At 62.7% G+C, this 57671-nt stretch carries 48 protein-coding genes and 1 pseudogene (1 of these 49 only partly in view); 28 read left to right on the forward strand and 21 right to left on the reverse strand.

The features are described 5' to 3' along the window. Positions 1-82: 82 nt before the first annotated feature. The 9 genes from NKJ13_RS01365 (at position 83) to amaB (ending at position 15622) form a co-directional block, all read left to right on the forward strand. Positions 83-2395, forward strand: coding sequence for a Tex family protein (locus tag NKJ13_RS01365; protein ID WP_352736967.1), 2313 nt, complete (start codon positions 83-85; stop codon positions 2393-2395). A 238-nt stretch (positions 2396-2633) separates the two neighbouring features. Beyond that, positions 2634-3839, forward strand: a complete 1206-nt coding sequence (locus NKJ13_RS01370) for an acyl-CoA dehydrogenase (RefSeq protein WP_352736966.1) — start codon at positions 2634-2636, stop codon at positions 3837-3839. 451 nt (positions 3840-4290) lie between these two features. Then, a complete protein-coding gene (locus NKJ13_RS01375) occupies positions 4291-7662 on the forward strand; it encodes a transglutaminase family protein (RefSeq protein ID WP_352776983.1) in 3372 nt (1123 codons plus the stop codon). Positions 7663-7668: 6 nt separating this feature from the next. Then, positions 7669-10080: a circularly permuted type 2 ATP-grasp protein gene (locus NKJ13_RS01380; protein WP_352736964.1), complete on the forward strand. Its 2412-nt coding sequence runs from the start codon at positions 7669-7671 to the stop codon at positions 10078-10080. Positions 10081-10087: 7 nt separating this feature from the next. After that, positions 10088-10972, forward strand: a complete 885-nt coding sequence (locus NKJ13_RS01385; protein ID WP_352689984.1) for a transglutaminase family protein — start codon at positions 10088-10090, stop codon at positions 10970-10972. Between the two features lie 118 nt (positions 10973-11090). Beyond that, positions 11091-12212, forward strand: coding sequence for a DNA topoisomerase IB (locus NKJ13_RS01390; protein WP_352736963.1), 1122 nt, complete (start codon positions 11091-11093; stop codon positions 12210-12212). Between the two features lie 81 nt (positions 12213-12293). Beyond that, positions 12294-12668 carry a YciI family protein gene (locus NKJ13_RS01395; protein WP_254817007.1) on the forward strand — a complete coding sequence of 125 codons (375 nt, stop codon included), beginning with the start codon at positions 12294-12296 and terminating at the stop codon, positions 12666-12668. Next, positions 12665-13927, forward strand: coding sequence for an RNA polymerase sigma factor (locus NKJ13_RS01400; protein ID WP_352736962.1), 1263 nt, complete (start codon positions 12665-12667; stop codon positions 13925-13927). The genes NKJ13_RS01395 and NKJ13_RS01400 overlap by 4 nt, the downstream gene beginning before the upstream one ends. A 183-nt stretch (positions 13928-14110) precedes the next feature. Continuing rightward, positions 14111-15622, forward strand: a complete 1512-nt coding sequence (amaB, locus tag NKJ13_RS01405) for an L-piperidine-6-carboxylate dehydrogenase (protein WP_352689998.1) — start codon at positions 14111-14113, stop codon at positions 15620-15622. Between the two features lie 59 nt (positions 15623-15681). Here the strand turns inward: amaB and NKJ13_RS01410 are convergent, their stop codons facing one another. Further along, positions 15682-16545: a hypothetical protein gene (locus NKJ13_RS01410; RefSeq protein ID WP_352689986.1), complete on the reverse strand. Its 864-nt coding sequence runs from the start codon at positions 16543-16545 to the stop codon at positions 15682-15684. Between the two features lie 711 nt (positions 16546-17256). Between NKJ13_RS01410 and NKJ13_RS01415 the strand changes: the two genes are divergently transcribed. Both NKJ13_RS01415 and NKJ13_RS01420 read left to right on the forward strand, forming a co-directional pair. Further along, positions 17257-18069: a nucleotidyltransferase family protein gene (locus tag NKJ13_RS01415; RefSeq protein WP_254817010.1), complete on the forward strand. Its 813-nt coding sequence runs from the start codon at positions 17257-17259 to the stop codon at positions 18067-18069. Next, positions 18062-18814 carry a metallophosphoesterase family protein gene (locus NKJ13_RS01420; protein ID WP_352478321.1) on the forward strand — a complete coding sequence of 251 codons (753 nt, stop codon included), beginning with the start codon at positions 18062-18064 and terminating at the stop codon, positions 18812-18814. The genes NKJ13_RS01415 and NKJ13_RS01420 overlap by 8 nt, the downstream gene beginning before the upstream one ends. 48 nt (positions 18815-18862) lie before the next feature. Here NKJ13_RS01420 and NKJ13_RS01425 read toward each other — a convergent pair whose 3' ends face one another. The 3 genes from NKJ13_RS01425 to NKJ13_RS01435 form a co-directional block, all read right to left on the reverse strand. Further along, entirely contained in the window at positions 18863-19042 is a 180-nt protein-coding gene (locus NKJ13_RS01425) for a hypothetical protein (protein ID WP_352736961.1), read from the reverse strand. A 93-nt stretch (positions 19043-19135) separates the two neighbouring features. After that, positions 19136-20749 carry a DHA2 family efflux MFS transporter permease subunit gene (locus NKJ13_RS01430; protein WP_352736960.1) on the reverse strand — a complete coding sequence of 538 codons (1614 nt, stop codon included), beginning with the start codon at positions 20747-20749 and terminating at the stop codon, positions 19136-19138. Beyond that, complete coding sequence (locus tag NKJ13_RS01435; protein ID WP_352736959.1) at positions 20746-21849, reverse strand: HlyD family secretion protein; 1104 nt, start codon at positions 21847-21849, stop codon at positions 20746-20748. The genes NKJ13_RS01430 and NKJ13_RS01435 overlap by 4 nt, the downstream gene beginning before the upstream one ends. Positions 21850-22198: 349 nt before the next feature. Between NKJ13_RS01435 and NKJ13_RS01440 the strand changes: the two genes are divergently transcribed. Beyond that, complete coding sequence (locus NKJ13_RS01440) at positions 22199-22630, forward strand: hypothetical protein (RefSeq protein WP_352737027.1); 432 nt, start codon at positions 22199-22201, stop codon at positions 22628-22630. Positions 22631-22893: 263 nt separating this feature from the next. Here NKJ13_RS01440 and NKJ13_RS01445 read toward each other — a convergent pair whose 3' ends face one another. From NKJ13_RS01445 to NKJ13_RS01455, 3 genes are all read right to left on the reverse strand, one after another. Continuing rightward, positions 22894-24084: an NADH-quinone oxidoreductase subunit D gene (locus NKJ13_RS01445; RefSeq protein ID WP_352736958.1), complete on the reverse strand. Its 1191-nt coding sequence runs from the start codon at positions 24082-24084 to the stop codon at positions 22894-22896. Between the two features lie 66 nt (positions 24085-24150). Beyond that, positions 24151-24576 (reverse strand): hypothetical protein, encoded by a 426-nt coding sequence (locus NKJ13_RS01450; RefSeq protein WP_254817016.1) that lies wholly within the window; start codon positions 24574-24576, stop codon positions 24151-24153. Positions 24577-24741: 165 nt separating this feature from the next. Further along, on the reverse strand, positions 24742-25416 hold the full coding sequence (locus tag NKJ13_RS01455) for a DUF2161 domain-containing phosphodiesterase (RefSeq protein ID WP_352478434.1): 675 nt from the start codon (positions 25414-25416) through the stop codon (positions 24742-24744). Positions 25417-25751: 335 nt separating this feature from the next. Here NKJ13_RS01455 and NKJ13_RS01460 point away from each other — a divergent pair, with 335 nt between their 5' ends. The 7 genes from NKJ13_RS01460 (at position 25752) to apnL (ending at position 34090) form a co-directional block, all read left to right on the forward strand. Continuing rightward, positions 25752-26579 carry a phosphogluconate dehydrogenase C-terminal domain-containing protein gene (locus NKJ13_RS01460; RefSeq protein WP_352736957.1) on the forward strand — a complete coding sequence of 276 codons (828 nt, stop codon included), beginning with the start codon at positions 25752-25754 and terminating at the stop codon, positions 26577-26579. Positions 26580-26843: 264 nt separating this feature from the next. Further along, positions 26844-27785, forward strand: a complete 942-nt coding sequence (locus tag NKJ13_RS01465; RefSeq protein ID WP_352736956.1) for a D-ribose ABC transporter substrate-binding protein — start codon at positions 26844-26846, stop codon at positions 27783-27785. Between the two features lie 109 nt (positions 27786-27894). Next, positions 27895-28548, forward strand: a complete 654-nt coding sequence (locus tag NKJ13_RS01470; protein WP_352702870.1) for a DUF2291 family protein — start codon at positions 27895-27897, stop codon at positions 28546-28548. Continuing rightward, positions 28545-30089: a sugar ABC transporter ATP-binding protein gene (locus tag NKJ13_RS01475; protein WP_352736955.1), complete on the forward strand. Its 1545-nt coding sequence runs from the start codon at positions 28545-28547 to the stop codon at positions 30087-30089. Before NKJ13_RS01470 ends, NKJ13_RS01475 begins: the two co-directional genes overlap by 4 nt. Next, positions 30086-31150: an ABC transporter permease gene (locus NKJ13_RS01480; RefSeq protein ID WP_352506278.1), complete on the forward strand. Its 1065-nt coding sequence runs from the start codon at positions 30086-30088 to the stop codon at positions 31148-31150. The genes NKJ13_RS01475 and NKJ13_RS01480 overlap by 4 nt, the downstream gene beginning before the upstream one ends. A 1-nt stretch (position 31151) precedes the next feature. Beyond that, a complete protein-coding gene (locus tag NKJ13_RS01485; protein ID WP_352506277.1) occupies positions 31152-32186 on the forward strand; it encodes a Gfo/Idh/MocA family protein in 1035 nt (344 codons plus the stop codon). Further along, a complete protein-coding gene (apnL, locus tag NKJ13_RS01490) occupies positions 32183-34090 on the forward strand; it encodes a D-apionate lactonase (protein ID WP_352776984.1) in 1908 nt (635 codons plus the stop codon). The genes NKJ13_RS01485 and apnL overlap by 4 nt, the downstream gene beginning before the upstream one ends. A gap of 77 nt (positions 34091-34167) precedes the next feature. Here apnL and NKJ13_RS01495 read toward each other — a convergent pair whose 3' ends face one another. The 3 genes from NKJ13_RS01495 to NKJ13_RS01505 form a co-directional block, all read right to left on the reverse strand. Then, positions 34168-34605 carry a helix-turn-helix domain-containing protein gene (locus NKJ13_RS01495; protein ID WP_352736954.1) on the reverse strand — a complete coding sequence of 146 codons (438 nt, stop codon included), beginning with the start codon at positions 34603-34605 and terminating at the stop codon, positions 34168-34170. Continuing rightward, positions 34599-35135 carry a helix-turn-helix domain-containing protein gene (locus NKJ13_RS01500; RefSeq protein ID WP_352776986.1) on the reverse strand — a complete coding sequence of 179 codons (537 nt, stop codon included), beginning with the start codon at positions 35133-35135 and terminating at the stop codon, positions 34599-34601. Before NKJ13_RS01500 ends, NKJ13_RS01495 begins: the two co-directional genes overlap by 7 nt. A gap of 311 nt (positions 35136-35446) precedes the next feature. Further along, positions 35447-36160 (reverse strand): transcriptional regulator NanR, encoded by a 714-nt coding sequence (locus NKJ13_RS01505; RefSeq protein WP_023720267.1) that lies wholly within the window; start codon positions 36158-36160, stop codon positions 35447-35449. A 183-nt stretch (positions 36161-36343) separates the two neighbouring features. On the opposite strand from NKJ13_RS01505, the gene oiaX reads away from it, so the two are divergent. Next, positions 36344-37606: a 3-oxo-isoapionate-4-phosphate decarboxylase OiaX gene (oiaX, locus tag NKJ13_RS01510; RefSeq protein ID WP_352506274.1), complete on the forward strand. Its 1263-nt coding sequence runs from the start codon at positions 36344-36346 to the stop codon at positions 37604-37606. Between the two features lie 4 nt (positions 37607-37610). After that, on the forward strand, positions 37611-38945 hold the full coding sequence (locus NKJ13_RS01515) for a four-carbon acid sugar kinase family protein (RefSeq protein WP_352702881.1): 1335 nt from the start codon (positions 37611-37613) through the stop codon (positions 38943-38945). Between the two features lie 113 nt (positions 38946-39058). On the opposite strand, the gene NKJ13_RS01520 is transcribed toward NKJ13_RS01515, so the two are convergent. Further along, positions 39059-39562: a hypothetical protein gene (locus NKJ13_RS01520; protein WP_352506272.1), complete on the reverse strand. Its 504-nt coding sequence runs from the start codon at positions 39560-39562 to the stop codon at positions 39059-39061. 279 nt (positions 39563-39841) lie between these two features. Between NKJ13_RS01520 and NKJ13_RS01525 the strand changes: the two genes are divergently transcribed. The 3 genes from NKJ13_RS01525 to NKJ13_RS01535 all read left to right on the forward strand — a co-directional run bounded on the left by NKJ13_RS01525 (position 39842) and on the right by NKJ13_RS01535 (position 43621). After that, on the forward strand, positions 39842-41359 hold the full coding sequence (locus NKJ13_RS01525) for a S10 family peptidase (protein WP_352702883.1): 1518 nt from the start codon (positions 39842-39844) through the stop codon (positions 41357-41359). A 172-nt stretch (positions 41360-41531) separates the two neighbouring features. Beyond that, positions 41532-42950: a sensor histidine kinase gene (locus NKJ13_RS01530; protein WP_352776987.1), complete on the forward strand. Its 1419-nt coding sequence runs from the start codon at positions 41532-41534 to the stop codon at positions 42948-42950. Further along, the gene (locus NKJ13_RS01535; RefSeq protein WP_352478353.1) at positions 42947-43621 is read left to right on the forward strand and encodes a LuxR C-terminal-related transcriptional regulator; all 675 of its coding nucleotides are present in this window, start codon (positions 42947-42949) and stop codon (positions 43619-43621) included. The genes NKJ13_RS01530 and NKJ13_RS01535 overlap by 4 nt, the downstream gene beginning before the upstream one ends. A 39-nt stretch (positions 43622-43660) precedes the next feature. Here the strand turns inward: NKJ13_RS01535 and NKJ13_RS01540 are convergent, their stop codons facing one another. Together NKJ13_RS01540 and NKJ13_RS01545 are read right to left on the reverse strand one after the other, a co-directional pair. Further along, on the reverse strand, positions 43661-44212 hold the full coding sequence (locus NKJ13_RS01540; protein ID WP_352776990.1) for a hypothetical protein: 552 nt from the start codon (positions 44210-44212) through the stop codon (positions 43661-43663). A gap of 759 nt (positions 44213-44971) precedes the next feature. After that, on the reverse strand, positions 44972-45343 hold the full coding sequence (locus tag NKJ13_RS01545) for a VOC family protein (protein ID WP_352647488.1): 372 nt from the start codon (positions 45341-45343) through the stop codon (positions 44972-44974). A gap of 680 nt (positions 45344-46023) precedes the next feature. Here NKJ13_RS01545 and NKJ13_RS01550 point away from each other — a divergent pair. Then, a pseudogene (locus NKJ13_RS01550) lies at positions 46024-46460 on the forward strand (DUF2267 domain-containing protein). A 138-nt stretch (positions 46461-46598) separates the two neighbouring features. On the opposite strand, the gene NKJ13_RS01555 reads toward NKJ13_RS01550, so the two are convergent. From NKJ13_RS01555 to NKJ13_RS01590, 8 genes are all read right to left on the reverse strand, one after another. Further along, entirely contained in the window at positions 46599-47411 is an 813-nt protein-coding gene (locus NKJ13_RS01555) for an SDR family NAD(P)-dependent oxidoreductase (protein WP_352702892.1), read from the reverse strand. Continuing rightward, the gene (locus tag NKJ13_RS01560) at positions 47408-48409 is read right to left on the reverse strand and encodes a sugar phosphate isomerase/epimerase family protein (RefSeq protein WP_352702894.1); all 1002 of its coding nucleotides are present in this window, start codon (positions 48407-48409) and stop codon (positions 47408-47410) included. The genes NKJ13_RS01555 and NKJ13_RS01560 overlap by 4 nt, the downstream gene beginning before the upstream one ends. Positions 48410-48446: 37 nt before the next feature. Then, positions 48447-49220 carry an SDR family NAD(P)-dependent oxidoreductase gene (locus NKJ13_RS01565; protein WP_352506264.1) on the reverse strand — a complete coding sequence of 258 codons (774 nt, stop codon included), beginning with the start codon at positions 49218-49220 and terminating at the stop codon, positions 48447-48449. Between the two features lie 3 nt (positions 49221-49223). After that, on the reverse strand, positions 49224-50321 hold the full coding sequence (locus NKJ13_RS01570) for an ABC transporter ATP-binding protein (protein ID WP_352506263.1): 1098 nt from the start codon (positions 50319-50321) through the stop codon (positions 49224-49226). Between the two features lie 10 nt (positions 50322-50331). Then, on the reverse strand, positions 50332-51234 hold the full coding sequence (locus tag NKJ13_RS01575) for a carbohydrate ABC transporter permease (RefSeq protein WP_254817037.1): 903 nt from the start codon (positions 51232-51234) through the stop codon (positions 50332-50334). Next, complete coding sequence (locus tag NKJ13_RS01580; protein WP_352466746.1) at positions 51227-52165, reverse strand: carbohydrate ABC transporter permease; 939 nt, start codon at positions 52163-52165, stop codon at positions 51227-51229. The genes NKJ13_RS01575 and NKJ13_RS01580 overlap by 8 nt, the downstream gene beginning before the upstream one ends. Before the next feature lie 56 nt (positions 52166-52221). Continuing rightward, positions 52222-53487 (reverse strand): ABC transporter substrate-binding protein, encoded by a 1266-nt coding sequence (locus NKJ13_RS01585; protein ID WP_352506261.1) that lies wholly within the window; start codon positions 53485-53487, stop codon positions 52222-52224. A gap of 118 nt (positions 53488-53605) precedes the next feature. After that, the gene (locus NKJ13_RS01590) at positions 53606-53866 is read right to left on the reverse strand and encodes a hypothetical protein (protein WP_352777130.1); all 261 of its coding nucleotides are present in this window, start codon (positions 53864-53866) and stop codon (positions 53606-53608) included. Here NKJ13_RS01590 and NKJ13_RS01595 point away from each other — a divergent pair. The 3 genes from NKJ13_RS01595 to NKJ13_RS01605 form a co-directional block, all read left to right on the forward strand. Further along, entirely contained in the window at positions 53748-54827 is a 1080-nt protein-coding gene (locus NKJ13_RS01595; protein WP_352777113.1) for an ROK family protein, read from the forward strand. The genes NKJ13_RS01590 and NKJ13_RS01595 overlap by 119 nt on opposite strands. A gap of 259 nt (positions 54828-55086) precedes the next feature. Beyond that, positions 55087-55824 (forward strand): 4'-phosphopantetheinyl transferase family protein, encoded by a 738-nt coding sequence (locus NKJ13_RS01600; RefSeq protein ID WP_352506259.1) that lies wholly within the window; start codon positions 55087-55089, stop codon positions 55822-55824. Positions 55825-56097: 273 nt separating this feature from the next. After that, positions 56098-57671 carry the 5' end (the start) of an SDR family NAD(P)-dependent oxidoreductase gene (locus NKJ13_RS01605; RefSeq protein WP_352776992.1) on the forward strand. The gene runs 7594 nt beyond the window's last position, so the window shows 1574 of its 9168 coding nt (coding positions 1-1574); its start codon is at positions 56098-56100; its stop codon lies beyond the right edge, outside the window.

Here is a 57671-nt window from a genome sequence, read left to right on the forward strand (position 1 = left end):
AGCGGGTTGAAAACGTCGCGGTTGGCGCATCGGTGCTCTGCGCCTATGGTCGCGTCTCTTTTCGACGAACAGCAGGATCGACATGGCATCCGACATCAAGCGCATCGCAACCATCATAGCCGCCGAGATCGGCGCCCGGCCCGAACAGGCCGCGGCGGCGATCGGCTTGCTCGACGACGGCGCGACCGTGCCGTTCGTTGCCCGCTACCGCAAGGAGGTCACCGGCGGCCTCGACGACACGCAGTTGCGCGACCTCGCCGAGCGGCTCGCCTACCTGCGCGAACTCGACGCGCGCCGCGACACCATCCTTGGTTCGATCCGCGAGCAGGGCAAGCTAACCGAGGAGCTTGAAGCGAAAATCGCTGCTGCCGTGACCAAGGCGGAACTCGAAGATATCTACCTGCCTTACAAGCCGAAGCGCCGGACCAAGGCGGAGATCGCGCGCGAGCGTGGGCTGGGCCCGCTGGCGGAAGCTATTCTCGCCGACCGTGCGGCCATGCCCGCCGAGCTGGCGCTGGCCTACATCAGCGAAGACGTGGCAGACGCCAAGGCAGCGCTCGAGGGTGCGCGCGACATCCTGTCCGAACAGTTCGCCGAGAATGCCGACCTGGTCGGCAAGCTGCGTGCCTACATGAAGGAACGCGCATTCCTGCGCTCGCGCGTCGTCGACGGCAAGCAGGAGGCCGGCGCGAAATTCTCCGACTATTTCGACCATGTCGAGCGCTGGGCCAACGTGCCGAGCCATCGCGCACTGGCCATGCTGCGTGGCCGCAACGAGGAGGTGCTGTCGCTCGACATCGAGGTCGATGCCGACGATGTGTCACCGGTGAAACCGGTCGAGCGGATGATCGCCGACGCCTACGCCATCGGCCGCCAGTTGCCAGGCGACCGCTGGCTGATGGAGGTCGCCGGCTGGACCTGGCGCATAAAGCTGTCGCTGCACCTGACGCTCGATCTGATGCGGGACTTGCGCGAGCGGGCCGAGGAGGAAGCAATCCATGTCTTCGCCCGCAATCTCAAGGATTTGCTGCTTGCCGCGCCCGCCGGCTCACGGCCGACGATGGGCCTCGATCCGGGCATCCGCACCGGGGTCAAAGTGGCGGTGGTGGACGGCACCGGCAAGGTTCTGGCGACGACGACGGTCTATCCGTTCCCGCCGAAGAACGATGTCCGCGGCACGCAGGCCGAACTGGCGAAGCTCATCCGGCTGCACAAGGTCGAGCTGATTTCGATCGGCAACGGCACTGGCAGCCGCGAGACCGAAAGGCTGGTGGCCGACATGCTGGCTGATATGCCGGCCGGGTCCGGGCCGAAGCCGCTCAAGGTGATCGTCAGCGAGGCCGGCGCCTCGGTCTATTCGGCGTCGGCAACGGCGGCGGCGGAATTTCCCGGCCTCGACGTGTCGCTGCGCGGGGCGGTGTCGATCGCGCGGCGCCTGCAGGATCCGCTCGCCGAACTGGTCAAGATCGAGCCGAAGTCGATAGGCGTCGGCCAGTATCAGCACGATGTCGACCAGTACCGGCTCGGCCGCTCGCTGGAAGCGGTGGTCGAGGATGCGGTCAACGCCGTCGGCGTCGATCTCAACACGGCGTCGGCGCCGCTTCTGGCGCGGGTTTCGGGTCTCGGCACATCGCTGGCCGAAGCGATCGTTGCGCATCGCGATGCCTCCGGCCCGTTCGCCAGCCGCCGCGAACTGTTGAAGGTGGCGCGGCTCGGACCCCGCGCGTTCGAGCAATGCGCCGGCTTCCTGCGCATTCCCAATGGTAGCGAACCGCTCGATGCCTCAGCCGTGCATCCGGAGGCCTATGGCGTGGCGAAAAAGATCGTCGCCGCCTGCGGGCGCGACCTCCGCTCGCTGATGGGCGACAGCGCCGCACTCAAGGCGCTCGATCCGCGCGTCTTCGTCGATGAACGCTTCGGCCTGCCGACGGTGCGCGACATCCTGTCGGAGCTGGAAAAGCCCGGCCGCGATCCGCGCCCCGGTTTCAAGACCGCGACCTTTGCCGACGGCATCGACGACATCAAGGATCTGAAGCCCGGCATGCAGCTTGAAGGCACCGTCACCAATGTCGCGGCCTTCGGTGCCTTCGTCGATATCGGCGTGCACCAGGACGGATTGGTGCACGTCTCGCAACTGGCGGATCGGTTCGTCAAGGACGCGCACGAGGTGGTCAAGGCCGGCGACGTGGTCAAGGTGCGTGTCGTCGACGTCGATATCAAGCGCAAGCGCATCGGCCTGTCGATGCGCAAGGACGGCGACGGTAGCGCACCGAAGCCGCGCGACAATGGCAACAGGCCGGTGCCGCGCGCGCCCGCGCCCCAACGCCAACCGGAGCGGCCGGCGCAGCAGAGCGCGTTCGGCGCCGCTTTGGCCGATGCGTTGAAGCGGAAGTAATTTCACGAGCCGGACTGTGGCAGGTCATACGGCGGCGCTCGACATTGATGATCCATCACCAATGCTCATGGGTCGGCGAAGCTATTTCGTTTGATTTTTTCAGGACGGGAGCCGATAAGCCGCGCGTTTCAAGATTTCTGTTTGATGCATGTCGTTATCCCCAAGCTGCCGAACACCCTCGGGTCAGGCCCGTGGGCAAGCTTTGGGCGACATGCATGAGTTTGGGAGACCGAGAGCCATGGCCGCCGACAAGAACGCATTCGTCTGGGATGATCCTTTCCTGATCGAGGACCAGCTTTCGGAGGACGAGCGCATGGTGCGCGATGGCGCCGCGGCGTTTGCCGCCAACAAGCTCGCACCGAAGATCGAGGAAGCCTACCTCGAGGAAAAGACCGACGCCGGGATCTTTCGCGAAATGGGCGAGGCGGGTCTGCTCGGCATTACCATCCCCGAGGAATATGGCGGGCTCGGCGCCAACTACGTCACCTACGGGCTGGTCGCGCGGGAAGTGGAGCGGATCGATTCCGGCTATCGCTCGATGATGAGCGTGCAGTCGTCGCTGGTGATGTATCCGATCCATGCCTATGGCTCGGAAGAACAGCGCAGGAAATACCTGCCGAAGCTGGCGTCGGGCGAATGGATCGGCTGCTTTGGCTTGACCGAACCTGATGCCGGTTCCGACCCGGGCGGCATGAAGACGCGGGCCGAGAAGACCGCGAACGGCTACAGGATCTCCGGCTCGAAAATGTGGATTTCCAACGCGCCGATCGCCGACGTTTTCGTCGTCTGGGCAAAGTTGTCCGACGAAAGTGGGGGCGCGCATGACAACCAGATTCGGGGCTTTATCCTGGAAAAGGGCATGAACGGGCTGTCGGCGCCGAAGATCGGCGGCAAGCTGTCGCTGCGCGCCTCGATCACCGGCGAAGTGGTGATGGAAGGCGTCGAGGTCGGCGAGGATGCGCTGCTGCCCAATGTCTCGGGTCTCAAGGGACCGTTCGGCTGCCTCAACCGGGCGCGCTACGGAATTTCCTGGGGCGCCATGGGCGCGGCTGAGGATTGCTGGCACCGCGCCCGCCAGTATGGCCTCGACCGTAAGCAGTTCGGCAAGCCGCTGGCCGGCACGCAGCTTTTCCAGAAGAAGCTCGCCGACATGCAGACCGAGATCGCGCTCGGCCTGCAGGGCAGCCTGCGCGTCGGGCGGCTGATGGATGAAGGCAAGATGGCGCCGGAGATGATCTCGCTCGTCAAGCGCAACAATTGCGGCAAGGCGCTCGACATCGCCCGCCAGGCCCGCGACATGCATGGCGGCAATGGCATCCAGATCGGCTACCACGTCATGCGCCACGCCCAGAACCTGGAAACCGTCAACACCTATGAGGGCACGCATGACGTGCATGCGCTGATCCTCGGGCGGGCGCAGACCGGGTTGCAGGCGTTCTTTTAGCATTGGCAGGTGTCCTCCGCTGCCAGGGCGCCACTGCCTGGCATCTCCGCTCGCAAGGCGGGAGATCGGCAATTTTTCGCCAACGGCGCCACATTTTGTTCTTGCTTTGTGCCGGCAGCTATGCTACTAATTTCGTTATGGTGCTAATTCGCACCGACGACCCGCCCGCCGAGGCGGTTTTTTTCTTTTCAGCTCTTTTCGACCAAGCATCGCGCGTGCTGCTGACATCAATGTCGGCGGGAAGCGCCCGGTGCTGACCCGCCGGCCTTCGGCTCTGCACCGTTGCAACGTCTTGCCGCCACGCCACGGAATTCCAGGCTCGGCGCTCCGTTTCGTGAAGCTGTGAAAGCTGCTTAATTTAGGTGCAGCGCAACATCTCTGCTTGGAGAATGGTCAGCATTCGTGTCAGGGTTCGGCGAACTTCTTTTGAAACGCCGACTTCAGGGGCACCATGGCAATTCTGGCAGCCGTCTATCACCTGACCCACTACAAATACGACCGGCCGGTCGTCTTGGGCCCGCAAGTCATAAGGTTGCAGCCTGCGCCGCATTCCCGCACCAAAGTGCTCAGCCATTCGCTGAAGGTCGGGCCGGCAAACCACTTCGTCAATTTGCAGCAGGACCCCTACGGCAATTTCCTTGCCCGTTTCGTCTTTCCCGAGCCGGTGACGGAGTTGAAGATCGAGGTCGATCTCGTTGCCGACATGACGGTCTACAATCCGTTCGATTTCTTCGTGGAACCGTCGGCCGAGACGTTTCCGTTCGAATACCCCGAAGAGATCCGGGACGATCTGACCATCTACCGAACGCCGGAACCGGCGGGGCCGCTGTTGGAGGCATTCCTCAAAACCCTCGCGCGCCACCCGACCAACACCGTCAATTTTGTCGTCGACCTCAATGCGCGGCTGCAGCGCGAGATCGCCTATATCGTGCGCATGGAAACCGGCGTCTTCTCGCCCGAGGAAACGCTGGCCGCCGGCAAGGGGTCGTGCCGGGATTCGAGCTGGCTCCTGGTGCAGATACTGAGGAACCTCGGCATCGCCGCGCGCTTCGTCTCGGGCTATCTGATCCAGCTGAAGCCCGACCTCGTTGCGCTTGACGGGCCGCCCGGCACGGCGACCGATTTCACCGATCTTCATGCCTGGTGCGAGGTGTATCTGCCGGGCGCCGGCTGGATCGGCTTCGACCCGACTTCCGGCCTGCTCACCGGCGAAAGCCATGTGCCGCTCGCGGCAACGCCGCATTTCCGCAAGGCCGCGCCGATCTCCGGCATGGCGAGCTTCGCCAATGTCGAGTTCGGCTTCGACATGCGGGTCGACCGCATCGCCGAGCATCCGCGCATTACCAAGCCGTTCTCCGACGAGAGCTGGCAGGCGCTGGACGCGCTGGGGGTCGAGGTCGATGCCGCGCTCCAGGCCGGCGACGTGCGGCTGACCATGGGCGGCGAGCCGACCTTCGTCTCGATCGACGATTTCGAGGCTGCAGAGTGGAACACCGCCGCCGTCGGGCCAACCAAACGCGAAAAGGCCGATGCGCTGATCCGCCGGCTACGCGAGCGCTTCGCGCCGGGCGGCTTCCTGCATTACGGGCAAGGCAAGTGGTACCCCGGCGAAAGCCTGCCGCGCTGGACCTTCTCGCTCTACTGGCGCACCGACGGCGAGCCGGTGTGGAGCGACCCGTCGCTGATCGCGCATGAAAAGAGCGAGGCGGATGTCGGACCGATGCAGGCCGAGAGCCTGCTGACCGCGATTGCCGACGAACTCGGCATCGACAAGACGATGGTCAGCGAAGCCTATGAGGATCCCGCCGAATGGCTGCTCAAGGAGGGCAAGCTGCCTGACAACGTCGATCCTTCCAATTCGAAGCTGGAGGACCCGGAGGAGCGCAGCCGCATGGCGCGGGTGTTCGAACGCGGGCTGACCAAGCCGTCGGGCTATGTGCTGCCTGTCCAGCGCTGGAACAGCCAGGCGTCAGGACCGCGCTGGCGCTCGGAGAAGTGGAAGACGCGGCGCGGCAGGCTGTTCCTGGTGCCGGGAGATTCACCGGTAGGTTACCGCCTGCCGCTCGGCACGCTGCCTTACGTGCCGCCGGCGCAGTTCCCCTACATCGTGCCGGTCGACCCATCGCTGCCGCGCGGACCATTGCCGGCGCGTGAGGCGATCTTGCCCGATTCTGCTTCTTCGCCTGCGTCGGCCGAATTTGAAGGCGCCGACGAAATGGCGCGACGTCAGCAGGCCGTTTCCTTCACGGCCGTTACCGGCCAGCAGGACCGCGTCGAACAGGAGATCACCGAGATCGGCGGCGCCGTGCGCACGGCACTTTCGGTCGAGCCGCGCGACGGACGGCTTTGTGTGTTCATGCCGCCTGTCGAGGCGCTGGAGGACTATCTCGAACTGGTCGCGGCGGCGGAGAACGCGGCAAAGGCTATTGGCCTGCCTGTGCATATCGAGGGTTACGGCCCGCCGCACGATCCGCGCCTCAACGTCATCCGTGTGGCACCTGATCCCGGCGTCATCGAAGTCAATATCCACCCCGCTGCCAATTGGCAGGATTGCGTGGCGACGACCACGGCGATCTACGAGGAGGCGCGGCAGACGCGGCTTGGCGCCGACAAGTTCATGATCGATGGCCGCCATACCGGTACCGGCGGCGGCAACCACGTCGTCGTGGGCGGCGCAACGCCCAATGACAGTCCGTTCCTGCGTCGCCCCGACATGTTGAAAAGCTTGGTGCTGCAGTGGCAGCGGCATCCGTCGCTGTCCTATCTGTTCTCCGGCCTGTTCATCGGCCCGACCAGCCAGGCGCCGCGCTTCGACGAGGCACGCCACGATTCGCTCTACGAACTCGAAATCGCGATGGCGCAGGTGCCGCATCCGGACAAGGGCGCGGCACCCCTGCCGTGGCTGGTCGACCGGCTGTTCCGCAACCTTCTGACCGACGTGACCGGCAATACCCATCGCTCGGAAATCTGCATCGACAAGCTATTTTCGCCGGACGGGCCGACCGGCCGGCTCGGGCTGGTCGAATTCCGCGGCTTCGAGATGCCACCCAACGCGCGCATGAGCCTGGCGCAGCAATTGCTGGTGCGCGCCATCATCGCTCGGGCCTGGAAGAACCCGCTCGACGGCCGCTTCGTGCGCTGGGGCACCTCGCTGCACGACCGTTTCATGCTGCCGCATTATGTCTGGGCTGACTTTCTCGATGTGCTGGACGACCTCAAGCTGAACGGCTTTGCATTCCGTCCGGAATGGTTCGACGCCCAGCTCGAATTCCGCTTCCCGTTCTGCGGCGAGGTCCAGCATGCCGGTATCAAGCTGGAGCTCAGGCAGGCGCTGGAGCCGTGGCATGTGATGGGCGAGCAAGGCGCGATCGGCGGCACCGTGCGCTTTGTCGATTCCTCCGTCGAGCGGCTGCAGGTGAAGACCGAGGGACTCAACCCGGAGCGTCACGCGGTCGTCTGCAACGGCCGCCTGGTGCCGATGAAGGTGACCGACAACCGCGAGATCGCGGTGGCGGGCGTTCGTTTCAAAGCCTGGCAGCCGGCGTCGGGCCTGCATCCGGCGCTGCCGGTCAACACGCCGCTGGTCTTCGACATCTATGACCGCTGGTCGGGCCGCGCGGTCGGCGGCTGCGTCTACCACGTCGCGCATCCCGGCGGGCGCAGCTACGACACGTTCCCGGTCAACGGCAACGAAGCGGAGGCGCGGCGGCTCGCCCGCTTCGAGCCGCGTGGCCATACGCCGTCCAGCTATGTGCTGCGCAACGAAGAAGCCTCTGAAGATTTCCCGATGACCCTTGACCTTCGGCGACCGCAAAGACTCTGATCAGCCATGGCGAAGGGGAATCACAAAAGGCTGCGCAGCAAGCCGCAGACCCACAGTCTGCTGGAGCACTACCAGCCGATCGACGGCGTCGTCGACGAGATGGTCGATGCGTCGGGCAATCCGCGGCCGGCCTGGCGGCACTTCATCGAGGCGCTGGAGGACCTGGGGCCGGAAAAGCTTGCCCAGCGCTTCGCCCGCGCCGACCAATACCTGCGCGACGCCGGCGTCTACTACCGCGTCTATGACAAGGCCGGCGCCAACGAGCGGGAATGGCCGCTGGCACATGTGCCGCTGCTGATCGAGGAGCAGGAATGGGCTGACATCAGCGCCGGCCTGATCCAGCGCGCCGATCTGTTCGAGGAGACCATCGCCGACATTTACGGGCCGAACCGGCTGGTCGAGAAAGGCATTCTGCCGGCCGGATTGATCGCGGCCAGCCCGGAATATTTGCGGCCGGTCGTCGGCACCAGGCCGGCCAGCGGCCATTTCCTGCATTTCTGCGCCTTCGAGCTCGGTCGTGGCCCGGACGGCCGCTGGTGGGTGCTTGGCGACCGCACACAGGCCCCATCTGGCGCCGGCTTCGCACTGGAAAACCGCGTCGCCACCACAAGGGCGCTGTCCGACATCTACGGCGAGATGCATGTGCACCGCCTGGCCGGCTTCTTCCGCCGTTTTCGCGATGCGCTGATCGGCATGGCCAAGCAAGCCGGTGGCCGTGTCGCCATCCTGACGCCGGGACCGCTGAACGAAACCTATTACGAACATGCCTATATCGCCCGCTATCTCGGCATCATGCTGCTCGAGGGCGAGGACCTGACTGTCTCGAGCGGCAGGCTGATGGTGCGCACGGTTTCGGGGCTGATGCCGGTGAGCGTCTTGTGGCGGCGGCTCGACGCCGCCTTCGCAGATCCGCTCGAACTGCGGCCGGACTCGCAGATCGGCACGCCGGGGCTGGTCGAAGCGGTCCGGCAGGGGGCGGTTTCGGCCGTCAACGCGCTGGGCTCCGGCCTGATGGAGACACGCGCGCTGCTCGCCTTCCTGCCGAAGATTTCGCGCGCCCTGCGCAATGAGGAGCTGCTGCTGCCGACCGTCGCGACGTGGTGGTGCGGGCAGGAGGCGGAGCGCGAGCATGTGCTCGCCAATATCGATAGCATGGTGATCGGTCCGGCGCTGTCGACGCGGCTCGCCTTCGAGGATGACGGCTCGACCAAGCTCGGGTCAGCGCTGTCGGTCGAGGAGCGGACCGAACTCGTCGCCCGGATCGAACGGGACGGCGGCGACTTCGTCGGCCAGGAAGCGGTGACGCTGTCGACCACCCCGGTCTATGTCGGCGGCTGGCTGGAGCCGCGGCCGGCCAGCCTGCGCGTCTATCTGGCGCGCACGCCGGAAGGCTGGACCGTGATGCCGGGCGGTTTTGCCCGTGTCGGCTTTTCGCTCGACCCGACGGCCATCGCCATGCAGCGCGGCGGCCAGGCGGCGGATGTCTGGGTGGTCAGCGACAGGCCGGTGGAGCGCGAGACGCTGCTGCCGCAGGAGCACGACAGCTTTACCCGAACCTTGCCAGGCAGCCTGCCCAGCCGCGCGGCGGAAAACCTGACATGGCTTGGGCGCTATATCGAGCGGTCGGAAGACACGGTGCGCATCCTGCGCGCCTACCATGTGCGGCTGGCCGAGACATCCGATCCCGAGATGCCGCTGCTCGCCGATATCAGGGACCATCTCGCGCCGTTCGGCATCGATGTCGAGACGGCAATCCCATTGGGGCTCATCAGCACCCTGGACAGCGCCGTGTACAGTGCCGGACAAATCCGAGACCGTTTCTCGCCGGATGGCTGGCTGGCATTGAAGGATCTGTCGAAGACCATCCATCAATTTGCCGCCACGGTGGCGCCGGGCGATGACGCGACAAGGGCAATGACGGTGATCCTGCGCAAGCTGGCCGGGTTTTCCGGTCTGCTGCACGAGAACATGTACCGCTTTGCCGGCTGGCGTTTCCTCGAAATCGGTCGCAGGCTCGAACGCGGCATCCAGATCGCCCGCACGCTCGCGCGGCTGACCAGAGCCCAGGCGCCTGAAGGCGCACTCGACATGATGCTGGAGATCGGCGACAGCGTCATGACGCACCGTCGGCAATATCCGGTGCAGGCGGGGCGGCGCACCGTGGTCGACCTTCTGGCGCTCGATCCGCTCAACCCACGCTCGATCCTTTTCCAGCTCGAACGGCTGAAAGCCGAAATCGCGCTGCTGCCCTCCGTCGGGGCTGAAGGCCATATGTCGCCGGCGGCCAAGGAAATTCTGCAGCTCAACACGTCGATCGCCATCAAGGAGCCCTCGGACATGACGGCCGAGGCCCTCGGCGATCTCGCCAATGAAATCGGCGGGCTCTACAACAGCCTCGCCAAAGCCTATTTCGGGTAGAGACAGCATGCTCTACGACATCAGGCTTCACCTGCGTTACGACTATGATGCGGCGGCCGGTGGCGGCCGCCATCAGGTGCGCGTGCTGCCGCCGACCATCCCTGGCGTGCAGCGCGTCGTCGCCGCTTCACTGTCTTTTGTGCCGGCGCCCAGCGAACGCTCCGACTTTTCCGACTTTTTCGGCAACAGTGTCACCTCGATCGCCTTTCGTGACGCGCATGATGCGCTCGACATCAGGATGAGCGCGCGTGTTTCAGTGTCGCGGCCGGAGCCCGGGCTCGACGTATCGCCGGACATACGCCGGCTGAGGGAAGAACTCGGCGCCGTGCACTCGCTGGCGCCGGCGTCGCCGCATCACTTTCTGGCCACCAGCGATCATGCCGGCATCGACCCGGCAATCACTGCCTATGCGAAAGACAGTGCCGGCAGTTCGACAGTCGGCACGGCCATGGCTCTGTGCAACCGCATTCACCGCGATTTCACCTATGACGGCGAGGCGACCACCGTGCAGACGCGGGCCAGCGACGCCTTCGGCCTGAAGCGCGGCGTCTGCCAGGATTTTTCCCACATCATGATCGCCGGCCTGCGCGGCCTCGGCATTCCTGCCGGCTATGTCAGCGGGTTCCTGCGCACCATCCCGCCGCGCGGAAAGCCGCGGCTCGAAGGCGCCGACGCCATGCATGCCTGGGTCAAGGTGTGGTGCGGACGCGATGCCGGCTGGCAGGAATTCGATCCGACCAATGGCATGCGGGCAAGCAACGACCATATCACGGTCGGCTACGGCCGCGACTACTCCGATGTGGCGCCGATCGTCGGCGTGTTGAAAACCACGGGCGGGCAGGTCGGCGAACAGGCGGTCGACGTCATACCGGTCGTGCTCGAAAAGGCGTGATGACGCATGTCTTCGTTGCACGGCGACGTCGATAGGCTGTTCTGGAACCAAGAGATCAAGAGGCGGTGGAACCCGCAGCCGGCAAGCGGCTTATCTACGGAAATTCCGTGGAGAGGACATGCTCGACAAATCCGAGTCGTCGTCTGGCCGATCGGCTGTGAGGAAAGCTGCACCAAAGAACGGGGTGCCGCGGAACGGGGCGCTGGAGAATGGCGCGCAAGCCTCGGCCGTTCGGGCCTCGCTCAATTATGTCACCGACACTGAACCCGGTATTCGCCGGCTGCGTTCGGGCAAGGGGTTCTCGTACAAAGGACCCGACGGGCGGATTGTCGACGGGGAGGCGCTGGCACGCATCAAGGCGCTCGCCATCCCCCCGGCCTGGACGGACGTCTGGATCTCGCCGGATTCCGATGGTCATATCCAGGCGACCGGTAGGGACCAGCGTGGACGCAAACAATACCGCTATCACCCGCACTGGGCGGAGGAGCGTGACGGCGTCAAATATTCGAGCCTGGTCGCCTTCGCCGAGAGCCTGCCCGAACTGCGGCGGCAGATCGACGTCGATTTGCGCCGTCACGGCCTGCCGCTGGAACGCGTCGTTTCGGCTATCGTCTGGCTGCTCGACAACACGATGATCCGTGTCGGCAATGCCGCCTACGCGCGCGACAATAAGAGTTTTGGGTTGACCACGCTGCGCGACCGCCATGTCGACATCAAGGGCTCGAGCCTGCGCTTCGCCTTCATCGGCAAATCCGGCAAGGAATGGAGATTGAAGCTTGTCGATCGCCGGATTGCCAAGGTCGTGCGTGGAGCGCAGGACCTGCCGGGGCAGAAGTTGTTCCAGTATCTCGACGAGGACGGAAACAGGCGTCCGGTGCGCTCAGACGACGTCAACCGCTATATCAGGGAACACGCCGGAGCGGAGTTCAGTTCCAAGCACTTCAGAACCTGGGGTGGCACCATTCATGCCGCGTCGCTGTTTGCCCAAACCGAACGTCCCGAAAGCCAGGCGCAGCAAAAGCGGGTGATGAACAATGTCATCGACAAGGTTGCCGAGCGGCTTGGCAACACACGCGCGGTCTGTCGCCAATGCTATATTCATCCGGAGGTCTTCCGCGCCTGGTCCGAAGGACGGCTGCTCGACGAAATGGCGGATGCCAACAAAGGCAAGCGCTCGGTCGCCGGGCTAGACGACGAGGAGGCCCTGGTCTTGAGATGGCTGAAGGCGAGAGAAAGCTGACGTCGGACCGCGGCGTATTTTTTTGTCGACGCCATGTCGGCATCGGTCCTAGTGTTTCGTCCTTTGAGAAAAGGACGAACCATGCTCTACGCGATCCTCTGCTATGCCTCTGAAGACGTCGTCTGCTCCTGGAGCAAGGAGCAGGACGATGCCGTCATGGAAAAACTTCTGGGTGTGCAGGAAAAATATGCCCAGGCGGGCCGCCTTGGCCCGGTGGCGCGGCTCTTGCCGACGACCGCGGCGACGACGCTGAGGAAGGTCAAGGGCGAATCGATCGTCATCGACGGCCCGTTTGCCGAAACCAAGGAACAGTTCCTCGGCTTCTACACGCTCGAATGCGCCGACCTCGATGAGGCGGTCGACTTCGCGCGTGAGCTTTCCGAGGTCAACCCGAGCGGCGGCTCCTATGAAATCCGGCCGGTCTCGCTCTTCAATCCCGCCAAGGTTTCCGCATGACCGAACTCGCCTGGATCAGCACGGCAATCAGCACCGCTCGCCCGCAGGTGATGGGGGCATTGCTGCGCTACTTCCGCGACCTCGACGCGGCGGAGGAAGCATTCCAGGACGCCTGCCTGAGGGCACTGAACAACTGGCCGAAAAACGGCCCGCCGCGCGATCCGGCAGCCTGGCTGATCTTCGTCGGCCGCAACAGCGGCATCGATGCGGTGCGCAAGCGCGCCAAGCAGGCGCCGCTGCCGGAGGAGGACCAGATCTCCGACCTGGAAGATGCCGAGAGCGACGTCGCCGAGCGGCTGGACGGGGCGCATTACCGTGACGATATTTTGCGGCTGCTGTTCATCTGCTGCCATCCCGACCTGCCGGCCACACAGCAGATCGCGGTGGCGTTGCGCATCGTCTCCGGCCTGACGGTCAAGCAGATCGCGCGCGCCTTCCTCGTCGGTGAGAGCGCCATGGAGCAGCGTATCACGCGCGCTAAGGCGCGCATCGCCGACGCCGGGGTGCCGTTCGAGACACCGGGAGCGGTCGAGCGCTCCGAACGCCTCGCCGCCGTCGCCGCCATGGTCTACCTGATCTTCAACGAAGGCTATTCCAGCAACAGCGGCGAGGCATCGGCGCGTGCGCCGCTTTGCGAAGAGGCGATCCGGCTGGCCCGGCTGCTGCTCAGGCTGTTCCAGACCGAGCCGGAGATCATGGGGCTGACGGCGCTGTTGCTGCTGCAGCATGCACGCGCGCCTGCCCGCTTCGACGAGAACGGCGAGATCGTGCTGCTCGAAGACCAGGACCGCAGCCTGTGGAGCCGCAAGATGATCGATGAAGGCCTGGCGCTGGTCGATAAGGCGTTGCGCCATCGCAAGCCCGGTCCGTACCAGGTGCAAGCTGCGATCGCCGCACTGCATGCGCGGGCGGAAAAGCCCGAGGATACGGACTGGAACGAGATCGACCTGCTCTACGGCTTGCTCGAGCAGATGCAGCCGTCGCCGGTGGTGACGCTCAACCGCGCCGTCGCGGTCTCCAAGGTGCGTGGACCGGAAGCCGCACTCGACATGATCGAGCCGCTGGAGGGGCGGCTTTCCGGCTATTTCCATTTCTTCGGCCTCAAGGGCGGACTGCTGATGCAGCTTGACCGCGGCGAGGAGGCGCGCGTCGCTTTCGACCGCGCCATCGCGCTTGCCAATACGGCCGCCGAGGCAGCGCATATCCGCATGCATATCGACCGGCTGATGAAAGAAGGCGCCAAGCAAACGGCGCATTGATCCGACGCCTTCGCCTGGTTCAACGGTCTGACCTTTGCTTAGACCATGCCGGGGTGGCGATTTTTCCCTGAAACGAGTAATGCCACGCCATGACAGCGCCTGGTGTGCCAACCGGCAGGGGGCGGGTATGGCGCCAGGCTTGGACCGACGCCATATGAGCGACGGGATCTGAAAGGGATGAAAATGACGATTGCGAAGGAAACGGCCGGGCTTCTGGCGAAACTGGGCGTTGCCGAAGGCGCGCTCACGGGCGGCGACCTCATCGTGCGCAGCCCGGTGACCGGCGAGCAGATCGCCGCGCTGAAGACCATCTCGCCGGCCGATGCGGCGACGACCATCGACAATGCCTACAAAGCTTTCCTGGCGTGGCGGCAGGTGCCAGCTCCCAAGCGTGGAGAACTGGTACGGCTGCTCGGCGAGGAATTGCGCACACACAAGGCCGAGCTTGGCCGGTTGGTATCGATCGAAGTCGGCAAGATCCCATCCGAGGGTCTTGGCGAAGTGCAGGAGATGATCGACATCTGCGATTTCGCCGTCGGTCTTTCCCGGCAACTGTACGGCCTGACCATCGCCACCGAGCGTCCCGGCCATCGTATGATGGAAACCTGGCATCCGCTCGGCGTCGTCGGGGTCATCTCGGCCTTCAACTTTCCGGTCGCGGTATGGTCGTGGAACGCAGCACTTGCGCTGGTCTGCGGCGACGCGGTGGTGTGGAAGCCGTCCGAGAAGACACCGCTGACGGCGCTCGCCTGCGAAGCGATCTTCAAGCGTGCAGCAGAGCGTTTCGGCGATGCGCCGAAGGGGCTGGCGCCGGTTCTGATCGGCGATCGCGCCGTCGGCGAGATCCTGGTCGATCATCCCAAGGTGCCGCTGGTCTCGGCGACCGGCTCGACGCGCATGGGCAGGGACGTCGGACCACGGCTGGCGAAGCGCTTTGCCCGTGCCGTGCTGGAGCTCGGCGGCAACAATGCCGGCATCGTCTGCCCGACGGCCGATCTCGACATGGCGCTCCGCGCAATCGCCTTCGGCGCCATGGGCACGGCCGGCCAGCGCTGCACGACGCTCAGGCGCCTGTTCGTGCATGAGAGCGTCTACGACCAGCTCGTTCCGCGCCTGAAGAAGGCCTATGGAAGCGTCTCGGTCGGCAATCCGCTGGAGACAAGCGCTCTGGTCGGCCCGCTGATCGATAAGGCTGCCTACAAGAATATGCAGAAGGCGCTGGAGGAGGCGGCTTCGCATGGCGGTAAGATAACCGGCGGAATGCGGGTCGAGAACGGCCATCCCGAGGCCTACTATGTGCGTCCGGCGCTGGTCGAAATGCCGCGGCAGGTTTCGCCAGTGACGGAGGAGACCTTCGCGCCCATCCTCTACGTGATGAAATATTCGGACTTCGACGCCGTGCTAGAAGAACACAATGCGGTGGGAGCGGGGCTGTCATCGTCGATCTTTACCCGCGACCTGCAGGAATCCGAGCGCTTTCTTAGCGTCGACGGATCGGACTGCGGCATCGCCAACGTCAATATAGGCACGTCAGGGGCCGAGATCGGCGGCGCCTTCGGTGGCGAGAAGGAAACCGGCGGCGGCCGCGAGAGCGGTTCCGATGCCTGGAAGGCCTATATGCGGCGCGCTACCAATACGGTGAACTATTCCAAGGCGCTGCCGCTTGCGCAGGGCGTGTCGTTCGACATCGATTGAAATGCCAGACCTCCGTCGCGGCGGCGCCAAGGCCGCCACGACGGCGTTCGGCTTGCGGTTCAGCTGGCGTCGGGAGTTACAACACAATTGTCGAAGGCTGAATCGATGATGGCGAGCTTGACCGCCTGGGCGGTCATGTATTCCTGATAGAACTCGCTCGACACCCACATGACCGAATGACCGCGCTGGCCCAGCCAGCCGATGCTGCCGAGTTCCTCCGCATCGCGCAATTTGCGTGAAAGGTGGGTCCGGGAAAGCTTGAGCCAGTTCGCGAAATCTCCGATTGAGACGACACCGGTCGGAATTCGGTCCAGGTCGGCATGATCGGGATCGACGCCGGACATCAGCCAATCCATCACGATGCCGCCATTGTCGAGCCAGGTGAACAAGGAAAAAGTCTGTCTTGGCTCGCGCACGGCATGCGACGAAAGCAGGCCGTCGGCCACCAGCGGCTGCAGTTTGGCGAGCACGTCCGGTTGTGCGACGAATGCAGCCAGTCGAGATCCACCGTCCAGGCTGTCCAGCGTTTTCAGATGAGCCATGACCCAGCCGGCAACCGTCTCCAGAGTGCCCGCGACCGGCTCAAAGGGGCGGATGCGCCCGTATTTAATCGGCAGATGCCGGATGAAACCGTAATGCAGCATCTCCTTCAGGAAGGCATCGGCGGTGTTGCGGCTGGCCACCGAATGCCGGCGGATTCCGTCCATGAACCGTGCGGACGTAAGTCCCTTGCGATGGTCGTCCGGCTCTCGATCGAAATACAAGGCAAGGCCGATATGGGCCATCAGCCAGCGTTGTTGCGTGGCGAACACCGAAGCCAGCCGCGGGTTCGCTTCATAGGTCTGGAGCAGCGCCCGCGACTGAGCCTGGACGTGCCGACGCAATGCCGGATGGCTGGCAATATCTTCAGAAACCAGCGCCATCCCGCCGAGCCCAACCAAATTTGCAACTGGAAATACCGGTCACAATTTCAGCCTTCGCGGACCGTGTCCAGAGCCGGCACATCAGGATACGAGCTGAATCCCGCCGGCTAGCAATTACGCGACTTGGTCGCCGAGGATGCGATCTCGCGAGGCGCTGATCTTGCCGCGCGAGACTAGCCTGCTTGAACCCATAATGGTGGCTTCGCCTGGCCAGCCCGCATTCCCCGACGGCGAGGCGGAACCAACACCAGTTTTGCTCGTTGAAGAACGCTGATTGGACTGAGACAGTGAGGAATTACAAAATGGAGAATGGGCTTTTCGCCACGCCGCCTGCAGCGTTCCGAAAAACAGAGTCGGTTTGGCTACGGGCGCTCAAGTGGCTGTTAAGCCGGGTGCGCAGCGCCTCCGACAGCTCCGGAACCATGTTGAAGCCAATCCTTGCTGGACCGGAGGATGGCGGGGTCCACTCCGCCTCGACGCGTTTGAGCCGATCTCGACGCGTTTGAGGCCGACCGCGCTGCGATTTTGACTCCAAAAGTAGCCGCTCACATATTTTTTCTTTTTATGGCCGCCGCCGCAACCTCGCCCATAGCCGCTTCGAAGGCCGGCCACGGCGGCGTGTCGGCCTGATGCAGCAGGCGGGAACCATCGGGCAGGCTTGGCTATTAGATACAGGCGGCTGCTGGTCTGCCGGGCCAGGAGCCATTGCTTATGATCATCGATCCCCCACCGAAAAGCGCCATCCCGGCATCAGTTCCGTCGGTCGATCCAAAAGCCGCCCCGACGCCTCGCAACGCCGAAGCGGAGGTCTTTTATATCGAAGCGATCCGCGAGCTTGTCGCGACCGGCATCCCCTTTCTCGTCGCCGGCACCTATGCCGTAAGCGCTTATACCGGGATCACCCGCCCGACCAAGGATCTGGACATTTTCTGCAAGGCCGGCGACTGCGCGCGCATCCTCGCCCATTTCAAGCAGATCGGCTACGCCGTCGTGGTCGAGGACGACCGGTGGCTGGGCAAAGTGTTCAAGGGCACGCATTTTTTCGACGTCATCTTCACCTCGATGAACGGCACAATGCCTGTCGACGACCAGTGGCTGGAGCATGCTCGCCAAGCCGAATTGCTGGGCAGCCAGGTGCGGATCATCGGCCCAACCGAGCTCATCTGGTCCAAATGCTTCATCCAGGATCGCGGCCGCCACGATGGGGCCGACGTCGCGCATACCATCCTCAAGGCGCACGACCAGATCGACTGGCAAAGGCTGCTTTCCTACATGGAAGTCCATTGGGAAGTTCTGCTGATGCATCTCTTGAACTTCCGATGGATCTATCCGACGGAGCGCGACCGGGTGCCCGCGTGGCTGCTCGACGAACTGCTTGACCGGCTGGCCAAGCAGCGCGAATTGCCGCCTTCCCGGATGCGGATCTGCCGCGGGCGCATGCTTTCACGAACCGACTATGAGATCGACGTCAAGCAATGGGGCTTTGCCGACGTCGGCGGTGAAGGAGAATATAGCGATGGCTGACGGGCTCGAATCTGCTTCGGCAAAGGCGGAAAATGGCGGCACTCTCAAGGTCGCCGCCATCGGCGATCTGCATGTCGGCAAGGAGGACCAGGCCTCGTACCGCGACCTTTTCGGCGAGATGTCGCGTGAAGCCCAGGTTCTCGTGCTGACGGGCGACCTTACCAATCTCGGCAAGCCTAGGGAGGCCGAAATCCTTGCCGAGGAACTGCGTGCCTGCACGATCCCGGTCGTCGCCGTGCTTGGCAACCACGACTATGAGTCGGGCGCCGTCGAGCAGGTTACCGATATTCTGCGCCAGGCGGGCGTTCACCTCCTCGACGGCGAGGCGACAGAGATTCACGAGGTCGGGTTCGTGGGGGTCAAGGGTTTCGTTGGTGGTTTCGGGTCGCGCATGCTCGGCTCCTTCGGCGAACCGGCCATCAAGTCGATGGTGGCGGAAAGCGTGAACGAAGCGATGCGGCTTGAAAACGCGATGCGGCAGGTCCGCGCCAAACGCACGCTGGTCGTTCTGCACTACGCGCCTGTCGTCGAGACGGTCGAAGGCGAGCCGCTGGAGATCTTCCCGTTTCTCGGTTCGTCACGTCTGGCCGAGACGATAGACCGGTTCCAGGTCAGCGCGGTTGTGCATGGTCATGCGCATCGCGGCGCTTACGAGGGCCGCACGCCGGGCGGGGCGTCGGTCTATAACGTTGCCATGCATGTCGCCAAGCCGACCGGCCGCCCCTACGCCATGCTCGAAATCTGACAGGCGGCGCCACTGGCGCAGGCAATCGCAGTACACACTGCAGAACGATCACGGCAATTGCCGGCTAAAAGCCGTCCGCTTCGGTGGAATGTCGTTTTCATCCGGGTTGGGAACGGGGTCCTCGTCGGGGAGCCTGTCGGGGTCCGGCTCACGCACGGGCTTGGGATCGGGAATGGGAGGCGGTGGCACCGGCGTCGGTATCGGCTCGGGTGTGGGAATAGTGGCCATCGTAATCATCTCCTCTTGGCGCAGAACAACGCAGCGGGTCGGCTGGTTCCCGGCTTGCGCGTTTTTGGAAAACCACACCGTCGCACTTGCCGGTCAGCCCATTTCGGGATTCGGCTGGCTGCCACCCGACTTGCTTGACCGCAGCAGCAGCGCCAGCGGAACCAGCAGGGCGGTTGCCACCGCGCAGTAGCGGAAGACATCGACATAGGCGAGCAGCGTTGCCTGGCGGGCGATCAACTGACCAAGCCAGCCGATCGCCTGCTGCTTCGCCTCGACCATCGGCGAACCCTGGGCGACGAAATGCTCAGTCGCCTGCCGAAGCGCCTGCTGATAGGCGGGCGACGATTGCACGGTGTGGCCGACCAGATTCGATTGATGGATCTGGGAGCTTTGCGAAATGACGGTATTGGACAGCGAGACGCCGATGCTGCCGCCGATATTGCGTGCAACGTTGATCAGCGCCGATGCCTGGTTGGTCTTCTGCGGGGGCAGGCCGACATAGGCCGCGGTTGAAATGGGAATGAACAGGAACGGCAGCCCGACCATCAGGAAAACACGGGCAAAGGCAAAGAAGCGGAAGCTGGCGTCCGGAGTAAGCGCGGTCATATGCCAAAGGGCCACTGCGACCACCGACATGCCCATCATGATCAGATATTTGGGCTGCACGATGCTGCCTACAAATCCGGACACCGGCATCAAGATCAGCATGGCGATGCCGCCCGGCATCATCGAAAGGCCCGAGAGCGTCGCGGTGTAGGCAAATGTCGTCTGCTGCAGCTGCGGCACGATCTGGGTGGTGCTGAACAGGATAGCACCGACCGCCATCATGACCAGGAACGCCGTGCCGAACTGGCGCGTGAATAATAGGCGCATGTCGACGACCGGATCGCTGCGACTGATTTCCCATGGGATAAGCAGCAGGAACGCGATCGCGGAAATCACTGCGAAAGTGGTGATGAAATTCGAGTCGAACCAATCGTAGCGCTGGCCCCGGTCGAGAAAGATCTCCAGGCACCCCAAGGCTATCGCGACCAGGACGAAACCGACCCCATCGATCTTCAGGCCGCCTTTCAGCCGTTCCTTGCGTTCGCGTTCGAGTACGTCCGGTTCGACCAACAGCCACTGCACCAGCGCCAGCGACAGGATGCCGAACGGCACGTTGATGAAGAAGATCCAGTGCCAGGAGAAATGGTCCGTCAGCCAGCCGCCGATCGTCGGCCCGACCGTCGGTGCGACGATGACCGCAATGCCGTAAAGCGCGAAGGCCTGCGAGCGCTTTTCTGGCGGGAAGGTATCGGCAAGGATCGATTGCTCGCTTGGCGCCATGCCGCCGCCGCCGAGTCCCTGAAGGACCCTGAACAGGATGAGCAGTTCCAGGTTGGGCGCCAGTCCGCACAGCAGCGACGCGACGGTGAAGGTCGCAACGCAGAGCATGTAGTAGCGCTTGCGGCCGATGACGTTTGCCAGCCAGCCGCTGACCGGGATGATCACCGAGTTGGCAACGAGATAGGTGGTAATCACCCAGGTGCTTTCGTCCATTCCGGCCGCCAGGCTGCCGGCGATATTGCGCAGGGCGACATTGGCGATCGAGGTGTCCAGCACCAGCATGAAAGTGGCGATGGAGACGGCGACGGCGATAAGCCAGGGATTGTGCGTCCCGGCGGCGGATCGGCTTTCGCCCTGATTTCTGGCGGTTTCGCCGTTCATCGCACCTTGACCGTCGGCACCACCGACAGACCTGGACCGAGAAGCACATCCGGCGGCTTGTCGAAGACGATCTTGACCGGCACGCGCTGCACCACCTTGACGTAATTGCCGGTGGCATTTTCAGCCGGCAGGAGGCTGAAGGCGGTGCCGCTGCCGGCCTGGATGCTGTCGACGCGGCCATGGAAGGACTTGTGCGGGTAGGCGTCGATGTCGATGTCGACCGGCTGTCCCTGCCGCATCAGATCGAGCTGCGTCTCCTTGAAGTTGGCCTTCACCCAGACCTCGTCGGGAACGAACATCATCAATACCTGGCCGGGTTGGGCGTAGGTGCCGTTCGCGGCGGAAATGCTCGTTGCGCGCCCGGCTGCGGGTGCTGTGATAGTCGTGCGCGACAGCGTCGTGCGGGCTTGCTCCTGGCTGGCCTTGGCCTGCTCGAGCTGAGCCTCGGCGCTCCTGGCCTGTGCCTGCAAGACCGAAACCTGGCTTTTTGCCGAGGCGACATTGGCCTCGGCGCTGTCCAGCGCGGCCTGGTCCTGACGCAACGTCGATGCCGCCTGCTGCGCCTGCTGCTGCGTTGCCGTGCCCCTTGCCAGGAGTTCGCGGTTGCGTTGATCCTCGGCCTTGGCGAAATCCAGCGCTGCCTTGGCCTGGGCAACCTGCCTCTGGGCAGCGTTCACCTTTGCGTTTTGAGCCTCGATCTGGGCGGTGACATTGACGATTGCGGCCTCGGCCGCAGCGACGCCGGCATCGGCCTGCTTCAGGTTTGCCTGATAGTCGCTGTCATCGATACGCAGGAGGACATCGCCGGCCTGCACATGCTGATTGTCGGTAACCGCCAGCTCGGTAACGCGACCGGCTATTTGCGCGCCGATCGTCACCGTGCGCGCGTCTATGAAGGCGTCGTCGGTCGATTCGTACTGGCGAGCGTTCAGCCACCAGATCGCGATGCCTGCCGCGCCGAGCAACAGCGCAAGTGCTATCGCTGCGACCGCATAGGGATGGCGCCTGGGAAAGCCGAGCAGACCGGCCTTTCGCTGCGAGGCATTCCCGTCGGGCTTTTCCTGCCGGGGCTGTGCCGATCGCCCACGAGATTCTCGCACCCGGGCCGGTTGCTCCCGAGTTTCATTTACAGGCTCGACGTCTCGTTCGACGCTTTGAGGCTTCGTGTCCAACGGAATTGCTTTCAAGACTGATATTGCAGCCGCCGAAGCGAACGCAAAGCCAAACGGCAAGCTTCCGCAAAAGTTCCTGTCCGGAATGCGGTGGTCGGGTTAACGGGTCGACATCGAACCCACCGAGCGGTGCCGGCGCGTTCGAACTAGAGCGCCGTTTCACCGGGCAGGTGATTCATATGCTTCATGTTGCGGCGGTCCGGCCTTGTCAGCGCTCCACGGCGCGATAATTGCTCATAAAGGCGTGGGCAAATTCACCTGTCGACAGGAGCCGACCATGAAACATCAAACACTCGACCAACTGCAAGCCGTCGCGGAAGTTGAGTCCTTCGCGGCGTATCCGGCGATGACTCGAAACCAGCGGATTGAACGTTGGGCGGAACTTCTCGAACAAAACCCGACGCGATGCCTTGGGGCGCTTCCAGGCACCGAATATATGAACAGGGAAGCGCGCGACAGATCGCGTGGTGCTGGAACGCCGCTCACCGTCGCCTTCGAGGATCCGGTTCTGCGTGCCATGGGGCTGAAGGACGATACCTATGGTGAGGCAAAGCGCTTCTTCGAACTGAGCGATCGGCAGTTGCACCAAATCGTTTGCCATTGCCATGTCGGCGCTACGATGCAAGCGCGATGGGCCGCTGCCAGGGTGCGCGGGATAGTCCGCGGCAACAGATTTGTTGCCTGGTTGAAGGCATTGATCGCGCATTGACGCGGTACGAGGGACGGCGGAACACGCGTTCTTTCCGCGCCGTGGAGAGCGCTTCCGAACTTGGAAGGGCACGTGCCACGTCGGGCCGCGCAGATTGTGAAAGTCCTCGACGCTTGGCTGCGCCTAGTCGCGGCCATGCGTCCGTTTTGATGCGAGAATTTGAGTTGGCCCGCCGCAAGTGAGAGCCGTCGTCCGACCGGCGTTCGAGCGCAGTCGAGGCAGGTGCGATCTGGCTAGGATGGACCCGCGACCCTTCGACGTGGCTAACGATCGATTTCTCCGAACACGATGTCGAGCGAGCCGATGATCGCGGCAACATCGGCGATCATATGGCCTCGGGACAGGAAATCCATCGCCTGCAGGTGAGCGAACGAAGGTGCGCGGATCTTGCATCGGTAGGGAACATTGCCTCCGTCCGACACGAGGTAGACGCCGAACTCGCCCTTCGGCGCCTCGACGGCGGCATAGACTTCACCGCTCGGCACGCGAATGCCTTCGGTGTAGAGTTTGAAATGGTGGATCGTCGCTTCCATCGAGCGCTTCGTCGTGGCACGCGGCGGCGGCGTGATCTTGTGGTTCGGGATCGCGACCGGTCCCTGGCCTTCGGGTGAGCGCAACTTTTCCAGGCATTGCCGCATGATCCGCACCGACTGGCGCATTTCCTCCATGCGTACGAGATAGCGGTCGTAGCAGTCGCCATGCTTGCCGACCGGAATATCGAAATCCATCTCCGAATAGCATTCGTATGGCTGCGCCTTGCGCAAATCCCAGGATGCCCCCGATCCGCGCACCATCACGCCGGAAAAGCCCCAGGCCCAGGCATCATCGAGGCCGATCACGCCGACATCGACATTGCGCTGTTTGAAGATGCGGTTCTCGGTCAACAGCTCGTCGAGATTGTCGCAGACCTTGAGGAACGGATCGCAGAACTTCCAGATGTCGTCGAGGAGTTCCGGCGGCAGATCCTGATGCACGCCGCCGACCCTGAAATAATTCGCGTGCATGCGGGCGCCGGACGCGCGCTCATAAAAGACCATCAGCTTCTCGCGCTCGGCGAAACCCCAGAGCGGCGGCGTCAGCGCGCCGATGTCCATGGCTTGCGTGGTGACGTTGAGGAGGTGCGACAGCAGCCGGCCTATTTCGCAGAAAAGCACGCGAATGAGCTGTCCGCGTTTCGGAACCGATATTTCGAGGAGCTTCTCGGCGGCGAGACAGAATGCATGCTCCTGGTTCATCGGCGCGACGTAGTCGAGCCGGTCGAAATAGGGCAAGGCCTGCAGGTAGTTCTTGTATTCGATGAGCTTTTCGGTGCCGCGATGCAGCAGGCCGATATGGGGATCGGCGCGTTCCACGATCTCGCCGTCGAGTTCGAGCACCAGCCGCAGGACGCCGTGAGCGGAGGGATGTTGTGGCCCGAAATTGATGGTGAAGTTGCGAACTGCAGCCTCGACCATGACAGTCCTCCGCGATCAGGCGGGCTTTGGTTCCGTGCCGGAGCCGGCTTGTCCGCTTTCAGCCGCTCACGTCGTCGTCTGGATGATCAGCGTCAGCGTGCCGTCGCCGTCGATATTGGCCGCCACGACCTGCGTGGAATTGAGCCCGTTCGCCGCCAGTGCCGATGCCGCCTGCGGCGATGCGTCGATCGAACTTTGCAGGATGCGCAAATCCTCGGCGCTGGTCTGGGTGACGACGGCCTCCGCCTGTGCCTTGATGTCAGGAGGCAGATCCTCCATCGCCACGATTGTCACTGCGGTGAAATTCTGGGCGGAGAAGGCATCGTCCGGTGTAGCCTGGTCGGGAGTGGTCCCTTGGGGCGTGGCTTGCTCCGGCAAGGTTTGCGGCGCCGTCGGCGGCACAGGGGCAAGCTCTGGTCCCACGGATTGCGCATAGACCGGCGAGGCAAGGGCCAGTGCCGAAAGTGTGGCAATTGTCGTCGATAGGCGCATGGCCGTTTCCTTCCGTTTGCTCAGCGGACGATCAATTCGGTGACGACAAAACCATCGTGTCGAAATATGGTTCCGTGACTGAGGTGCTGTCTTGTACTGAGTGCTGTCTGGCCGAAAGCCGTGATTGTCGCGGAGAGCAGGGCGCGAAATCCGGCGTTGCCTGTCTCAGGCAGCGGCGTGGCTGCGATCGGGCTGCGGCCAGCGCTGCAAGGCTTCACGGCCCTGGGCGGTCAGTTCGTAGATCCCGCGATCGGTGCGCGCGAACCAGCGATACACGTTGTGCAGCAGAATCTTAGGTGCGTTCGGCAGGTTGGGCTTCAAGTCACGCGGCCGTTTTGGGCCGTCGGCGAGTGCTGCGGCGCATGCCAGTGCCTGCTGGCGATAAGCGGTCATGATCGGCGCACGTGAGCCGCCGCCGGCGACAGGATCGCCCTGCCGACGCCGATGTTCGTCGATTAGTTTCGAGCGGCGCCGGGGATCCCGACGCGGGGCCAATGCCGTCGGGCTGAGCAGCACCTGAACCTCGCCGTTCGGTCGCACGCCAAGCAGGCCAAAGCCGAGCCGACGGCAGAGATTGCGGTATCTCACGTCACTCTCGCGGCCCTTGCCGCGGGCCGACATGCATGCCGCGAGCCAGACCTCGTCGCTCGCCGCCATACGGTCGACGCCCTGGAGGATGAGCTCGAGATTGAACTTCAGCTTCAGCTCGCAGATGACGACGATCGGTGGAGAGTCGGCACTCAGCGCCAGCAGATCGCAGCCGCCGATCTCGCCCTTGACCATAAATCCCAGGCCTTCGAGGAAGGCCTTGACCGGGCTGTAGAGTGAAGTTTCGAGCATGGGCCTTTGTTGGCTGCGAATCATCCCGCCGATCGGCGGTTCAGCGCGATGATCGCTCTTTGCCGTTGAACAGGAGGTAAACGACGGCCAAACAAATGGTCAGAGCAGTGCCGCGGCCGCTTGCGAATTTGGTATGCTGGTATAATGTGTACCTGAGGTAGCATGCTCCGCGTGGCTGCGCTGGACATCCGGGCGCCCGAGACATCGTCCAGGCATCGTCATTTGAGCGGCGGCTTCCCCGCGTTTTTTAATCCGCCAGCCGGCGGCAATGTGCATACAAGTCAATGAGATGACGATCGGTAGGGCCGTCGTTGGAATTCAGGAGTAACGGACATATGACAACGATTGCGCTGTTTGGTGCAGGCGGCAAAATGGGTTACCGTCTGGCAACCAATTTTCGCGGATCTTCGTATACGATACGCCATGTCGAGGTCAGCGACGCCGGCCGCGAGCGGCTGAAGTCGGGCCTCGGCATCGATGCCGTCAGCGCCGATGAGGCGCTTGATGGCGCCGATGTGGTGATCCTGGCTGTGCCGGACACGCACATCGGCAAGGTTGCGGCGAGTATCGAGAGCAAGCTTGCGTCAGGCACGATGGTCGTCGTGCTCGACGCCGCGGCACCTTTCGCCGGGCATTTGCCGAACCGGCCGGATCTGACCTATTTCGTCACCCACCCCTGCCATCCGCCGATCTTCAACGATGAGACCGACATGGCGGCCAAGAAGGACTATTTCGGCGGCGTCAAGGCCAAGCAGCATATGGTCAGCGCCTTGATGCAGGGACCGGAGGAGGATTTCGCCAAGGGTGAGGCGATCGCAAAGATCATCTGGGCGCCGGTCATGCGCTCCCATCGCGTCACTGTCGATCAGATGGCCCTGCTCGAGCCCGGCCTTTCGGAAACGGTATGCGCTTCGCTGCTCGTCGTCATGAAAGAGGCGGTCGACGAGGTGGTGGCGCGCGGGGTCGACAAGCAGGCGGCGCTCGACTTCCTGCTTGGTCATATGAACGTGCTTGGCGCCGTCATCTTCGGCGAGACCAAAGGCGTGTTCTCCGACGCATGCAACAAGGCGATAGAGTTCGGCAAGCCGGTTCTGATGCGCGACGACTGGAAACGGGTGTTCGAGCCGGAGGAGATTGCCGCGAGCATTCAGCGCATCACTTGAGGGCAGTGACGCGTCTTCGGAACATGTCACCTGAAATTGTCATTGACTCATTATACCAGTTGCCTTAGCTGTTCGATGGATCGGACCGTCAAGCTTCGCAGCAGGCTCAGGGGCCAGATGAGTGGGGGGTAGTGGGAAGCGATCCGTCGAAGTGAAGCCGGCAAAGGCTTGTGAATCTGACGCGACCCGCCACCTACGGCCGGCTAGCGAAATCGAATGCATATAGCCTTGGGACAAGGCGCGGATTTTCAACGGGAGGAATACATGAAACTGACACGCAGAATGACGCTTGCGGCTTTCGCCGGCATGCTGGCGCTTGGCACCGCCGCGCCCGCCTATGCGGCGGATTTGATCGCCATCATCACGCCCTCGCATGACAATCCGTTCTTCAAGGCGGAAGCTGTCGGCGCGGAGGCCAAGGCCAAGGAACTCGGCTACGAGGCGTTGGTGCTCGTCCATGACGACGACGCCAACAAGCAGTCCGAATTGATCGATACGGCGATCGGCCGCGGCGCCAAGGCGATCATCCTCGACAATGCCGGTGCCGACGCCACAGTCGCTGCGGTGCAGAAGGCCAAGGACGCAGGCGTTCCTTCCTTCCTGATCGATCGCGAGATCAATGCCACCGGCGTTGCCGTCGCGCAGATCGTCTCCAACAATTATCAGGGCGCCCAGCTCGGCGCGCAGGAATTCGTCAAGCTGATGGGCGAGAAGGGTAATTTCGTCGAGCTCGTCGGCAAAGAATCCGACACCAATGCCGGCATCCGCTCCAAGGGTTACCACGACGTCATCGACGACTATCCGGACCTGAAGATGGTGGCGCAGCAGTCGGCCAATTGGAGCCAGACCGAGGCCTACTCAAAGATGGAATCGATCCTCCAGGCCAATCCGGACATCAAGGGCGTGATCTCCGGCAACGACACGATGGCGATGGGCGCCTATGCGGCACTTGCCGCTGCCGGTCGCAAGGACGTCATCGTCGTCGGCTTCGACGGGTCGAACGACGTGCGCGACTCGATAACTTCCGGCGGCATCAAGGCGACGGTCCTGCAGCCGGCCTTCGCGCAGGCACAGATGGCGGTCGAGCAGGCCAACGACTTCATCAAGAACAAGAAGTCTCCGGCCGAGGAAAAGCAATTGATGGATTGCGTCCTGGTCAATGGCGACAATGCCGCCGAGCTGGAGACATTCGCGCTCACCAACTGAGCCGGCGTAACATCAAGCGCAAGGGACGAGCTCCGGTTCGTCCCTTGCTTCCATTTCGCCCTTGCTTCCATTTCTGGGTGCTCCTGACCACCATGCCGAACGAGCCGACATGTTCAACACGCTGACCCGGCCGATCCTTGTCGTGTCGTTCCTTGCAGCTATAGTCAGCCTGACCGCCTGCAAGATCCTGCCGACGCCGTCAGCGGAAAACGGCGGCCCTGGCTCGGCGTTCAATCCCGACAAGATGGTCGAGGACATCTGGGCGGCGAAAGTGGTACCCTATCTGCAGCAGAAGGCCGGCCAGTTTCCCGAGGTTCATGCTTTGGCGAAGACCGATCCCGCCGCTGCCGGTGCCAAATACGGCAATCCGAAAAAGCAGGCGAATTCGCCGTGGACCTTCGCCGTCCGGCTCGAGGGCAAGGTCGTTGCAGCCAATACACAGTCACGCGCGGCGACAATGGACGTCGATGCCGACGGCGACGGCAAGGCGGATGCGCGGGTGCAGATCGGACCCGCCATGCGCGGCACAGCGCTGCGCGACAGCCTTGACTTCATTCAATTCAACGATTTCACCAACCAGATCGACTTCGCCCAGTTCGGCAAGGCCTTCAACGCCTACGCCGACAAGACCGTGCTTTCCAAGCTGCCGCGCGAGGCACTCGAGGGCCGAAGCGTCAAGATCCTCGGTGCCTATACGCCAGGCAGCGGCCGGGACCTGCCGCTGGTGACGCCGGCGGAGGCAGAGCTCGGGCCGAAGCCATGACCGGCGATCAAGACGTCATCCTGAAGCTGGAGGATGTCTCGAAAGTGTATTCGGGCACCGTCGCGGTCAAACGTGCGAATTTTGAGGTGCGCAAGGGTGCGGTCAACGTGCTGGTCGGCGAAAACGGGGCCGGCAAATCGACGCTGATGAAGATCATCGCCGGCGTCGAGCAGCCGACGCTCGGGCGCATTCTGCTGGACGGCGAGGAGGTCTCCCTCTCGTCATCCGGGGACGCGGTAAATCGCGGCATCGGCATGGTGTTCCAGGAGCTCAACCTGTTCGGCAATCTGACCGTCGCCGAAAATATTTTTGCCACCCGCGAGATCACCAACCGCTTCCGCAAAATCGACCGCAAAGAGCAGGAGCGCCGCGCGGCGGAATTTCTTGAACGCCTGGAGGCTGGCATCCGGCCGGACATGCTGGTCGAGGATCTGCGCATCGGCCAGCAGCAGCTGGTCGAGATCGCCAAGGCGGTTTCGCTCGATGCGCGCATCCTGATCATGGACGAGCCGACCTCGGCGCTCAGCGCGGCGGAAGTCGAGATCCTGTTCAAGGTGATTGCCGACCTCAAGGCGCGCGGCGTGGCAATCGTCTACATCTCGCATCGGCTCGAGGAATTGATCCGCATCGGCGACACCATCACGGTGCTGCGCGACGGGCGCATCACCGGCCAGGCGAAGATGAAAGACGTCGACACCCAGTGGGTCGTGCGGCAGATGATCGGCTCGGACGCCAAGGACTTCGCCAAGGCCGACGGCCATGTGCCGGGCGACGAGATATTCCGCGCCGAGGACATTTGCCTACCGCGCGTCACCGGCGGGCTTGCGGTCGACCACGTCTCGCTGTCGCTGCGCGCTGGCGAGATCCTCGGCATCTACGGCCTGATGGGCGCCGGACGCAGCGAGCTGTTCGATTGCATCATGGGCCGCCACGGCCATTCGACCGGCGCGATATTCATTGCCGGCAAAAAGGTGCACGAGCGCGACACGACACGGCGCATCCGGCGCGGGCTGGCGCTGATCCCCGAAGACCGCCAACGCGAAGGGCTGGTGTCGATCCTCTCCGTCGCCAGCAATCTGACTCTGGCCAGCCTGTCGCGGTTCGTGCGCCTGTTCCACATTCGTGGTGCCGCCGAACGACAGGCGGTGACCCAGACGATACGCGAACTGGCCATCAAGGTCGCCGATCCGACGCAGGAAGTCTCGTCGCTGTCGGGCGGCAACCAGCAGAAGGTGGTGATCGGCAAGGCGCTGCTCACCGGACCGAAGGTGCTGCTGATGGACGAGCCGAGTCGCGGCATCGACGTCGGCGCCAAGGCCGACGTTTTCCGCACCATGCGCAAGCTGTCGCGCGACGGTCTGGGGATCCTGTTTGCCACCTCCGATCTCGACGAAGTGATGGCGTTGTCCGACCGTATCGCGGTGATGAGCAATGGAAAATTGACCGGTATCTTCGATCGCGCGGAGGCGACTGAGGCCGCGCTCGTCGCTGCCTCGGCCCTCGGCCACGGCCCGGTCCCGCACGGAGAGCAAGGCGCATGACTGACATTCCAGCCAAGGCGGTGGTCAACTCCATTTCGAGCGGCTCGGTCCTGCTGACGCTGATGAAGGCGAGGACGTTCATCGCGCTGATCGCCGTGCTGTTATTCTTCTCGATAGCTGCCCCTAATTTCCTATCGGCCGCCAATCTTATCCTGATGTCGAAGCACGTGGCGTTGAACGCATTCCTCGCAATGGGCATGACCTTCGTCATCATCACCGGCGGCATCGACCTGTCGGTCGGCTCGATCGTCGGCCTGTGCGGCATGGTGGCCGGCTATCTCGTGCTGAACGGCGTCGACCTGCAGGTCGGCTACACCATCTATTTCAACGTCTTCGAGATCGCGCTGATCACGCTTGCCGTCGGCATATTGATCGGCGCCGTCAACGGCTTGCTGATCACCAGGCTTAACGTTGCGCCATTCATCGCCACGCTCGGCGTGCTCTATGTCGCACGCGGCCTGGCACTGCTGTCGTCCGACGGGCGCACCTTCCCCAATCTCGTCGGCAAGCCGGAGCTCGGCACCACGGGGTTCGGCTTCCTCGGCGCCGGCCGGCTGCTTGGCTTGCCGGTTTCGATATGGATATTGGTCGTCGTCGCACTGGGGGCGGCCTATCTCGCCAGATACACTCCGCTCGGCCGCCATATCTTCGCCGTTGGCGGCAATGAGCGGGCGGCGCGGATTTCGGGCGTCCGCGTCAACATGGTGAAGATGTTCGTCTACATGTTTTCCGGGTTCTGCGCGGCGATCGTCGGGCTGATCATCTCGTCCGAACTGATGGCCTCGCATCCGGCGACCGGAGAGAGCTTCGAACTCAACGCCATTGCCGCGGCAGTGCTCGGTGGCACCTCGATGTCGGGCGGACGCGGCGCCATCGGCGGCACCATTGTCGGCGCCTTCGTAATCGGCATCCTTTCGGACGGGCTGGTGATGATGGGGGTGAGCTCGTTCTGGCAAATGGTAATCAAGGGCCTCGTCATCATCGTAGCCGTTGTCGTCGACCAAGCCCAGCGCCGGCTGCAGAGCCGTGTCACGCTGATGCAGATGGCAAAGGCCGGCTGACATGGCGGAGCTGCGTGGCGCGCTGATCGGCTGCGGCTTCTTTGCCGTCAACCAGATGCATGCCTGGCGCGACATAGAGAGCGCTTCGATTGCCGCCATCTGCGACCGCGATCCGGACCGGTTAAGGGTGGTCGGCGACCAGTTCGGCATCGCGCGGCGCTATACCGACGCTGCTGCGCTGTTTGCCGGCGAAAGGTTGGATTTCGTCGACATCGCTACCACCGTACCAAGCCACAGAACGCTGGTGGAGATGGCGGCGCAGTATGGCGTTCCGGTAATCTGCCAAAAGCCGTTCGCGCCGTCGCTTGCCGACGCCAAGGCCATGGTGAAAGCCTGCGCCGACGCCGGCGTGCCGTTGATGGTGCATGAGAATTTTCGCTGGCAGTCGCCGATCCAGGCGGTGCGTGCGGTGCTCGACAGCGGCGAAATCGGCACCCCCTTCTTCGGACGGATCTCGTTCCGATCGGCTTATGACGTGTTTTCCGGCCAGCCCTATCTGGCGACCGGAAGGCGCTTCATTATTGAGGATCTAGGCATTCATATCCTCGACATCGCCCGCTTTCTGCTGGGCGACGTCTCGACGGTCACCGCGCGAACGGCGCGCGTCAATCCCGGCATAACCGGCGAGGACGTTGCGACGATGCTGATGGACCACACGGGCGGCGCCACTTCCGTGGTCGACTGCAGCTACGCCAGCAAGCTCGCGACAGAGCCGTTCCCCGAGACGCTGATCGAGATCGACGGCAAGGATGGCACGATCCGGCTGGCGCAGGGCTACCGCCTCACCGTCACCGGCAGGAGCGGGACGGTCGGTAGCGACGTCTCGCCGCCGCTGCTGGCCTGGGCATCGCGGCCGTGGCACAACATCCAGGAAAGCGTCGTCGCCATTCAAAAACATTGGGTCGATTGCCTGACCAACGGAACCGAGCCCGCGACCTCCGGCGCGGACAACCTTAAAACATTAGCGCTGGTCGAGGCAGCGTACGCCGGCGCCGCAAGCCGGGAGCCGGTGCAACTCGACGCCTTGCTGAAATGACAGCCAACGCCTTCCTCCTCTACGGCACAGGTGCCGTTGAAGCCGAACCGGTCAGGCTGCAAGCCGGCGCGCTGACGGCGGACTTCGTCAACGGCAATCTGCGCACCATTCGGCATGGCGGCACCGAAGTTCTGCGCGCTATCGCCTACATCGTCAGGGATCGCGACTGGGGCACCTACGAGCCGAGACTGGCCGATCTTGCCATCGAACAAAATGCCGAGGCTTTTTCCGTCAGCTATTCGGCAAATTGCCGGGCACCGGACGGCAGCCGGCTCGACTTCCGCGCCACCATCAAGGGCTCCGCCGATGGTAAATTGGTCTTCGACGTGAGCGCTCTTCCCGACAGCGATTTCGAAACCAATCGCTGCGGCTTCTGCATCCTGCATCCGATTGCCGGCTTGGCCGGCAGCCCGGTCACGGTCGAGCATACCGATGGCAGCGTGGTCGCGACCAGGCTTCCAGAGCTGATCGATCCCTGGCAGCCTTTCAAGGATCTGCGGGCGATCACCCATGAGGTCCGGCCGGGCGTCACCGCTGAATGCCGGATGGAAGGCGACATTTTCGAGATGGAGGACCAGCGCAACTGGTCGGATGCCTCCTACAAGACCTATGTCCGGCCGCTCGCGCTGCCATGGTCATACATGCTGCCTGCCGGCGAGACCTTCCGCCAGACCATCAGCTTGCGGATGGAGGGTGGCGGGAAAGTGCCGGCTGCCGCGGCAAGCGCCGAACCGATTCGTGTCACGCTCGGCCAAGCCGGACCGGCGCTGCCGGATATCGCCGTGATCATCTATCCGGATGAGGTCGAGGCGGCGCTGGGCAAGCTGCCGATGCTGTCCGAGCTTGGCCCGCAGCAATTGATGTTCCACTATGACCCGACGCGCGGCCACGAGCTCGATGCCTTGCGATCCTACGCCCGGCTCGCCGCCGCCTATCCGGTCCGGACAACGCTCGAATGTGTCATTGCCGGCGACGGCGATCTCGACGCCGAGCTTTCAGGCGTCGCCGACAGGGTGCGGCAGGCCGGGCTCAAGCTTTCGGCCATTGCCGTTTCGCCCTCGGTCGACCGGCAGTCGACGCCACCGGGCAGCGCGTGGCCGCACTGCCCGCTGCTCGAGGACGTCTATGCCGCGACGCGGCGCGCCTTTCCCGACAGCCGCCTCGGCGGCGGCATGTTCAGCTATTTCACCGAACTCAATCGCAAGCGCGTGCCGGCCGATCCGCTCGATTTCGTCACGCATTGCACCTGCCCGATCGTGCACGCCGCCGACGATCTCAGCGTCATGCAATCGTTGGAGGCGCTGCCTTCCATCACAGCCTCGGTGAGGGCGATCTTCGGGCCAAAACCCTATCGGATCGGGCCGTCGACCATTGCCATGCGCCAGAACCCCTATGGCGGTGCGACCAAGGCCAATCCCGACAGTCAGCGCATTGCCATGGCCGACCGCGACCCTCGCCATACCGGGCTGTTCGGAGCCGCATGGACGATCGGCTATGCCGCACGTGTTGCGCCGGCTGGCCTCGAAATACCGACGCTCTGCAGCTTCACCGGACCATTCGGCGTGCTGGCCTCGTCGGGCGAACCTGTCGAAGACGGTACACCCCGGCCGATTTTCCACGCGGTGAAAGGACTTTGCGATCTGGCCGGCCATGCGCATGTGGCGGCGACAACGACCGATGAGAGGCGGGTGCTGGCACTTGCCGGCCGCTCCCAGACAGGCAAGATCATCATCTGGCTGGCGAACCTTACCCCGGTCGATGTTCCGGTCGACGTTTCCGGGCTCGGCTCCGATCAGGGCCCTCTCAAGATTTGGAATGGACGACTGTCACGCCAGATTCCGCGCGATACGTCGGGCCGAGACCATCTTGTGATGACACCCTACGCAATCGTCCGGATCGGCTGAAGTCATTTGCCGAGGCTCATGGGTAGCCGCACTTGCGTAGCGGTTGCGTGTAGCCGCAGCACTCCGCTGCCGAGTTGTCACCGGATTTGCTTTCGAAACTCGCCCGGTGCCATTCCAGTTGTCTTGGAAAAAAGACGGCTGAACGAGGCGACGTCCTGATAACCCACCCGATAGCAAATTTCTGAAACGCTCAGTTTCGTTTCCTCAAGCATGGACCTTGCCAACTCCAGCCGCCTTTCCTGGATCCATTTTCCCGGCGTTGTCTGGAGTTCGTCGAAAAACCTGCGAGACAGGGTTCGCGAAGACATGCCCAATTCGGTTGCCAGAAATTTCAGATCGATTTCCGACATCTTGTCTTTCGAGAGCTCACGCAACTTGTCCTCGAATGGGCTGGCTCCGTTCGAAATTCCATCGAGGGAAAATTCGTAGGGACTCTGGAATGTGCGCGGCGGCGGGAGAACCAGAAGTTTTCGAATGATCCGCTCTTCCTTCGAGAAGCCCAGATCGATCAGCAAAGCCTGGCGAGTTCGAGTCCGGAAAACCCGCCTCCGCATGTGTAGAGGCGGTCCTGGCGAATGAGGAGCCGGGAAGCGTCCCATCGCACTTGCGGAAACCGGCGGCTTGCCTCGGCTCTCAGCCACCAGGATATCGTCGCGCGTTTACCGTCCAATAATCCCGAATTGGCGAGCAGATAACACGCGCCGCAATGTGCTGCGATGATTGCGTCCTGCTGCTGCGCGAGCGCGATCAGCGGTTTTGAATGTTCACTCTCCTCGTCGAGCGAGCGCAGAAGCTCCGGAATCTCGACACCCGGCATGGCAATGAGAATCAGGACATCCATTTTCCGGGATGGTTGAGCCTTTGTCGGGAAAGAAATTCCGGTGCTTGATGCCGACGGCGCGCTCCTTGAAACGAACTCACAGGAGAGAACCTGCGAACGGCAGACGTCATTCACAAGCTGAAACATTTCCACGAGCGTCGAGACGACGGCCGAATAGAAATTCGACGGCAGCCAGATCACAACGTGGAGGCTCCTGACAGCCATTGCGGTACTCCAGTGTCGTTCTCGTGGATGGCAAGCCTAGCATAGTCTTTGCAAGAATTGCCAATTCCAGAACAAGCGCGCGGGCTCCAGGAGGGCCTATGCGGGCTTGCTGATGAAGGCGGGGCCGCGGAAATCCATGGCTGCGAAGATGCAAATGCTGAAATCGTTGAATGAAAACACGCGGCAAATACATCGGATTCAGAGGGCAACAGAAAACTGCGTCGGTCCGGGCTCAGGCTGATCTGTGGTCAGTCAGTAGGCCGAGAGCAAGGTGCCGGCCGCTACGCCGGTCCGGACCTTGCTCCTGATTTTCAGCTGCCGGAGTTCATCACGTAAAGCGCACGCGAGCGTTCGAGGTGCTTGATCATCGCCTTCTCGGCGCCATCCGCATCCTTGGCTTCGATGCGTCCGATGATCTCTTCGTGCTCGGTCAGCGTGAACTTTTCCTTGCCGGTCCAGATCAGCATTTCGGTGTGGTATTCCTTTAGCCAGCCAAGCATTGCCTCGCTGACGGCGACATAGATCGGGTTGCCGGATATTGCCGAGATCTGGGTGTGGAATTTCATGTCGGCGGATATGAAGGCTTCCGAGTCGCCACGATGGCTGCGCTGCTCTGCAACCGTTGCGCGCAACCGCTGCACGTCCTCGGCGGTTGCCTTCTCCGCGGCCTCCCTGACCATGCCGCGCTCGAAGAAGATACGCGCGTTCTTGAGGTGCTCCAGCGTGTCCTTCGACGACGACAGGATGATCTTGGCGGCGCCGTCGACCTGTTTGATGATCGACTTGGCGGTCAGCTGCAGCACTTTCGCCCGTTCGCCATGCGAGATCGCGACGAGGCCCATATTGCTCAATGCCTGCATTGCCTCGCGGATCGCCGGCCTGCCGACCTCGAAGCGCTCCATCAATTCGCGCTCCGATGGCATGTCGTCACCCGGCAGCAATTCGCCGCTGGTGATCAGGCGCTTCAGTCTCAAGAATACTTCGTCGGAAAGCTTGCGCCGGACGATCGGCTCCGAACGGTTCATCGTCGCGAATCACTCCTTTGACCTGCCCCTATCTAGCATTTCCGGCGCGAATTCCGGAACGCCTGCTGCCGGCTCGCCCGGCTCTGCCCAGCCGGATAGGGCTTGCAAAGCTTATGTACTCATTATACCAGATTTCAAGGGCCAAGGAACCTTTTTCGAACCACCCCGGCAGGCCGCGCGAATATGATTGTTCTCACCTATCGCATCGAAACGCCCGGCAATATCGAGGCGCTGGCGGCCAAGATCGCAAGCGACCAGTCGACTGGAACCTTCGTCGCGCTGGCCGGCGAGACCGAAGAGCTCAAGGCCAGGGTCGCGGCGCGAGTCCTGGCGATACGGCATCTGCCCGATGCGGATCGGCCGTCTCTTCCCGAAACCGGTCCCGAAGCGCGCAATGGCCCGGTCAAGCGCGCCGACGTCGACATCGCGTTTCCGCTAGACGCCATCGGCACCGATTTGTCGGCGTTGATGACCATCGCCATCGGCGGCACATTTTCGATCAAGGGCCTGTCCGGTATCCGGATCGTCGACATGAGGCTACCCGAGGAGTACCGGGGCGCGCATCCGGGCCCGCAATTCGGCGTCACGGGCAGCCGCAGGCTGACCGGTGTCGCGGATCGTCCGATCATCGGGACCATCGTCAAGCCGGCGCTGGGGCTCCGCCCGCCCGAGACGGCCGCAATGGTGCAAGAGCTGATTGCCGCCGGCGTCGATTTCATCAAGGACGACGAGAAGCTGATGAGCCCGGCCTATTCACCGCTGTCGGAGCGGGTGAGGGCAATCATGCCGCTGATCCTCGACCACGAGCAGAAGACCGGCAAGAAGGTCATGTATGCCTTCGGCATCTCACATGCCGATCCCGACGAGATGATGCGAAACCACGACCTGGTGGCAAAGGCCGGCGGCAATTGCGCCGTGGTCAACATCAATTCGATCGGTTTCGGCGGCATGGCTTACCTTCGAAAACGCTCCAGCCTTGTGCTCCATGCCCACCGCAATGGCTGGGACATTCTCACCCGTCATCCCGGTCTCGGCATGGATTTCAAGGTCTGGCAGCAGTTCTGGCGCCTGCTTGGCGTCGACCAGTTCCAGATCAACGGCATCGCCTCGAAATACTGGGAACCCGACTGGTCCTTCGTCGAATCCTTCAAGGCGGTGACCACGCCGATCTTTTCGCCGGCCGATTGCGCATTGCCGGTCGCCGGTTCCGGCCAGTGGGGCGGGCAGGCGCCTGAAACCTTCCAGCGAACCGGCCGGACGGTCGATCTTCTCTATCTGTGCGGCGGTGGCATCGTCAGCCACCCGGACGGGCCGGGCGCCGGCGTGCGCGCCGTGCAGCAGGCCTGGCAGGCGGCGGTCCAGGATATTCCGTTGGCGGATTATGCCTTGAGCCATGTCGAGCTGGCGCGGTCGATCGAGAAGTTCGGCGGCGGCGAGGCGGCCTGACGCCATGCAAAACCTGCTTCTGAGTTACTATGGCGACGACCTGACCGGCTCGACCGACGTTATGGAAGCGCTCGAGCTCGGCGGCGTGCCGACCGTCCTGTTCATGCGCCAGCCGGACGCGGCGTTGCTTTCGCAATTTGCGCATTGCCGCGCCCTTGGACTGGCCGGCACCAGCCGCAGCGAGACGCCGCAGTGGATGGACACGCATCTGCGAGATGCCTTCGCCTGGCTGAAGACCGTCAACGCCGAGATCTGCCACTACAAGGTCTGCTCGACCTTCGATTCCAGCCCGGCGATCGGCAGCATCGGCCGGGCGATCGAGATCGGCCGCTCGGTTTTCCGGCAAGACGGCGTGCCGCTGGTGGTCGGCGCGCCGCAGCTGAAGCGCTACACCGCCTTCGGTCATCTGTTCGCGGCCTATCGCGAAAAATATTTCCGTATCGACCGCCATCCCGTGATGAGCCGCCATCCGATCACGCCGATGGACGAATCCGACCTGCTGATCCATCTGTCGCGCCAGACAGACCTTAGCTCGGGCCTGATCGACCTGGCGACGCTGCAGTCTGCGTCGCGGTCGGAAGCATTCGACCGGCTTGTGGAGGATGGCACAGGTATCGTGCTTGTCGATGTCGACAGCCTGGAAACCCAGGCGCTTGCCGGCAAGGAGATTTGGCGCGCTCACAAGCCGGGCGGTTATTTCGTCGTCGGCTCTTCGGGCATCGAATATGCCTTGCTGGTCGAATGGACATCGAACCGAATCGTGGATGCCAAACCCGCCTTTTCGCCGCCGGGCGCTGCCGACAGGATCGCCGTGGTCTCGGGGAGCTGCTCGCCGACGACGGAACGACAGATCCGGTATGCCCTGGCCGAAGGCTTCGACGGGATCGAGCTCGACCCGGTCGAACTGGTTTCTGAGGCTTCGAACGACGCTATTGCGCGCGCGGTCGCAACCGGCCGCTCCAGCCTACGGGCCGGGCGGAGCGTCATCCTCTACACCGCGCTCGGACCTGCGGCCGAGCGCGGTGCTGAAATCGATCTCAGGGAGGGCGCCCGCCATAAGCTCGGCCGCGGCCTTGGCGAGCTTCTCCGCGAACTGACGCTTCAAGAGAACCTGCCGCGCGTGGTCATCGCCGGCGGCGACACGTCGAGCCATGCACTTGGCCAGATGGGCGTCGACGCGCTGACGGTGCGAATGCCGCTGCCGGCATCGCCGGGCTCGCCGCTTTGTGTGGCGCATTCGCGCGTAAAGGCGATCGACGGGCTGGAAATTGCCCTCAAGGGCGGGCAGGTCGGAACCGACCGCTATTTCTCCGCTATTCGCGATGGGGTCGGCGGTTGAGAGCGGGGAATATCTGTTCAAATCGGTGATGCTCGATCGAGATCGGGGATAGTCATTAGCCGGCAAACCAGAAACCCCAGACGTTTAGGTCGGCGGCAATGCCACTCATCCCGCTATCTGGTACGGCCCATCGCCTTGCCTGGACGATATTGACGGGCATAGGCGACACAGGCGTCGACCGTGCTGACACAGAGCGCATCGCGGTTGTTCGGCAGGTTGTTGTCGCCGGCGTAGGCAACCTCCGCAACACGGCCGTCAACCATTCGAATTTGCGTGTTGCAATAGCCGCCGGGGGCGACGTTGACGGAACCTCCGAGCGCCGGGACCGGGCCAATGGCCACGGTCGGAACCACAATGTTGAGATTGCCGCGTTGAACGACGCGCTGATAGGTCCAGATCTGGCCGGATTTGCCGACATCGGCAGTGGCGGTCGGAAAGCCGGCGCACATTCGAACGTCCGCCTCGCTAAGGCCGACCATCTCCTTGCGGGCTGCCGCCGCCGTGGCGTCTTCCCTCGCGGTGCTCGAGGTGTCGTCGGGCATGACGCAGGAAGACAGGATGGCGGCGCCTGCCGATAGAAGGAGAAGGGCAAGCTTTCGGGTGTGGAATGATGTCATACCGACTTCGGATTGCACGGGAGCCCCGAATGCCAACCTAGGAAGTGGGCCAATCGAGTCAACCGGCAGAAAATTCACGAAGTCGTTTGGTAGGTCATTCCGCCGCGCGCATCCGCTGCAAGAGGTTGAGGCTGCCGCCGTGACCCTCGCGCCCTATCTTCCGCCTGGGCATCGGATTTCCCAAACCGACCCCTTCTTGTCAGACGTACTGGCGCACGGTGCTGTGACTTTGGTTCGGCCGACGGTGTGCTAGTTTCTGCCGATTGCTCCGGAGACGTCATGCCTATCAAGCTGCAAGAAATCGCCCTCGCTCTTCTGCTGTTGGTTGCCGGAACTGGGGTCGGTCACGCGGAGACGGCCCAGCGGCCGCCGCCCACCGGCGGGGTTCTCTCGCTCCTGCCACCGCCGCAGACTTCCGATCATTCGATCGTCATTGCCGGACGCACGCTCGATTACGAGGCCAGGGCCGGCACGCTGTCATTACCGTCCGGCAAAGGCGATATCACCGCCGAGATTTTCTATGTCGCCTATGCTCTGCACGCCGGGAAAGAAACGGGACCGGATCCGCGTCGCCCGATCACCTTCGTTTTCAATGGCGGTCCGGGAGCAGCTTCCGCCTATCTTCATTTGGGCGCGCTCGGTCCGCGGGTTCTGGCGACAGCGGCCGATGGAAGTTTCCTGCCGCCGCCGCAGAGGCTGTTCGACAACCCCAACACTTGGCTCGACATGACCGACCTGGTCTTTGTGGACCCTGTCGGAACCGGTTACAGCCGTGAAGCGCCCGGCACGGAAGCACACAGCTTCTGGGGCGTCAGCCAGGACGCCGCGTCGATAGGCGCGTTTATCCGGCTCTATCTGGCGCAGACCAGCCGTACGGCATCGCCTGTCTTCCTGGCTGGTGAAAGCTATGGCGGCTTTCGAGCAGCATTGCTCGCCAGGAAGCTTCAGGAAGACATCGGCATCAGCCCGAGTGGCGTCGTGCTGATCTCGCCGGCGCTCGAATTCACGCTGGTGCGTCCGGACGAGTTCCAGCCGCTCCACTGGGCGCTGGAACTGCCGTCGCTGGCGGCAGTGCGCCTGCACAGCGAAGGCGTTTCCGGTCCGGCCCTGCAGGAGCGGCTGGCGGAAGTCGAACGCTATGCGCTCGGCGATTATCTGGCCGCGCTGGCAGGTGGGCTGGAGCAGGGTGGACGCCTGGCGAGCCAGCGTGTCGCCGCAATCACCGGTCTGCCGCTCGATCTCGTCCAGCGGCACTTTGCACGCATTCCCATAGGGCTGTTCGCCAAGGAGTTTGCACGGGCAAAGGGCAATGTTCTCAGCGCCTATGACGGCAACATCGCAACGGCGGATTTGGCGCCGGAGAGCTTGGGAGTCGAGGGTCCCGATCCGGTGCTCGACCGAAGCGTGCCGGCGCTTACCTCCGCTTTCGTCGGCTATGTGCGTGATGAATTGAACTTCCGTACGGATATCAGCTATCGGCTGCTCAACCGCGAAGTCAGCGGCAATTGGGATTATGGAACGAGCCCGACGCGTCAGGGCTATGCGGGTGTCATGGACGACCTTCAGCAGGCGCGCACGCTGAACCCCAGCCTCGGCGTGCTGATCGTCAACGGCTATAGCGACCTGGTGACGCCGTACATGGGCTCGCGCTACCTGCTTGGTCAAATTCCTTCGCTTGCCGGCGCAAAGCCCATTCGCAGCGAGGTGCTGGAAGGCGGGCACATGATGTATCTGAGGCCGGACGGGCGGGCGGCGCTGAAGCAGGCTGCGTCCGAGCTTTACCGAACGACGCAATGAGACGATTTGCGCAAAAAAGCGTCGGATGCGCTGTTCGCCCTCTCATCAGGCCCTAGTTCCATCGCGATTGATCGGTTACACACCTAGGATGGCGTCTTTTAGCGACGTTCGACAGCGGATTAGCCGGCTCTCCAGAATCGCGCCACTGGCGCGGCGTGCTGCCGAGCGGGCTATGCGGAATACCAGGCCACACAGGCTGACAAGCCTCGTAGACCGCTGGAACGCGCTGTCGCTGGCCACGCAGTTCCTGCTCGCGGGTGGTCTATTCTCCCTGTCGGCCATGGTGGTGGTGGGGATTTCAGTCACGAACCATATAGAAACCGTGGTCACGCAGAATTCGGCTTCCGCTACGGCTCTTTACGTGGACAGCGTTATTGCGCCGCTGCTTCCGGATATGCGCAAGAGCGAAGTCCTCGACGAGAGCGTAGCCCATGCGCTCGATGAAACGCTGGGACAAGGGGCACTCGGCACAAGGCTCGAATCCTTCAAGCTCTGGCGTCGCGACGGAACCATCCTGTATTCGACCGACAAGACATTGATCGGCAAGCGCTTTGAACCCAGCGACAATCTCCGGGCGGCATTCGCCGGCCAAATGGTTTCGGAGTTCGACAGGCTCGACGATCCAGACAGTGAGGCCGAAAGAGCCAGCGGCTTGCATCTCCTCGAGATTTACAATCCGGTGCTGCAGCCATGGTCGGGGGAAGTGGTGGCCGTTTCGGAATTCTACGAGGTCGCCACTGATTTTGAAAAAAACCTGCATCAGGCACTCATTCGAACCTGGCTGGACGTTGCCGCCGTCACAGCGGCCTTCTTTCTTGGGCTGTCGGCAATCGTGTTCCGTGGCAGCCGCACGATCAGCTCACAGAGCCGCTCGTTGAAGCAGCGCATTGCCGAGCTTTCCGATCTGCTCGCTCAAAACAGACTTTTGAGGCTGCGGGTGCAGCGCGCTTCGCAGCGTGCCACCGCACTCAACGAACGCTATCTCAGGCGCATCGGCGCGGACTTGCACGATGGCCCCGCGCAACTGGTTGCTCTCGCGGCGCTGGGGATCGATAGCCCGGTCATTGCCGATCCTGCTACGCCGCAATCGAAGCGTGCGCAGGAATTGCGGGCCATCAAAGCACATCTGGACGATGCCATGCGCGAGATCAGGAGCATCAGCAAGGGCCTTGTCCTGCCGCATATAGAGCATGCCGAACTGGGTGAAATTCTCCAGATTGCCGTACAGGCGCACGAAGAACGAACCGGCGTCAAAGTAAGATTATCCATGACCGGCGGCCATACACCGCTGTCGCCGGCGGCCAGGATCTGTATCTTCCGCTTCGTCCAGGAGACGCTGAACAATGGATTCCGTCATGCCGGAGGTGAAGGTCAGTCGGTCGAGAAACATTTCGACGGCGAACGCGTTTGTATCGAAGTGTCCGACGCCGGCCCCGGCTTTGATCCACAAATCGTGCGTCCCGAGGGGCTGGGGCTCGTTGGGCTGCGCGAGCGGGTGGAAAGCCTCGGGGGCCAGTTTACCGTGACGTCCTCACAAAGTGGCACGATCGTGAAAATGGCTCTCAACATCGTTGAAATGGGGCAGACATGACAGCAGCCATCAGGCTCGCCATCGTTGACGACCACCCGCTGTTCAGGGAAGGCGTTGTGCGCACGCTCGATCAGATCGGCGGGTTCGAGATCGTCGGCGAAGGAAGCAGCAGGGATGATGCCTTGCGGATAGTCGAAGACCGGCGGCCCGACATTCTGCTGATGGACATCTCGGTGCCCGGAGGCGGCCTCAGCGTGATCGGACCGGCCCTGGAGAGCCATCCGGCACTGAAAATCGTGATGCTGACCGTTTCGGAAGAAAACCAGCACGTGATGACCGCATTGCAGAGCGGGGCAAGGGGCTATGTTCTGAAGGGGGTCGGATCGAGGACGTTGGCTACGATCCTGCGCACGGTAGCGTCGGGCGAACGATATGTCTGTCCACAATTGTCGGCACGCCTGTTGGCCGATCTGTCGGCTCAATCAAATGAGCCGGCGAAAGCCGACGGACTTGCCGAACTCACCAGCCGCGAAAGGGAGATCCTGACGCTGGTTGCCGCGGGCCTGAGCAACAAACGGATTGGGCTTCGGCTGAACCTGCATGAGAAAACGATAAAGCACCACATGACGCGAATCCTGGCCAAGCTCAACGTCAGCAACAGGACCGAAGCCGCAATGACTTTACGCGATGCGACTGAGCGCCGGCATTCGCCTGTTCGCGATCATGCTTGAGCCGAAACAGCCTCACGGGGCGGCTGTGTGATCTGGCCGTCAGTTGATCATTTCAAGCAACCTGTCCCGATCGGAACGCGTCGCCAGGCGCCGAATGATGGTACGGCCCTTGGCATCGCGCATTTCATATTGGCCGCTATCAACGCGCTCGCTGAGGCCGTTCGAATGCACCACGCCAATGCTCGGCCCACTCACCTCGATCCGGTCTCCCGTGGTTGCATTGATAAAGAGTTTTGGCCTGCTGCCCGGGGTTACCGCGGCGGCGGGATCAGGGAGATTGTCGTCCTGCGACTTTGCTTTGCCCTTGCCGGCTCCGGCATTCGAGTTTGAATTGCCGGAGTTTCCACCCGGATTGCCGGAATTGCCGCCCCCATTCCCATTTCCGTTCCCGCCATTGCCGTTGCCGTTCCCGCCGTCTTTGGCCCAGGCAGCCAGCGGGCCGAGCGGCTGCGATAGTCCGTCGAACACGACGCGATAGGGGCTCACGACGAGAACGAAGGTCAAAACGACTACAGAAATGCCGACATGACGTCCTCGCGAAGATCCGGTCCTTCGTCTCCGGGTCGTCATCAATGAACTTGCCAGTCGCATGGCGGAAATCCCCTTAATCATACGGACCTTTCGTGCTGCCTCCTGTTCGAATTCGTGCGATGCTTAAAACAATGGTTTGTATCGGCAAGGTCAAGACCCACCAGTCCCACGAGGGTAACTGGTGGGCCTCGCTGGCGCAGGAAGGGACTATTTACTGCGCAAGTCTTTTGCCTTCGCTTCGTTGCGTCTCTCGGCGGGGGCGCCGAGTTCTCACCGTCAGCCAACAATAAATCCAATGGCTGCGATCCCGAAACACAGGCCAAATAATGGAAAAAGCAGCCAACGCGCCTGGTGAACGCTCGAATCCATAGCGGCCTCCTGTAACAGTCGGCATCGCAACGGGGCTCTTCTGAACTCGGTTCCTGAAACTCTCGCGTTTCGGGCTTTTGCGATAGCAGCCTCGGACCAAAGTTCGGCTGTGCAGGCCCTTGGTCGACAGGCCTACAGACTGAAGTCCCTATGCAAGGAGCCGCCTGCATTCGGCGACCTTTGTGTCAACTAGGCGGCGCGATCCACCGGTCCCTTCGAATGCTTTACCTTCCTGGCTCTATGGCGAAGCGACATTGGTCCACTGCATGTCATTGAAACGTCACCAGTAGAGACCCATATGCGGATTGCGTCGGATGTCTCCTCCCATTGCGTCCGGCGCGTTCCCCTCTGGAGGTTACAGACCTTCACGCTTGGCCGGGCTCAACAGTCCGGCCTTTTCTTTTGGTCATCGCGTCTGGGTCGAGCATCGTCCTGCCGCAGCGCGCCGCTTCAGTTGCGAGGAGGGAGCTGCTGGACAGACCATGTGTTGCCGTCAGGATCCTCAAAGAAGACAAATCTGCCCCAGGGAAAATCCTTGATATCGCTGACCTCGATGCCTTGGGCGGCCAGATGCCGGTGCGCCTCATCGATGTCGGGCACAACCAGCTGCAGACCCCGTATGGATCCCGGGGTGCTGTCGACGATGCCTTTGCCCATGGCAATCGAACAGGCCGAACCGGGCGGCGTCAATTGCACGAAACGTATCTCGTCGCTTACCGTGTGATCATGATCGAGGTGAAAGCCGACCTTCCCAACATAAAAGGCGATGGCATTGTCGACGTCCGATACGGGGACCGGGACCAGTTCCAGCTTCCAATCCATGACAACCCTTTCGCAGCTTTCGCCAAGTGGTGCCGAACACCGTGGGCGACATCCCGCCATCTTCCCAATGCCATTGTCGGCGCGGGCCGCTCAATCGGTCAAGAGATATCCGGCAAAAGCCGGGTTCGGGCAACGTGAGGACTGGTCTCATTGCTGACGGCGTTCGGAACCGATAAGCGCAAGCTCAGTGTTGGCCAAGGCGTTCTCGTGCTTTCCGCCACGCCCGAACCGGGCAGGGTGGCGGTTCGGCCGAGTTTGCCGCGCGCTATGCAGCGCGCTTCGGACCGATCGGCAATTATGCCGTGAACGCCCACGATTCGGCCTGTCTTCTTCTTGCCGCGATCAAAGACGCCAGCACTGTATCCAAGGGACATCCGAGCCGGTGCGACGTTCTAGCGGCAGTGCGCGATATCCGTTTCAAGGGAATCGCCTATCGCGAGGCCGTACGGTGGAATGAAAGGCGACAATCTGGCCGCGGTGACTGCACTCAACGTGGTGGAAAACGGCCACTTCCGACAGATCGCCGAAATCCGGCAGATGCAGAGTGTCGAGCAGACCAACCCCCGACAGGCTCTCCGACCGAACCGCTTTCCGCCGCTTTGCCAGGCGATTTTCACAGGACCGCGAAACAATTATCTCCGGTCGCCGTTTCGCCCGCAGAACCTTTCGAGGAGGCGACGATGAGCGCAACCGGCTTGGACGTTTTTGACAAAACGCTGCAAATAACAAACATCTGGCTAGACGAGATCATGGTGGATCTTGGTCCGGATCGACACGTCGCCTGGCATACATTGGGCGCCGTTCTGCGAACCCTTCGGGACAGGCTGCAGGTCGGACTGGCGGCCAAATTGGGAGCGGAACTGCCGCTGCTCGTGCGGCCTACTATGATCGCTATCGGCCCGCCGACATGCCCGACAAGACACGCTCGCTCGAGGAGTTCCTGCAACACATCGCCGATGAATTGAAATCGACCCGTGCTGTCGATCCCGGGGATGCGGCACGCTCGGTGCTGCGTGTGCTTGCACGGCATATCGACCTTGGCCAGTCGGCAAAGGTGCGGGATGCGCTGCCAAAGGAAATCCAGGTCCTCTGGCCTGAAAGCGTGGGCGTCAAATAGCGGCGATCCTGCTCATGCGGACGCGCGACGGACCGAAGCTTCGAACGTAAGCGCGGGTGGGTCTGGTCGACCCGGTGACGCTGTGTGCCCCGCTCGATGGCGAGGCTTAGCTGGGCAGCCGATGTGAACTGTCGCGGCTTAACCTGGAAAGATCGTGAAACCGCCGTCGACGCGGATGACCTGTCCGTTGATGAAGCGGGCGCGCGGGCCGGCGAGGAAGGCCACCGCTTCGGCGATCTCTTCAGGCTCCGCATACCGGTTCAGCGATTTCTTGCTCGAATCCATGCGCTGCGGATCGACCACGCGGCTCGCCTGGAACCGTGCCGTCTTGGTGGCGCCAGGGCTCACCGCATTGACGCGTACGCCATCGTCGATCAATTCCTTGGCGAGGCAGCGCGTATAATGGACGACAGCCGCCTTGAGCGTCGAGTAGACCACCTCGGGCGAGCATCCGATATGCGCTGCCGCCGAGGCGATGTTGATCACCGAGCCTGAGCCGCGCTTGACCATCGGCGGAACGAACGCCTGGCAGACCAGCATCGTGCCGATGAGATTGTTCTCGGTTAGAACCTTGATGTCTTCGTAGTCGATATCGAGTGCGTTGTTGGGATTGGGCTTTACGCCCTTGGCGCCGATGTCGCCGCCGGCGCAGTTGACCAGAATGTGCACGTCGCCGAGATCGGCCTCGATCTTCCTCTTCATATCGGCGACAGCTTGTTTGTCGCCTATATTGCCGGTGACCGCGGTCACCCGCGTCCCATGCTTCTCCAAGCCCCGGGCAGAGTCGCCGAGATCCGCGAATTCGCCATATTGAGATGGCCGAGTCCAATCGAGGTCGTGGACCGCGACGTTTGCGCCAAGTCCGGCCAAGCGGTCGGCCATCACGCGGCCGAGGCCGCGTCCCGAGCCGGTTACGAAGGCGGTCAGGCCGCTGAGTTCTCGGGCAGTCATGCTGATTTCTCCATTGCAATGAAATCGAACTTCTTCATGTTGGCGGCGCTGCGCCGGATCATGTCGAGCTCGTACGAAACGAGCGCGCCGTCATCGTCCCGTTCCCATGGCGTGCGGTAGTCGGCGTCGTCCGCAAGGCGGTTCACGCGCGCAGCACTCAGGCACGCGGCGAACTCCCGGGCGGTCTTCTGCGCATATCCGTTCCACCAGTCGTCGGTGAGCCAGCGAACGTGACGGGCCTCAAGCGCGCCTGGCTCAAGCACCGCCGTCAGCGTGTCGTGGTGCTCGCCAAGGATGGCTGCCAGTTCGGCGAATGGCACGGCGCCGTCGCCGATCGCGCACCGGACCAGACGGTAGCCCTCATCCGTGAACTGAATGCGATAATCCTTGAGGTGAACATGGCGGACATGGGGCGCGATCCGGCGCGTGAAGGCAAGCGGCGCCTCGCCGACAGGAAAGGTGTTGCCGGTGTCGTAGGTGATGCCGACACCCGGCCTGCCGAGTTCGCAGAACGCAACCAGTTCGTCGCTGCCGAAGTCCTGATGGTTCTCGATGCCGAGCATCCAGCCCTCGGCCGCCGCACGCGGCCCCCATTCCGTCAAGGCAGCGCGAATCGTGGCGTTGAACTCACTCCATTTCGGTCCCCACGCATTGCGGTCGCCGCACAGGACAGGCGTCAGTGCGATACGGATCGTCGTCGCCTCGAGCAGCCGCGCAGCCCGAAAGGCGTTGTCCAGCGGACCTGCCACCAGCAGTCCGCCGCTCACCACCGGGACGATGTCCAGCGCGGCAAGACGCCTGCGCAGGGCGACGATTTCGGCGTCAGTCAAGTCGGTCAACCAGGGTTCGTAGATCTCGAGCGTGCGTGCGCCTAGTTCCTGCGCCAGCGTAATGAAGCCTTCCAGCCCCACGCCGTCCGGATTGTGCCGTGGCGTGCCGCGGCCCTGCAGTCCGAGATGATAGGTCAGTCCGTAGGGGTTGAGGCCGAGACGAAGCATCAGCTTGGCGGTTCCAATGGAGAGCGGAGAAGCGTCACTAGCGCAGACCAGCATCGACGGTAATGGACTGTTTGGTGATCATGCGGCTGTCGTCGGCTGCCAGGAAGAGCACTGTGCGTGCAATCTCCTCGCCCAGCAGGACGCGGCGGATCAATTGCCGCTGCACCGTCTGGTCGACTGCCTCCTGCGTCTTGAACCACAGCTCGCGCTGCCGCTCGGTCATGACGGCGCCGGGTTCGACCGCATTGACGCGGATGTTATCCGGTCCGAACGAGCGCGCCAAAGCACGCGTCAGCGCCACCACAGCCCCCTTGGCGGTGGCATAGGCCACCATCTGGTCCGCTCCGAAACGCCAGGCGATGGAAGAGAAGTTTATGATCGAGCCGAAGCCGAGTTCCTTCATATGCGGATGCACAGCCTGCGCGGCGAAGAAGTGATGCCTCAGATTGACGTCGAAGCTGCGGTCCCAATAGTCGGCCGTTACCGCGTCGATGGGATGGCGTTGATCATTGGCGGCGTTATTCACCAGGGCGGCGACCGGACCAAGCCGCGCGCGCACGCCTTCTACCGACGCCTTTAGCGCATCGACGTCGGTCACATCGCAATGGAGATATAAGGGAGCCTGCCCGGCGGCACCAGCGAGCTCGCTCACCAACGCCTCCGCTGGCTCGTCTTGCACGTCGAGAAAGGCTACCCGGGCGCCATTCGAGGCGAAGGCACGGACCATATCGGCGCCGATGCCGGAGGCGCCGCCGGAGATCAGCACGACCCGATCGGTCAAGCTCGGATAAGTCGCGAATTGTACGGACATCGATTACAGAAGCGCCTTGGTTGTTGGATCGAACAGACAGGCGCGCGACATATCGATGCCCAGCGTTATCGTCTCGCCCATGACTGGAGCGTCGTCCGGCTCGAAACGGCCGGTGATCTCCAGGTCACCCAGCCTGAGCACGGCAAGCGTCTCGGCCCCGGTCGGCTCGACCAGTTCGACCGGCGCCTGCATGGACGCCACAGCAGGTTTGCGCGACTTCAGATCGGTCGTGAAACGGTAGATGTGTTCCGGCCGGATACCGAGCACGACGTCCTTTGGCGCACCGGCGGACATCGGCGCGGCAAGGGCAAGGCTGGCATCGCTGCCGTCAGCGGCGCGTACCGAGATGCTGGTCGAGCCGGTAAGCCGGGCGGGGATGAAATTCATCGCCGGCGATCCCATGAAACCGGCAACGAACATGTTGGTCGGCCGGTCGTAGATCCGCTTCGGCGTGTCGAACTGCTGGACCGAGCCCTGGTTCATCACCGCAATGCGGGATGCAAGCGTCATCGCCTCGACCTGATCATGGGTGACGTACACCGTGGTCTTGCCAACGCGATGGTGAAGCTTCTTGATTTCGGTACGCATATCGACGCGCAGCTTGGCGTCCAGGTTGGACAGGGGCTCGTCGAACAGAAACAGCTTTGGGTCGCGTACGAGGGCGCGCCCCATCGCGACGCGCTGCCGCTGCCCGCCCGAGAGCTGGCCGGGCTTGCGTTTAAGCAACTGTTCGATCTGCAGGAGCGCGGCAACCCGTTGGACAGCTTCCGCCTGCGCCGCTTTTGGCACGCCGCGGCTTTCCATGCCGAAGGTGATGTTCTGGCGCACTGTCATGGTGGGATAGAGGGCGTATGACTGGAACACCATCGCAATGTCGCGGTCCTTGGGTTGCACGGAGTTCACCAGCCGGTCGCCGATCCATATCTCGCCCGACGTGACGGTTTCGAGGCCGGCGATCATGGCGAGCAAGGTTGACTTGCCGCAACCCGACGGGCCGACAAGGGCGACGAATTCTCCGGTCTTAGCCTCGAGATTGATGCCGGCAAGAATCTCGAGCGAGCCGTAGCTCTTGTGAAGGTTGCGGATCATCAACGCGGACATGGGCGACGCCTCATTTGATGGCGCCCTGGGTGAGGCCGCGCACGAAGTATTTTCCACCGAACAGATAGATCAGCAGCGGTGGCAACGCGCCGATCAGCACGGCTGCGCTCATCACATCGTAAGCACGCGCGGTCGTGCCGCCGGCCGTGAGCGCGACCAGTGCCGCGGTAATGGGCTGCTGCTGGCCTGATGTGAAGACGACGCCGAACAAATACTCGTTCCAGATGCCGGTGAACTGCCAGATGACGGTGACAATCAGAATGGGCGGCGACAGGGGCAGGATGATCTTGCGGAAGATCCGCCAGAAGCCGGCGCCGTCGATGCGTGCCGCCTTGATCAGGTCGTCCGGTATGCTGACGTAGAAATTGCGGCAGAACAGGGTGGTGAACGAGATGCCCTGGACGACGTGGATAAGCACCAGCCCATATGTCGAATTGGTCAGGCCGAGCTTGCCGAGCAGGAACGCCCACGGCATCAGCGAAATCTGGCCGGGCATGAATACGCCAAGCAGCATCAGATTGAAGATCAGTTCGGAACCCCTGAAGCGCCATTTGGAGAGGATGTAGCCGTTCATGGCGCCGAGAATGGTCGAGATGATGGTGGCGGGGATCGTCATCGCCAGCGAGTTAAAGAAATTGCGCTTCATGCCCTCGCAGGTACCGCTGACGCAGTAGGATCCCCAGGCCTGCGCCCACGCATCGAACCGGAAGCTGCGCGGTACGGAGATGAGGCCGTTGCGGGCAATCTCCGACTGCTCGCGCAATGAGTTGAAGATCACCACCAGCAATGGCACAAGATAGACGACCGCGAAAAGCGTCAGCACGGCATAGACAAGGAAGCGGCTCCAGAAATGCCGGCGCGTGGCAGCGGCTTCCTCCGGATCAAAACGGGCATTAGGGGCAACTTCAGCCATTGCGGCCCTCCGCCCGCCGGCGCCAGACGATCCACAAGGAGTACGGCACCAGCACTACCGCGACCGCCGCGAGCATCATCATCGCCGCGGCGGCACCCTCGCCGATTTGGCCGCGCTGGAACATCAGGTCGTAGACATAGATGGCGGGGAAGGTCGTGGACACGCCTGGCCCGCCCCGCGTCAGCGCCGCCACCAGGTCGAAGGTCTTGATGGCGAATTGTATCTGAATGACCGCCACCGCCAGGAATATCGGAGCGATGGTTGGCAGGATGACCCTCCGATAGGTCCGGAAAACCGACGCGCCGTCGATTTGCGCGGCTTTGACGAGATCCGGATCGACCGACCGCAGACCAGCCAGGAAAAGTGCCATTGCGAAGCCGGACGACTGCCAGATACCGGTTATGATCACCGCATAGATCGCGGTGTTGCGGTTGGCCGTCAGGGCGAAGCTGAAGTCGGTCCAGCCAAGCCCTCGAACGAAGGCCTGGATACCGTCGACAGGGTTATACAGCCAGCTCCACACCGTACCGGTGACGATGAAGGACACCGCCAACGGGTACAGAAAGATGGTGCGCCAAACCGCCTCGCCGCGGACGCGCTGGTCGATCGCGATCGCGAGCAGCAGGCCAACCGCCATCGAGCCTACGATATAGAAGCCGCTGAACAGGAAGAGATTCGTATAGGCGATGTTCCAGCGCCGGTTTGCCCAAAGCGAAGCGTAGTTGTCCAGGCCAACGAACCCATAGGTCGGCAACAGCGACGAATTGGACAGGGAGATGTAGAGCGTCCAGAGTGTGAAGACGAAAACATAGATGAAACTCGCCGCTATCGATGGCGCCAGCACCAGAATGGGCACCATCGTGCCCAGGCGCTCGCGCCACGGACGGGCCGCGGCAGCTGCGGCTGGTACAATCAGATCATGGGTGGACATCGGGCTGCTCCGGCGAGGTCTGGCCAGGCGCTTCGCCCCGGCCATCATCGGCAGCGTCACTCCTGCGCTTCGGCCGCATCCGCCATCGCATTGGCCGCGTCCTGCGCACTCATATCCGGCGTTGCTACAAACTCCGTGATGCTATCCATTATTGCGCCGCGGACCTTTTGCGGAACCGTCATGTTGTGCGCCATTGAACGCACGAGCGTGCCGGCGGCGATCGAGGCTTGCAGATCCTTTTGCGAGAGTTGCTGGCAGGGATTGAAGCCGTTCGAAAGATCGACGTCGAGGCGGGCCGGGATGGACCCTTTGGTCTGATTGAAAATGGTCTGAAATTCGGGCGACAGGATGATGCTGGCAAGCAGCTTCTGTCCCTCGATGTAGTCCGGGTCCTTTTGCTTGAAGAACACGACCGAGTCCGAATTCAAGATGAAGCCGGGCTTGCCCCAATCGGTCGGCGCCTGTGCGCAGACATAGTCGGTGCCCTCCTTGAAGCCGCCGGCCGTCAGCAGGCCGATCGTCCAGTCGCCCATGATGTGGAAGGCGGCCTCGCCGCGGCCGACGAGATGCGACATGGTATCCCAGTCACGCCCGTTCATGCCGGGGTCCATGTACTTCGAGGTCATGGTGCGAAACTGCTCGAAGGCCTTGACCATGCCGTCGCTACGCATGGCATCGACGTCGCCCTCGACGAAAGCTTTCCTGTAGAGATCGAGGTCCTGACCGTACACGACCACTTCGAAGACCGTCGAGTCGGTCCAGTCGGCGGTCGAGTGCGAAATGCAGATCTTGCCGCTGGCCACGATCTTGTCGCAGGCGGCGTTGAATTCCGCCCATGTCTTCGGCATCTCGGTGACGCCCGCGTCCTTCATGACCTTCGGCGATGCCCACAGCCAGTTGATGCGGTGGATGTTCATCGGCGCTGCCACCCAATTCCCGGTCGGCTTCATCACCGGCAGCAATTCGGGAGCGACGACCTTCTCCCAATTTTCCGCCTTCGCCAGGTCGTCGAGATTGGCTGTCATGCCCGTCTCGTTCCATTCGGCGATCTCGGGGCCTTTGAGTTGCACAGCGGGAGGTGCGTTGCCGGCGATCACATCGGCACGCAGTTTGGCCAGGGTATTGGCCGTATGGCCTGCGATGGAGGTCTGCTGCCAGGTGCCACCCTTGGCGGTAAACATCTCGCCGAGCTTGGCGATAGCCTGGGCGTCCGATCCGGTGGCCCATTGATGCAAGAGGTTGGTCTTCGGCTCCGCGAGCGCTGTTCCGGTAATCAAGGTGAAGGCGGTAGCGGCCGCAAAGGCCGTCCTCAGGTATTTCATCGTTTCACTCCCATATGTGATGCACGGTTCGTTTCGACCGCTTGTGGCCTGCGATTTGAGGTCGTGGCCGGCGAGATGCAGTAATCTCCGTTCTTTCCAAGATGACATATTTGAGCTATCAGTCAACATGCTTTGTGCTCATCATGAACAAACCTTCGCTTAGAAATTGGCTGATCGACAGGCCGTCCGCGTCGCCGGAGAGCCTGATCGTCCGATGCTTGCGCGAGCGCGGCGTGCTTTCCGCGTCGCAAATTACCCGCATTACCGGTTTGGCGCGGTCGACGGTTTCAACCGCGCTCAACGGCTTGAGAAAGTCAGGGATGGTGATCGAATCCTCGGCCCATCGTGACGCGGCCAGGGGCATTGGCAGGCCGGCCACGGCATTGACGCTCAATCCCGCTGCGGGCACCTGCGTCGGCATCCACCTGGGCCTCGACGAGATGCGGTGCGTCGTCGCCGACGTCTCGCATTCTTTCGTTGCCGAACAAACTATCCCCATGGGTCTGGACTACCAGCCGCAACAGGCGGCCCAGCTCGCCAAGTCAGTAATTGCCCGATGCTACGAAGAGAACGGTCTGCCGATGGCGGGGCTCCTGGGGGTTGGGGTCTCCGTCTCGGGCCCAGTCAGCCGCGAAGGAGTGGTGCTGCGCGCGAGTATTGTTCCGACCTGGGCCGGGGTCAACATCCGCGATGTGTTCGGGCCGGTCCTCGAACAGCCGATCTTCGCCGACAATGAGAGCAACTGCTCGGCAATTGCCGAGCTGATGTGGGGTGCGGCCGTCGGCCACGACGATTTCGTGCTGTTCAAGGTCGATCTGGGCGTGGGCGGGGCCATTGTCCAGCACGGCCGGCTGGTGAGCGGCATCGCCGGCGGCGCCGGCGAATTCGGGCACATCAGCATCGATCCCGGCGGCGACCTTTGCCGGTGCGGCAATCGCGGATGCCTGGAGCTCTATGCCAGCTTTGCCCGGCCGCTCGAGCAGATTTCGCGCATCGTGCGGCGGCCGGTCACGATGGACGATGTGATCATGATGGCCGAGCAGGGCGACGTGAGGGCGCTGCGGATGATCGAGGACACCGCAGAGTTCGCCGGCCGTGGCCTTGGCCTGATCGGTTCGGTGCTCAATCCGCCGCTCATCATAATCGGCGGCCGCATGGCCTTGGCGGGCGACATTCTCCTGGCGCCACTGATCGCGTCATATGAACGCCATACGCTCATCAAGTCCCGCGATGTGGCGCCTGCGCTGCGCACGCGGATAATCGTTGGCAAGCACACGGAGAACGACGCACTGCTCGGCGCGGTCGGCCTCGTGCTGCGCCACAACAGCCGGCTTCAATGACCTGACTCCGCTCCGGGTGGTACTCTGAGGCTCGTTGTTCCAAATCGGTGCGCACCCGCATCGCAGCCAAGTCCCTCCGGCCTTTGGACTGGTTCACTCTGGCGCGTTAGAGCGTGGCCGATGATGAGCGTGCCGAGAGGTGTCACAAGAATCGCGTAGGTTTATGGTGTTAACGGGCAAAGCTTGGGGAGCAGTCGTCAATGCCGTATTGCTGCAGCAGGCCGAGCCCTACCTCTCGCCCGGCCGGGAAAACTGTAAGATGAAGCAAAGCGGAGTTGTCTTGCCGCACGGCGGTGGGCGGGTGGTGCCGGCTCTCGGGATCGACGTCCATGTGTGGCGGGTTGCTCTCGATGCTCCCCTTTCGCAGTCGGACATGGCCGTGCTCAATCCAGCCGAATTGACCAGGGGCGGACGGTTTGTTTTCGAGCAGGATCAGCGGCGCCATCTGGCAGCTCATGCCGGCTTACGCCGGGTGCTGTCCATGTACACCGGCCGAGCGCCGGGAGAACTCGATCTGCGGGAGACCCCACAGGGAAAGCCGTTCCTTGCGGACGGGCGCCTCGCCTTCAACCTTTCGCATTCGGGGGATCTTGCCCTTGTGGCCGTGGCTGCCGCCGGGCAAGTCGGCGTCGATGTCGAGCGCGTCGCCCCGCGGAGCGGCGAGATGTCCATGGCCCGTTCTCTGTTCGCGCCCGGCGAGATCGCACAACTTGAGTCACTGGCGCCAGAGGCCCGCCGCCTCATGTTCTGCCGGCTTTGGACTTGTCGCGAAGCCGTGCTCAAGGCTGCCGGCGTCGGCCTCTCCGGGGTGGGACTCGAGATTGGGATGGACGGGAGCGGCGAGGCCTATATCCTCTCGCCGCCACTGGAATTGGTTGAACCCCTCAGGCTCATTGAGTTCCGCCCAAGCGCGCACCACGTGGCCGCCGTCGCCTGGAGTGCACGCAGTCCTCAGGTCGTCGCACGCCGCTTCGATTTCGACTTGGGATTGCGTTGACGCTCCGGAACGGGCCTCGGGGACGCCTGTTTTTGGCGACGAGGATCGAGCGGACGGGTTTCTCTTCAAAAGCAGCCACATCGGCCTAAAAACTAATCAAATTGGCCTAAAAAGTAATCAAATCGGCTTAAAAGACACATTTTGCGATAAAAATGCTAACCTGGCGAGTTTTGCTCTTGGAGCTTCCGTTAGGACATGCACTTAAATACGCCGTGACTGTAAGTGCGCCGTGGGTTGGGCAACCCACGGTGTATACTAGGCGGGGGTCTGGGCATGAACATTCATCGTGGGGGCGATGCCCCTCAGCAGGTCATTGAGTCAACACAGCCAATCGCAGTTATCGGAATTGGTTGCCGGTTTCCTGGAGGAATCCAGGACGCGGACTCGTACTGGAACTTTCTCCTGGAGAAGAACTGCGGCATCGTCGATATCCCGGCGGATCGATGGAATGTCGATGCATTCTATGATCCGGAGCCCGATGCCCGGGGAAAGATGCGGACGCGCTGGGGTGGGTTTCTTGCCAGCGACGTTTTCGGCTTCGACCCGAGTTTCTTCGACATGTCGCCCCGCGAGGTGACAACGATGGACCCGCAGCAGCGCCTGGCGTTGCAAGTGGCCTTCGAGGCCGTCCAGGATTCCGAGCGCACATTGGCCGACCTGCGCCGCGGGCGCACCGGCGTGTTCATCGGAATCTCGACCAACGATTTCGCGCAGAACCTGCGCCGCGGACGTGTCGGTGGTGGGGATATTTTTGCCGGCACCGGTTCGGCGTTCTCGATCGCGGCCAACCGAATATCCCACCGTTTCGATCTGAAAGGGCCGAGTATCGCCGTCGACACGGCATGCTCGTCGGCGCTCGTTGCCATCGACCAAGCGGTGCGCCACCTGAGCACCGGCACCTGTGAGACGGCGCTCGCCGGCGGCGTCAACTGCATGCTCGATCCAGGCCCGTTTATCGCATTCTCCAGCGCCAACATGCTTTCGCCGACCGGCGGAATCTACACCTTCGACGAAAGGGCGGACGGGTTCGTGCGCGGCGAAGGCTGCGGTTTCGTTTTGCTGAAGCCTCTTGACCGGGCAATTGCCGACGGCGACCGGATCTATGGCGTGATCCGTCATTCGATGGTCAATCAGGACGGGTATACGCCCACCCTGACCTCGCCGAGCGGGGAAGCACAGCAAGAGATGCTGGAGGCGCTGGTGGAAGGCGCCGCCATCGATCCGGCCGATGTCGACTATGTCGAGGCCCATGGGACAGGCACGCCGGTCGGCGATCCAATCGAGGCGGCTGCCATCGGCCGCGTGTTCGGTGTGAATTCACGGTCAAAGCCGGCCTATGTCGGATCGTTCAAGCCCAATCTCGGCCACCTCGAATCAGCGTCCGGTATTGCGGGTTTCATCAAGACGGTGCTGACGGCGGGAAAGGACATCGTGCTGCCGAACCGGAATTTCGAGCGCCCGAATCCGAGCATTCCGTTCGACGCGCTCAACATCGCTGTAGCAACCACGCCGACGCCGATCGACCATCACGGCCGGCCGGTCCTGGCCGTCGTCAACTCCTTCGGCTTTGGCGGCACCAATGCCTCCATCGCAGTGGAAGGATGGCGGGGGTTGTCCGCGAACGCCAACCGTGCGCCAAGGCCGGTGATAGCCGGCCATCCGATAGCCGTCCCGATCTCGGCCGGCAGCACGGCGGGACTGGAACTGTGGGCCGGCCGTCTAGCCGATGCGCTGGAGCAGGGAGGCTCCCTTGCGGAGACGCCGGTCGAAGACATCACCGCCCATTTGAGCAGCGCGCGCGATAACTTCGCCCAACGGGCTGCGCTCATCGTCGAGCCGGAGCGTGC

The organism is Mesorhizobium sp. M0174, from assembly GCF_040322275.1.
Lineage (GTDB): Bacteria > Pseudomonadota > Alphaproteobacteria > Rhizobiales > Rhizobiaceae > Mesorhizobium.

Excerpts from the sequence above, each read along its gene's own strand:
- NKJ13_RS01465 (WP_352736956.1), top strand. The coding sequence starts at position 26,844 with ATGAAACTGACACGCAGAATGACGCTTGCGGCTTTCGCCGGCATGCTG.
- NKJ13_RS01410 (WP_352689986.1), bottom strand. The coding sequence starts at position 16,545 with ATGGCGCTGGTTTCTGAAGATATTGCCAGCCATCCGGCATTGCGTCGG.
- NKJ13_RS01575 (WP_254817037.1), bottom strand. The coding sequence starts at position 51,234 with ATGGCTGAAGTTGCCCCTAATGCCCGTTTTGATCCGGAGGAAGCCGCT.
- NKJ13_RS01430 (WP_352736960.1), bottom strand. The coding sequence starts at position 20,749 with ATGAACGGCGAAACCGCCAGAAATCAGGGCGAAAGCCGATCCGCCGCC.
- NKJ13_RS01365 (WP_352736967.1), top strand. The coding sequence starts at position 83 with ATGGCATCCGACATCAAGCGCATCGCAACCATCATAGCCGCCGAGATC.
- amaB (WP_352689998.1), top strand. The coding sequence starts at position 14,111 with ATGACGATTGCGAAGGAAACGGCCGGGCTTCTGGCGAAACTGGGCGTT.
- NKJ13_RS01545 (WP_352647488.1), bottom strand. The coding sequence starts at position 45,343 with ATGGATTGGAAGCTGGAACTGGTCCCGGTCCCCGTATCGGACGTCGAC.
- NKJ13_RS01395 (WP_254817007.1), top strand. The coding sequence starts at position 12,294 with ATGCTCTACGCGATCCTCTGCTATGCCTCTGAAGACGTCGTCTGCTCC.
- NKJ13_RS01585 (WP_352506261.1), bottom strand. The coding sequence starts at position 53,487 with ATGAAATACCTGAGGACGGCCTTTGCGGCCGCTACCGCCTTCACCTTG.
- NKJ13_RS01540 (WP_352776990.1), bottom strand. The coding sequence starts at position 44,212 with ATGCGACTGGCAAGTTCATTGATGACGACCCGGAGACGAAGGACCGGA.
- NKJ13_RS01460 (WP_352736957.1), top strand. The coding sequence starts at position 25,752 with ATGACAACGATTGCGCTGTTTGGTGCAGGCGGCAAAATGGGTTACCGT.
- NKJ13_RS01500 (WP_352776986.1), bottom strand. The coding sequence starts at position 35,135 with ATGGCTGTCAGGAGCCTCCACGTTGTGATCTGGCTGCCGTCGAATTTC.
- NKJ13_RS01455 (WP_352478434.1), bottom strand. The coding sequence starts at position 25,416 with ATGCTCGAAACTTCACTCTACAGCCCGGTCAAGGCCTTCCTCGAAGGC.
- NKJ13_RS01570 (WP_352506263.1), bottom strand. The coding sequence starts at position 50,321 with ATGTCCGCGTTGATGATCCGCAACCTTCACAAGAGCTACGGCTCGCTC.
- NKJ13_RS01415 (WP_254817010.1), top strand. The coding sequence starts at position 17,257 with ATGATCATCGATCCCCCACCGAAAAGCGCCATCCCGGCATCAGTTCCG.
- oiaX (WP_352506274.1), top strand. The coding sequence starts at position 36,344 with ATGATTGTTCTCACCTATCGCATCGAAACGCCCGGCAATATCGAGGCG.
- NKJ13_RS01390 (WP_352736963.1), top strand. The coding sequence starts at position 11,091 with ATGCTCGACAAATCCGAGTCGTCGTCTGGCCGATCGGCTGTGAGGAAA.
- NKJ13_RS01420 (WP_352478321.1), top strand. The coding sequence starts at position 18,062 with ATGGCTGACGGGCTCGAATCTGCTTCGGCAAAGGCGGAAAATGGCGGC.
- NKJ13_RS01535 (WP_352478353.1), top strand. The coding sequence starts at position 42,947 with ATGACAGCAGCCATCAGGCTCGCCATCGTTGACGACCACCCGCTGTTC.
- NKJ13_RS01515 (WP_352702881.1), top strand. The coding sequence starts at position 37,611 with ATGCAAAACCTGCTTCTGAGTTACTATGGCGACGACCTGACCGGCTCG.
- apnL (WP_352776984.1), top strand. The coding sequence starts at position 32,183 with ATGACAGCCAACGCCTTCCTCCTCTACGGCACAGGTGCCGTTGAAGCC.
- NKJ13_RS01370 (WP_352736966.1), top strand. The coding sequence starts at position 2,634 with ATGGCCGCCGACAAGAACGCATTCGTCTGGGATGATCCTTTCCTGATC.
- NKJ13_RS01375 (WP_352776983.1), top strand. The coding sequence starts at position 4,291 with ATGGCAATTCTGGCAGCCGTCTATCACCTGACCCACTACAAATACGAC.
- NKJ13_RS01600 (WP_352506259.1), top strand. The coding sequence starts at position 55,087 with ATGAAGCAAAGCGGAGTTGTCTTGCCGCACGGCGGTGGGCGGGTGGTG.
- NKJ13_RS01555 (WP_352702892.1), bottom strand. The coding sequence starts at position 47,411 with ATGACTGCCCGAGAACTCAGCGGCCTGACCGCCTTCGTAACCGGCTCG.
- NKJ13_RS01380 (WP_352736964.1), top strand. The coding sequence starts at position 7,669 with ATGGCGAAGGGGAATCACAAAAGGCTGCGCAGCAAGCCGCAGACCCAC.
- NKJ13_RS01505 (WP_023720267.1), bottom strand. The coding sequence starts at position 36,160 with ATGAACCGTTCGGAGCCGATCGTCCGGCGCAAGCTTTCCGACGAAGTA.
- NKJ13_RS01385 (WP_352689984.1), top strand. The coding sequence starts at position 10,088 with ATGCTCTACGACATCAGGCTTCACCTGCGTTACGACTATGATGCGGCG.
- NKJ13_RS01580 (WP_352466746.1), bottom strand. The coding sequence starts at position 52,165 with ATGTCCACCCATGATCTGATTGTACCAGCCGCAGCTGCCGCGGCCCGT.
- NKJ13_RS01480 (WP_352506278.1), top strand. The coding sequence starts at position 30,086 with ATGACTGACATTCCAGCCAAGGCGGTGGTCAACTCCATTTCGAGCGGC.
- NKJ13_RS01440 (WP_352737027.1), top strand. The coding sequence starts at position 22,199 with ATGAAACATCAAACACTCGACCAACTGCAAGCCGTCGCGGAAGTTGAG.
- NKJ13_RS01445 (WP_352736958.1), bottom strand. The coding sequence starts at position 24,084 with ATGGTCGAGGCTGCAGTTCGCAACTTCACCATCAATTTCGGGCCACAA.
- NKJ13_RS01520 (WP_352506272.1), bottom strand. The coding sequence starts at position 39,562 with ATGACATCATTCCACACCCGAAAGCTTGCCCTTCTCCTTCTATCGGCA.
- NKJ13_RS01565 (WP_352506264.1), bottom strand. The coding sequence starts at position 49,220 with ATGTCCGTACAATTCGCGACTTATCCGAGCTTGACCGATCGGGTCGTG.
- NKJ13_RS01530 (WP_352776987.1), top strand. The coding sequence starts at position 41,532 with ATGCGGAATACCAGGCCACACAGGCTGACAAGCCTCGTAGACCGCTGG.
- NKJ13_RS01425 (WP_352736961.1), bottom strand. The coding sequence starts at position 19,042 with ATGGCCACTATTCCCACACCCGAGCCGATACCGACGCCGGTGCCACCG.
- NKJ13_RS01450 (WP_254817016.1), bottom strand. The coding sequence starts at position 24,576 with ATGCGCCTATCGACGACAATTGCCACACTTTCGGCACTGGCCCTTGCC.
- NKJ13_RS01470 (WP_352702870.1), top strand. The coding sequence starts at position 27,895 with ATGTTCAACACGCTGACCCGGCCGATCCTTGTCGTGTCGTTCCTTGCA.
- NKJ13_RS01525 (WP_352702883.1), top strand. The coding sequence starts at position 39,842 with ATGCCTATCAAGCTGCAAGAAATCGCCCTCGCTCTTCTGCTGTTGGTT.
- NKJ13_RS01475 (WP_352736955.1), top strand. The coding sequence starts at position 28,545 with ATGACCGGCGATCAAGACGTCATCCTGAAGCTGGAGGATGTCTCGAAA.
- NKJ13_RS01485 (WP_352506277.1), top strand. The coding sequence starts at position 31,152 with ATGGCGGAGCTGCGTGGCGCGCTGATCGGCTGCGGCTTCTTTGCCGTC.
- NKJ13_RS01400 (WP_352736962.1), top strand. The coding sequence starts at position 12,665 with ATGACCGAACTCGCCTGGATCAGCACGGCAATCAGCACCGCTCGCCCG.
- NKJ13_RS01560 (WP_352702894.1), bottom strand. The coding sequence starts at position 48,409 with ATGCTTCGTCTCGGCCTCAACCCCTACGGACTGACCTATCATCTCGGA.